Origin of the sequence: Roseibium sp. TrichSKD4, assembly GCF_000148725.1 — a bacterium.
Classification (GTDB): domain Bacteria; phylum Pseudomonadota; class Alphaproteobacteria; order Rhizobiales; family Stappiaceae; genus Roseibium.
The window spans coordinates 87320-133502 of sequence record NZ_GL476321.1 but is presented as its reverse complement, the minus strand read 5'-3'; the positions used below and the strand labels follow the sequence as shown (position 1 = coordinate 133502).

At 53.3% G+C, this 46183-nt stretch carries 33 protein-coding genes and 6 pseudogenes; 18 read left to right on the top strand and 21 right to left on the bottom strand.

All coding sequences use genetic code 11. From position 1 onward, the window contains the following. Window positions 1–628, bottom strand: a pseudogene (locus TRICHSKD4_RS29945) (transposase); the annotation flags it as partial. 85 nt (window positions 629–713) lie between these two features. Between TRICHSKD4_RS29945 and TRICHSKD4_RS31945 the strand changes: the two are divergent. From TRICHSKD4_RS31945 to TRICHSKD4_RS31055, 3 genes and pseudogenes are all read left to right on the top strand, one after another. Beyond that, window positions 714–815: pseudogene (locus TRICHSKD4_RS31945) on the top strand (HAD family phosphatase); the annotation flags it as partial. Window positions 816–1028: 213 nt separating this feature from the next. Then, the gene (locus TRICHSKD4_RS26950) at window positions 1029–1781 is read left to right on the top strand and encodes an IS6 family transposase (protein ID WP_040617669.1); all 753 of its coding nucleotides are present in this window, start codon (window positions 1029–1031) and stop codon (window positions 1779–1781) included. Window positions 1782–1823: 42 nt separating this feature from the next. After that, on the top strand, window positions 1824–2231 hold the full coding sequence (locus TRICHSKD4_RS31055) for a hypothetical protein (protein ID WP_040617630.1): 408 nt from the start codon (window positions 1824–1826) through the stop codon (window positions 2229–2231). Window positions 2232–2541: 310 nt separating this feature from the next. Here the strand turns inward: TRICHSKD4_RS31055 and TRICHSKD4_RS26935 are convergent, their stop codons facing one another. From TRICHSKD4_RS26935 to TRICHSKD4_RS26895, 9 genes and pseudogenes are all read right to left on the bottom strand, one after another. After that, window positions 2542–3768, bottom strand: coding sequence for an ATP-binding protein (locus TRICHSKD4_RS26935; RefSeq protein WP_009469645.1), 1227 nt, complete (start codon window positions 3766–3768; stop codon window positions 2542–2544). Between the two features lie 206 nt (window positions 3769–3974). Continuing rightward, the gene (locus TRICHSKD4_RS26930; RefSeq protein WP_040617628.1) at window positions 3975–5081 is read right to left on the bottom strand and encodes an RHE_PE00001 family protein; all 1107 of its coding nucleotides are present in this window, start codon (window positions 5079–5081) and stop codon (window positions 3975–3977) included. A gap of 426 nt (window positions 5082–5507) precedes the next feature. Further along, a complete protein-coding gene (locus tag TRICHSKD4_RS26925; RefSeq protein ID WP_009469626.1) occupies window positions 5508–6539 on the bottom strand; it encodes an IS110 family transposase in 1032 nt (343 codons plus the stop codon). A 131-nt stretch (window positions 6540–6670) separates the two neighbouring features. Next, window positions 6671–7439, bottom strand: a pseudogene (locus TRICHSKD4_RS26920) (IS6 family transposase). 258 nt (window positions 7440–7697) lie between these two features. Further along, window positions 7698–8477: a DUF1868 domain-containing protein gene (locus TRICHSKD4_RS29935; RefSeq protein WP_168157094.1), complete on the bottom strand. Its 780-nt coding sequence runs from the start codon at window positions 8475–8477 to the stop codon at window positions 7698–7700. A 211-nt stretch (window positions 8478–8688) separates the two neighbouring features. Continuing rightward, window positions 8689–9795 (bottom strand): extracellular solute-binding protein, encoded by a 1107-nt coding sequence (locus tag TRICHSKD4_RS26910; RefSeq protein ID WP_009469639.1) that lies wholly within the window; start codon window positions 9793–9795, stop codon window positions 8689–8691. 24 nt (window positions 9796–9819) lie between these two features. Continuing rightward, entirely contained in the window at window positions 9820–10704 is an 885-nt protein-coding gene (locus tag TRICHSKD4_RS26905) for an ABC transporter permease (protein ID WP_247642870.1), read from the bottom strand. Beyond that, window positions 10647–11501, bottom strand: a complete 855-nt coding sequence (locus tag TRICHSKD4_RS26900; protein ID WP_009469637.1) for an ABC transporter permease — start codon at window positions 11499–11501, stop codon at window positions 10647–10649. Before TRICHSKD4_RS26900 ends, TRICHSKD4_RS26905 begins: the two co-directional genes overlap by 58 nt. Further along, window positions 11501–12550, bottom strand: coding sequence for an ABC transporter ATP-binding protein (locus TRICHSKD4_RS26895; protein WP_009469636.1), 1050 nt, complete (start codon window positions 12548–12550; stop codon window positions 11501–11503). The genes TRICHSKD4_RS26900 and TRICHSKD4_RS26895 overlap by 1 nt, the downstream gene beginning before the upstream one ends. Window positions 12551–12695: 145 nt before the next feature. Here TRICHSKD4_RS26895 and TRICHSKD4_RS26890 point away from each other — a divergent pair, with 145 nt between their 5' ends. Continuing rightward, window positions 12696–13802 carry an ROK family transcriptional regulator gene (locus TRICHSKD4_RS26890; protein ID WP_040617627.1) on the top strand — a complete coding sequence of 369 codons (1107 nt, stop codon included), beginning with the start codon at window positions 12696–12698 and terminating at the stop codon, window positions 13800–13802. A 176-nt stretch (window positions 13803–13978) separates the two neighbouring features. Here the strand turns inward: TRICHSKD4_RS26890 and TRICHSKD4_RS29930 are convergent. Continuing rightward, a pseudogene (locus tag TRICHSKD4_RS29930) lies at window positions 13979–14062 on the bottom strand (DDE-type integrase/transposase/recombinase); the annotation flags it as partial. A 310-nt stretch (window positions 14063–14372) separates the two neighbouring features. On the opposite strand from TRICHSKD4_RS29930, the gene TRICHSKD4_RS28710 reads away from it, so the two are divergent. The 4 genes and pseudogenes from TRICHSKD4_RS28710 (at window position 14373) to TRICHSKD4_RS26850 (ending at window position 21005) form a co-directional block, all read left to right on the top strand. After that, window positions 14373–16517, top strand: coding sequence for a hypothetical protein (locus TRICHSKD4_RS28710; protein WP_085979655.1), 2145 nt, complete (start codon window positions 14373–14375; stop codon window positions 16515–16517). A 209-nt stretch (window positions 16518–16726) separates the two neighbouring features. Beyond that, window positions 16727–17855 (top strand): annotated as a pseudogene (locus TRICHSKD4_RS26865) (IS3 family transposase). 48 nt (window positions 17856–17903) lie between these two features. Continuing rightward, the gene (locus tag TRICHSKD4_RS26860) at window positions 17904–18086 is read left to right on the top strand and encodes a transposase domain-containing protein (RefSeq protein WP_040617623.1); all 183 of its coding nucleotides are present in this window, start codon (window positions 17904–17906) and stop codon (window positions 18084–18086) included. 114 nt (window positions 18087–18200) lie between these two features. Further along, window positions 18201–21005, top strand: a complete 2805-nt coding sequence (locus TRICHSKD4_RS26850) for a hypothetical protein (RefSeq protein WP_139052324.1) — start codon at window positions 18201–18203, stop codon at window positions 21003–21005. A 488-nt stretch (window positions 21006–21493) separates the two neighbouring features. Here TRICHSKD4_RS26850 and TRICHSKD4_RS26845 read toward each other — a convergent pair whose 3' ends face one another. Then, the gene (locus TRICHSKD4_RS26845; RefSeq protein WP_009469626.1) at window positions 21494–22525 is read right to left on the bottom strand and encodes an IS110 family transposase; all 1032 of its coding nucleotides are present in this window, start codon (window positions 22523–22525) and stop codon (window positions 21494–21496) included. Between the two features lie 213 nt (window positions 22526–22738). Between TRICHSKD4_RS26845 and TRICHSKD4_RS29925 the strand changes: the two are divergent. From TRICHSKD4_RS29925 to TRICHSKD4_RS26810, 5 genes and pseudogenes are all read left to right on the top strand, one after another. Continuing rightward, a pseudogene (locus TRICHSKD4_RS29925) lies at window positions 22739–23316 on the top strand (transposase); the annotation flags it as partial. Between the two features lie 157 nt (window positions 23317–23473). Further along, on the top strand, window positions 23474–25090 hold the full coding sequence (locus TRICHSKD4_RS26825) for a Mu transposase C-terminal domain-containing protein (protein ID WP_009469622.1): 1617 nt from the start codon (window positions 23474–23476) through the stop codon (window positions 25088–25090). A 12-nt stretch (window positions 25091–25102) separates the two neighbouring features. Further along, window positions 25103–25984 carry a TniB family NTP-binding protein gene (locus TRICHSKD4_RS26820; RefSeq protein ID WP_009469621.1) on the top strand — a complete coding sequence of 294 codons (882 nt, stop codon included), beginning with the start codon at window positions 25103–25105 and terminating at the stop codon, window positions 25982–25984. Continuing rightward, window positions 25981–26844: a TniQ family protein gene (locus TRICHSKD4_RS28705; RefSeq protein ID WP_050763560.1), complete on the top strand. Its 864-nt coding sequence runs from the start codon at window positions 25981–25983 to the stop codon at window positions 26842–26844. Before TRICHSKD4_RS26820 ends, TRICHSKD4_RS28705 begins: the two co-directional genes overlap by 4 nt. 116 nt (window positions 26845–26960) lie before the next feature. After that, entirely contained in the window at window positions 26961–28904 is a 1944-nt protein-coding gene (locus tag TRICHSKD4_RS26810) for a hypothetical protein (RefSeq protein WP_009469619.1), read from the top strand. Between the two features lie 31 nt (window positions 28905–28935). Here the strand turns inward: TRICHSKD4_RS26810 and TRICHSKD4_RS26805 are convergent, their stop codons facing one another. Together TRICHSKD4_RS26805 and TRICHSKD4_RS26800 are read right to left on the bottom strand one after the other, a co-directional pair. After that, complete coding sequence (locus TRICHSKD4_RS26805) at window positions 28936–29544, bottom strand: RES family NAD+ phosphorylase (protein WP_009469618.1); 609 nt, start codon at window positions 29542–29544, stop codon at window positions 28936–28938. After that, entirely contained in the window at window positions 29544–30233 is a 690-nt protein-coding gene (locus TRICHSKD4_RS26800; protein ID WP_009469617.1) for an XRE family transcriptional regulator, read from the bottom strand. The genes TRICHSKD4_RS26805 and TRICHSKD4_RS26800 overlap by 1 nt, the downstream gene beginning before the upstream one ends. Before the next feature lie 88 nt (window positions 30234–30321). Here TRICHSKD4_RS26800 and TRICHSKD4_RS26795 point away from each other — a divergent pair, with 88 nt between their 5' ends. Then, the gene (locus TRICHSKD4_RS26795; protein ID WP_009469616.1) at window positions 30322–31281 is read left to right on the top strand and encodes an HNH endonuclease; all 960 of its coding nucleotides are present in this window, start codon (window positions 30322–30324) and stop codon (window positions 31279–31281) included. Between the two features lie 103 nt (window positions 31282–31384). On the opposite strand, the gene TRICHSKD4_RS28700 is transcribed toward TRICHSKD4_RS26795, so the two are convergent. Then, window positions 31385–33331, bottom strand: coding sequence for a DUF4158 domain-containing protein (locus TRICHSKD4_RS28700; protein WP_009469615.1), 1947 nt, complete (start codon window positions 33329–33331; stop codon window positions 31385–31387). 194 nt (window positions 33332–33525) lie between these two features. Between TRICHSKD4_RS28700 and TRICHSKD4_RS26785 the strand changes: the two genes are divergently transcribed. Further along, window positions 33526–34104, top strand: a complete 579-nt coding sequence (locus TRICHSKD4_RS26785) for a recombinase family protein (RefSeq protein WP_040617619.1) — start codon at window positions 33526–33528, stop codon at window positions 34102–34104. A gap of 364 nt (window positions 34105–34468) precedes the next feature. On the opposite strand, the gene TRICHSKD4_RS26780 is transcribed toward TRICHSKD4_RS26785, so the two are convergent. After that, entirely contained in the window at window positions 34469–35014 is a 546-nt protein-coding gene (locus TRICHSKD4_RS26780) for a site-specific integrase (protein ID WP_009469612.1), read from the bottom strand. Between the two features lie 278 nt (window positions 35015–35292). Between TRICHSKD4_RS26780 and TRICHSKD4_RS26775 the strand changes: the two genes are divergently transcribed. From TRICHSKD4_RS26775 to TRICHSKD4_RS26765, 3 genes are all read left to right on the top strand, one after another. Beyond that, a complete protein-coding gene (locus TRICHSKD4_RS26775) occupies window positions 35293–35493 on the top strand; it encodes a hypothetical protein (protein ID WP_009469611.1) in 201 nt (66 codons plus the stop codon). Then, complete coding sequence (locus tag TRICHSKD4_RS26770; protein WP_009469610.1) at window positions 35490–36104, top strand: hypothetical protein; 615 nt, start codon at window positions 35490–35492, stop codon at window positions 36102–36104. The genes TRICHSKD4_RS26775 and TRICHSKD4_RS26770 overlap by 4 nt, the downstream gene beginning before the upstream one ends. A gap of 203 nt (window positions 36105–36307) precedes the next feature. After that, window positions 36308–36556 carry a WGR domain-containing protein gene (locus TRICHSKD4_RS26765; RefSeq protein WP_009469609.1) on the top strand — a complete coding sequence of 83 codons (249 nt, stop codon included), beginning with the start codon at window positions 36308–36310 and terminating at the stop codon, window positions 36554–36556. 53 nt (window positions 36557–36609) lie between these two features. On the opposite strand, the gene TRICHSKD4_RS26760 is transcribed toward TRICHSKD4_RS26765, so the two are convergent. From TRICHSKD4_RS26760 to TRICHSKD4_RS28695, 5 genes are all read right to left on the bottom strand, one after another. Then, a complete protein-coding gene (locus TRICHSKD4_RS26760) occupies window positions 36610–37920 on the bottom strand; it encodes an HlyD family type I secretion periplasmic adaptor subunit (RefSeq protein ID WP_009469608.1) in 1311 nt (436 codons plus the stop codon). Window positions 37921–37928: 8 nt separating this feature from the next. Beyond that, window positions 37929–39707, bottom strand: coding sequence for a type I secretion system permease/ATPase (locus TRICHSKD4_RS26755; protein WP_009469607.1), 1779 nt, complete (start codon window positions 39705–39707; stop codon window positions 37929–37931). Between the two features lie 85 nt (window positions 39708–39792). After that, on the bottom strand, window positions 39793–44163 hold the full coding sequence (locus TRICHSKD4_RS26750; RefSeq protein WP_009469606.1) for a putative Ig domain-containing protein: 4371 nt from the start codon (window positions 44161–44163) through the stop codon (window positions 39793–39795). A 144-nt stretch (window positions 44164–44307) separates the two neighbouring features. Then, complete coding sequence (locus tag TRICHSKD4_RS26745) at window positions 44308–44766, bottom strand: hypothetical protein (protein ID WP_040617617.1); 459 nt, start codon at window positions 44764–44766, stop codon at window positions 44308–44310. 181 nt (window positions 44767–44947) lie between these two features. Next, on the bottom strand, window positions 44948–46183 hold a 1236-nt coding region (locus TRICHSKD4_RS28695), incomplete at its 5' end, for a MobA/MobL family protein (protein ID WP_050763559.1).

Genomic DNA, 46183 nt, shown 5'->3' with positions numbered 1-46183 from the left:
ATCAACAAGAGTTCCGGTTCTTCCAGGGCCAGATCAATGACCTGTTGGCGGATATCATCGGGGATCCGGTTCCAGACCCGTGCAGGCATGGGGGCCGTGTCCTGCAAGGCATCTATGCCACCGGTTTGATATTTGTCATACCAGACGTAGAAGGTTGACCTTGGAATACCCAGCCGATCCAGCGTCTGTCTGACTGGAAGATGGGACTGCTCCACCAGTCGAATGATTTCAAGTTTCTCGGAGGCGGGATATCTCATTCGTCGTCGACCCCATCCCCGATCATGCTTTTTTTGAGAAGGCGAAGTTCCAGAGCCTGTTCTGCAACCACTTCCTTCAAGTCCCTCGTCTCTTTGCGAAGAGACTTTACTTCATCAGAACTGGCTTCACGAGCTGCGTCCCCAGCAAGCCGTTTCTTGCCCGCTTCCATGAAGTCCTTGGACCAGGAATAATACTGGCTCTGGGCGATACCTTCCTGGCGGCAAAGTTCTGCAATGCTGTCTTCGCCTCGAAGACCAGAAACCACTATGCGGATCTTCTCTTCAGCGGAAAACCGACGGCGGGTCTGGCGTTTGATGTCTTTTACGATCCGATCCGCATCGTCGGTCACTCGGTCCCTCTTTCGTCTCATCATTTGCTCCTGAGTTAGCAATGATGAGCCAAAATCACTCCCTTACGAAATCAAACCAATTTGTCCATTAAGCGCTGACGGAGGACAAGCTGAAGCTCTCGCTATAGCGGAGTTCCCTGGCTGGGAGACAGAGATACGAGCCTTCCGAGAGAATTGGCATGAGATGGTTCCCTATATCGCGCAGGACATTGGATTCGATAATCTGGAGAATAGGGGCGTTGATAAACCCAATGGTCCGATATTTGGCACGACAGACTGGACAGAAAGAACCATCGTTATGGATGTTCCGCAGAGCGCAACTCAATTGTCCATCGGCGGGCCTGTCGGAAAGTTTTCTTGTTAACCCCGGCTTGAGAATTCGATGATGAAAAGGCGTTCCGATTTGTTGGAGTGCGGGTTTATGATTCTGAATGCCATTACCGAAAAGCTGAAGCGCCAATCAAAGGACGATTTCAAAGGACGGCATTTCGAGGCATGGCTCATTGTTCAGGCCGTTGCCTGGTACTTGCGCTATCCGCTGAGCTATCGAGATTTGGAGGAGATGTTCCAGGAGCGTGGCTTCGAAGTAGATCACAGCACGATCAACCGATGGGTTCTTGCTTACGCGCCGATGATCGAGAAACGGCTACGCCAGTTTCGCAGACCCCATTGCGGTTCAGTTCGCATTGACGAAACCTACGTCAAGATCCGCGGCAAGTGGCGCTACCTGTACCGGGCCATTGACAAATGCGGCAATCCTGTCGACTTTCTGCTAACGGCAAAGCGCGACCTTGATGCGGCCAAACGATTTTTCCGCAAGATGCTGAAGGACGAGCCCCTGCTATCGCCGGGGAAGATCGGTACCGACGGTGCCAATACCTTCCCGTCAACGATCAAAACGACCGTCGATGACCGGCTCCTGCGTCCAAATCCAGTACATTATGTCACCAAGCATCTACAGCAAAGGATCGAAAGCGACCATTTCAGAGTGAAGAAGAACATGCCAAAGACCGGCGGTTTTCAATCCTTCAAAACGGCGCGACGAACGATTGCCGGTTTCGAGGCTATGCTCTGGCTGAAGAAGGGTTTCGGCTTCACTGGCGATTGGACTGTCAACGAACAGAATGATTTGCTCGCGCAGCTCTTCGGACTTCAAATGGTTAACAAAGCATGAAAATACCGCCGATCGCAGGGTAGTCTTATCCTGCTGAAAGGTTTGCAACACGCCCAACTGCAGAGCGTCACCGGCGCTGAACTGCAGTGGGATGAACGCATCGCCCGAACTTCCGCCCGCCCGCTTCAGATCGCGGATGAACCGTTGAACCGGCGAATACGATCCGGTGTAGCCTTCCAGAACAAGTTGCTCGAACAGCTTATGAGCCGTCCGGCGCTCCCAGCGAGGCCGCTTCTGATCTTGTTCGTACAGGGTCTGAAGGCGCTCTTCGAAGCCGGAAAGCTTGTGGCGAACAGGTGGCTTCTGGCGGCGATAACCCGGCGGGGACGCATCAGACAGGTACTTGCGGATCGTGTTGCGAGACAGCCCCGTCTCCTGGCTCACGGACCGAATGCTCCGGCCATCCCGCAAGATCAAACGCCGTATCTTCGCTGCACTTTCCATCAGTAACACCTGCTCTTTCCTCCGCACTTTTTGTGCGGACGTTAACGTTGCAGGTGGGTCAATTTTAAACGCTGATTACCCACCTAAGTGGGTCAATTTTGCATGCCGATTCACAGGCTGAATTTATGCCTCCTCTGATCGAGTGTTGACGACAACAGCTGGACGATCGCCGGTCGCTTGCTACCGCCGAACCAAAAGTCCTCGCATTGGACCTTCGCCGCCGCCAAAGGGAATGCGGTCCGGGAGTTACCGCTCCCCGGTAAGAAGTTGTAGAGCAGATCCGCGAGATCCTCGACGCATTGTTCCTCTTGAAGGTTCATTTGCTACCCCACAGGCATGACAGCGGGGCCGCGAACATGTTTTCGCCGAATGGGACTACTTTGTCGTGATCATAGAGCACCATGCCTTGGATGAACTTCTTGCCGCAAGCCTCCGCCAGTTTGCGCATTCCCGAAAAATCCGCCGCCGAAACGGTTGCGGATGACTTCACTTCGATCCCGACCACTTCACCACGACGGTTCTCCAACACGATGTCAACCTCATTTTTGTCCTTGTCCCGGAAATGAGAGAACGTGCATCTCTGTTCGCTCCAACTGGCGATCTTTCGCAGTTCGCTGAATACGAAGGTCTCCAGAATCGCGCCAAAACTCGTTTTGTCCTTACGGACTACGTCCGGCGAGATATCCCGCATCGCGGCGAGGAGCCCCGCATCGAGGAAATGTAGTTTTGGCGACTTTGTGAGACGTTTCAGGCGATTTGTGAACCAGGGCTGGAGCGTATGAACGAGATAGAGGCTCTCGAAGACGCTCACATATTTCCGTGTAGTGACGTGGTTGAGGTTGAGGCCCGCACCGATCCCGGAGTAGTTAACCAACTGTCCCGCGTGCTCGGCTAGCGCCGACATCAGTTTTGGCATGATGGCAAGTTGTTCGATCTGTGCAACATCTTGAACGTCTCGTTGGACGATCGCATCGACATAGCTGTGATACCAATCCTGCTTTCGCGTCCATCGAGTGCGACCGAGTGCTTCGGGATAACCACCCGAAAGGACGTTTTCTACGAGGTCATCTCCGAGAACCATTTGGCCGGCGTTCGGCGTTTCTCCCGCAAAGGCTTCATCAATAAATCTCGTTTTTGTGCCAAATATCTCCGCCTGCGATAGAGGAAATAGCCGAACCACCTCCATGCGCCCCGCAAGAGAGTCCGCCACCTTTGGTATGGTCATCAGGTTCGCCGAACCCGTTAGGAGGAACCTGCCTGATGTCTTGTCGTCATCGACCAGATTTTTGATGGCCAACAGAAGGTCGGGCGCCCGTTGAACTTCATCAATGACGGCACGATCCAATCCGCGGACGAACCCGACCGGATCATCGATCGCCGACCGCAAAACGTTGGCATCGTCCAGTGTCAGAAACGGGACCTTCTCCGACGCGATTTCGGTCGCAAGCGTTGTTTTGCCTGACTGACGCGGCCCGGATATAAGAACTACACGGGTGTCTGACAGTGCCTCTTCCACCTTAGCCTTGGCAAATCTTGAATACATCGGCGTGCGACTCCTTTCGACCGAAAGAACATATATCCGACCAATTGAAAGTCAAATTTCGACCAATTGAAATCGGAATGGCGACCGGTTGGAGGTTTGAACACCGACCATCTGAAAGAAGAGGCCCGACAGATTGAAAGGCACCTTCTTCTAAATCATTAAAACAGTCATCCTCGGCTAAGTCCCTATCCGCGAACATTGACATTTCAAATAATCCCCCATGCTCTGTATCTACCTCTGCCTGTTATCTCGCGCACGCCGAGTTCTCTGATCAGGTTCAAGGCCCCTCGCGGCGTGATGTTTGCCGCCTTGGCGACCATCTGCGCAGATACAATCGGTCGCGACAAAATGAGTTCGATCGCAGCCGGCAGACTGCTGTTGGATCTCTTGCCTTCAGTTCGTCGCTCAAGTTGTCGTTTTGCGAGCGTTAGACGATCAAGATCCTTCATTCCTTTGGAAGCTGCTGCGGTCATCGAGTCGAGAAATGCGATCAGCCTGGTTGTTCTATTCCTCGCACGCAGGCGATCGCGGGGCATCTCACGCAGCCCCACGGAGAAGGCTAGAAGGTGTGACCGTACCTTTCCTCTCGATCTGAGGTAATCGGAAACGAGAACCTGCCCGAGCCAGTGCTGGCGCTGCATGGGTTCGAGCTGCTCCCATGCATCCCACAAAATGGCCGCCGCCAAAGTCGGTGGATAGATTTCGGCCTGTTTGAGTAGTCCGAACCACTCAGTGGTCTTTTCGGTTTCGTCCCAATCAGGATCCCGGATGACCAACTCGCCCACCACGAGTTCCGGTTGCCGCGTTTTTGCAGTTTGGGAAGGAGCGGCTTCCACCAGCCAACTGGTTTCAGCCAGGACCTTGTCGATCTCTACCAGTTCCGGTGACAGGACTTCGTTATCAATAAAACCACGTCCGCTCCCCTCACCTTCCCAGTCGACGTCCTTGGACTCATTGGATGGGTCCTCGGTGACGCCAGCCAGCCCCATGATCCCGGCTCGGGAGATTGCCCACCCCGGATTGTTTCTTACTACCCGTCGCCTTGCCCGCACAATGCGGTGCGCAATGACGAGCTCGTGGCTCGGTGCGCGAATATCCATCTGTGCGTCGTGGAGAACCAGATCCTCGAGATGGACGAGTTCGCCGCCGACCCACATACTGGAGATGGAATCGAAGAAATCGGCCCGCTCGGCGAAGCCTGCGCCGACCTCAGATCGGGCGACGCGCTCATCGAGCCGGGCAAGAGCATCCTCAGCGGCAGCCAACGGCCCCAGGAGGGTCTCGTGTTTCAGTTTTCCGATTTCATAAATCATTGACACAATGGCATTTCGACTTCCTTACGGAAGCTAAAATGCTTTTTGCTTCCGTCATACTAGCAACTCGTTTGTCCTTCTATATATAATGAGCACTCCAGCCTCCAGGATTGAACAGAGAGCCCGCAATCAGCGCTCAAATCGACGAGAAAGGGCTCTGTTGCATATGTGGAACGGCCCACAAAGCAAGGTTTTTCTGCGTTAATTTTCCGTCGGACGGTGCAGTCATATGTACGGCCTGTTTTTGCGGCCATCGACCGCTGGCCACGATGATATCCGCAATACCAATCGCCTAATCAAATTTGCGCGCTCGAAGGCGCATTGCAACAGGCGGTCTGATTGATATTGAGGTTTTGCCCCGCGGGTTCATCACGCTTTCGTACCTTGCCGTGTTATCCCGGCGTTGAAACGCCGGCAATGATAGTCCTAAATCTTTGCCATGGCCGTTGGCGCTTGATATGTTCCCCCCTTCACGAGTAACGCCCATATGATGCGTACCATCTTGTTGGCCAGTGCAACAGCCGCCACTTTGTAGGGACGCCGCGCCAACAATGACAGGACCCATTCAGGTCGCTTCTGTGCTCCACGGGCTTGCTTCAGAACCGCCGTGGCGCCGACGATCAAAAGAGTGCGCAGTTGTTTATTGCCACGCTTGGAGATTCTCCCGAGGCGCTCTTTTCCTCCACTGGAATTGGCGTTGGGCGTAAGGCCAATCCAGGCAGCTAAGTCTCGCCCCGTCCGGAAGGCAGCGGGATCCTGGATGACTGCACGAACGGTCGCGGCAATAATTGGCCCGACGCCCGGAATAGTCGTCAATCGACGAGCCGCTTCATCGGCTTTCACGCCTGCAACGATCTTGGTATCCAACGCATTAATCCTGTCCGTCAGCTTTTCTATCTGCTCGGCCATTTCCAGAAGCGCTGCTCTGGCCGCGTTTGGTAAGCAGTCATCCTGATTGTCGCGCAAAATGGCTGTAAGCCTGGCAATACTCGCCATTCCACTTGCAGCGATAATTCCGAACTCAGCCATATGAGCACGCAGGGCGTTTGCTGTTTGGCTTCTTTGACGCACGAGGAGCTCTCGGGTTTTCAACACAATGCCCGCAGCTTGCTCTTCACGTGATTTGACGGGCACAAAACGCATCGTCGGACGCGTGACTGCTTCGCAGATTGCCTCTGCATCGGCTGCATCGGTCTTGTTTCGCTTAACATAAGGCTTCACATAGACCGGAGGCATCAAACGTACCGTGTGGCCGAATTTTCTGATCTCACTAGCCCAGTAATGCGCGCTGGCGCATGCTTCAAGGCCGACAAGACAAGGCTCAACGGTACGGAAGAATTCCAATAGCTGTGATCGCCGTAAACGACGTCGCACAGCGACACCGCCATCTTCCGTAACGCCATGAACTTGAAAGACCGATTTGGCTAAATCCAGTCCGATTGTGGTAATCTTGTCCATGGAATGGTTCCTTCTATCATGTGACGATTGGCATCATCACAATAGGCATCCTTGATGCCGGGTGCGAAGGGCCGTTCCACACCATCAAACTTTGCGTCCCGACAGATTTCTGCCCATTCCGGCACTCCAGTTCAAGCTTCAGCATCTTGAAGATGGTTTTCGAGCATGTTCATGGCTTCAGCCAGAGCACAGGCACCGATGCCGAACGCATCGTTCGACGATGCGAGCCTCGCCGAGAATGTCATTTGTGAAGTTGAAGATGCCGGCTTGGCCCTTGCGTAGGGCACGCATGACCTCAAAGCCCTTGATTGTCGCGTAGGCTGACTTCAACGTTTTGAACCCGCGTACGGGCCGGATCAGCTGTTTCAGCTTGCCGTGATCGGCCTCGACGATATTGTTCAGGTACTTGACCTGACGATGCTCGGTGTCCGAGGGGCATTTGCCCTCCGCTTTCAGCTCCAGAATAGCCGCACCATAAGTGGGCGCTTTGTCAGTGTTGATTGTATGGGGCTTTTCCCAGTCTTTCAGCCCCCTCAATGCCTTGCCCAGGAACCGTTTCGCGGCCTTCGTATTCCGGGTGGCTGAGAGATAGAAGTCGATGGTGTTCCCGTGTGTGTCCACCGCCCGGTACAGATAAGTCCATTTTCCGCGAACTTTGATGTAGGTTTCATCGACCCGCCAACTGCCCGAAGCTGGCCGACGCCACTGCCAGCGCAGACGTTTTTCCATTTCAGGGGCGTAGGTCTGAACCCACCGGTAGATCGTGGCGTGATCGACCCGCACGCCGCGCTCGGCCATCATTTGTTCAAGGTCGCGATAACTGATCCCATACCGGCAATACCAGCGAACCGCCCACAACACGACTTCACCCGTGAAATGACGGCCTTTGAATGCACTCATGAAATCAACAACCTGCTCTGAAAAAGCTGCTTCTCGCACCAGCGAAAGAAATTTGCAACAGTGCCGATTGTAGCGCCATGATGGGAGGCGAATGCGCAGGTCAGCCCAAAGGCCTCCTTAGCTTCTGGCGCAAATCAAACCACTTGCGTTACCAGATCAAACCGGTTGGATTTCGTAGATATCTCCTCGGATGGTAAAATCCGAAACGACGGCAGAACGAATTCTCTTGGCGCTTCTTGCACGATTTCGGCCAACTCCTCAGACACCCTCATGATCACCACTCTCCTCACCCCGGACCGCGAAAGCATCCTTCAAATTCGATTGGCCGCCACCCAATTTCGTGATTGTATCAAATCTGTGCATTGAATCAAATTCACACAACTCGCATGGCCCAAGCTCAATTTCGGTGATTTGGTTGCAGAAGGTTCGCCCAAGCCTTTTACTTAGTAGCGCCATTTCTTTGGCTTGGCATTTGTCCACCCACTTCATCTGGTAGGCTAAGGTGATATGAAATACGTATCCTGCGAAGTCCTCGGATTGGATGCCGGTGGCCTCTCGAAGGATCTCACGAGTATGGCGCAGGGAAGTTTCTTGCCAATCGTCAGCTCCCTTTAGAGTAACGCTATGAAGCGCAAATAGGTCAACCGGTTTCACCCTAAATTCCTGCGGAACAAGAAGATCCCGAACGCCGTTTTGAAGCCTTGCAGTCGCCGCCACTCGGCTGTCATCTGATCCTAAATCAGCGGGCCAATTTCCTTGTTCATTCAAAAACGGCGCCCATCCTTCAAAAACGGTCATGTGGAAACTGGACGGAGGCAAGTAGGTAAATAGGTGTCCAAATTCCGATTTTCGGATGAGAGATTGAAGTGCAATCAATGCTTTATGAGCATGGGAAGTAGGATGAATGTGGCAAATGAATGTGTTTCCCGGCCAAAACATGGCTTGGCCCTTTGTATCAAATTTACCGCCCCCTCCACGCTCAGTAATGGCTTTTGGGCGGGGCAGACTTGATAGTTTTCCAGTCAATGTCTCAATCATATCTGGCCTCGATGGGGTGTTTTTGTTTATTGGCACGTCGCACCCATTTTTACGTCGGAAAAGGTCGTGGAGATAAACTCCACGACAAGTGACCGGGAGGATTGCCGCACACTGACTAGCCATTTAGATTAGTGATGTCAGTCACGCTCCAGAGTGCGGTTGAATCGGTTTGCGCGAGACGGTGGAGCGTTTCACGTAAACCGGTTCTGCTCTAGCGTTCCAACACCACTTCTTCGACGAAATGCGCCAGCATGTCGCTATAGAAGGGCTTGCTTGCCCAGCCTGTTTGATAAACGCGTTGCTCAGCTGGCACCAACGCCTTGGAGCCATCTGCATCTGCGTGAGTGGGTGCAGTACCAAAGCTCACGTTCAAAGCAGTCTGAGTTTCGGCGGAGGTCAACCAGTTGACGAACACCAATGCAGCAGCGGCATTAGGTGCGTTCAACGGGATCGCAACGCCATTTCCACCACCCGACATACCCATTGATGGGATATAGTACGCAATATCAGAGCGTGCTTCGCCACGCTTTTGAAGGCCAGCTAGGTGGTCTTCCCACGCTGGAGCCATCCAGAGTTCAGCGTCGGAAATCCGCGTAATGCTATCCGCGTTCGAAGCGGTGATGACATAGTTCGCAGCGTGCTCGTTGAAGAAATCGATCCCGCCCTGTAAGCTTGCAATTTTCTCTGGCGAACTCTCTGGATTGTAGAAGTCGATGTCGCTCAGAACACGTAGAGTGTTGGTAATGAACGAGGGCCCAGATCCACCCTTCTCATAGTTAAAACCCATTTTTCCGGGGTTTGCCGCCCAAAAGGCCGCGAATTCTTCCGGTGACTGAGGAAGGTCTCCAACACTTACATGCGCTGGATCATACGCGATGCCAGTTTGGTTGCCCCAAAATCCGAAGAGATATCCTTCACCGGAAATCCCACCAATCTCTTGGGCACGCCCTTCGGTATCAGGAAGTAGCTCATCGAGATCGTAGAAGAAATCTGACAGGTCAAGTTCAGAGGCCGTGTTGAAGCTTGTTGCAAACACGTCCATATCGCCGGTTTCCCGGTCGCGTTCCGCACGAAGTTTGTCTTTTTGGCCGCTATTGGTGGTCTCTGGAATAGTAACTGTAATACCGTACTTTTCTTCAAAAGCTGAGACGGCGCCACGCAGTTCGTCTTGCAGATACCAAACGTACCAAGTCAATTCGCCTTGCTCTTGAGCTAGAGCAACAATTTCATCCCAACTCATTTCATTGAGGTCTGTGGCGGAGGCAGTCCCTGCACCGAGTGCAAGTGAAATTGCTGTTGCCATCAGTTTACGTATCATTGTGATCTCCCATATCGGTTGGATTTAGCCCTTGCCAGAAGCGAGAGCGGGGTTAGCTGATCGCATAAGCTTCTCAAGACCAAGCATCAGGAAGACATTCGGTACGACGAGAATGAGCGATAGCACGGCTGCGTTGGGACGAACGAAGTCCTGCCCCATCTGACTGAAGAGGAGTGTTGGGATTGTTACGAAATCCGGCGAACCCAAGATGAATGCGACTGCAAACTCTTCAATCGAATAAATGAAAACGATGAGCAAAGACGCAAACACACCTGGCTTCAACGCTGGAAGATATGCCACTTTCCATCGCTGACATGTGCTGGCGCCAAGGTCACGCGCTGCATCGATATGATCTTGACGAACTGTTTCAAAACTGACTGTCATGATCCGAACTGCAAAGGGCATAAACAAGACACAATGGGCCAGCACGATGCCGCCAAAGCGCCAATGAGCGAATCCCAACCTAAAGAGAAACGCGGTAAAGAATACGGCCGTCACAAACCCTGGCACGATCAAGGGCAATAGTGCGAGCGTTTGAGCTACAGATTTGCCAGGAAATGACAACCGACCAAAAGCAAACGCTGTCGGTGTGGCCAAAACCAGTGCGAGCACGGCCGCTGTTGGAGCCAATGTGTAAGAGTTAATCATTGCCTGTTGCAGAGAAGAGTTTTCCCACAGGTATTGCCAGCGATAGAAGGACATAACTGGCGGTAGAAGCTTGTCTGCTGTCCAAGGTTTGGTCGGATCTACCAACGACCAAAGGATCGCCATTGTGAACGGAATGATCAGCCAGAGAGCACAGACCGCAACCAAAGAGTACAACAGAATCTTATTGAGTTTTGCCTGGCTCATTAGCGAATCCTCCCATAAACAATTATACGAGCGGTCAATGCCAATAAGCCCGCGCATAACAAAGCAAGAACCATCAGAGTTACGCCGACAACTGCCGCATCATTCCATTGGCCGTTCTCCTTAAAAAACACCATGAGTTGCGCCAGAGATTGCCTGTTCGTCGGGCCTGCAATCACCTGAAACGAGAAGTCTGCAACTGCGCCCATAAAGATAATCACCAATGCTGCCTGCATCGCTGAAAGACTCAGGGGAGCAATAATGCGACGGAACCGAGTGAATGCACCTGCACCCAAATCCCTAGCCGCATCAAGAACGTCGTCAGAAATTGCCTGAACCGATCCAATCATTATGAGGAGCGCAAACGGCATCTGCTTCCACACTTGCAAGATCAAAACGCCAAACCCGTTCTGGTCGTTCTGCAATCGCCGAGGCCCGTCCCAAAGGCCGATCCCCTGCATGAACTGATTAAAGATCCCGTTGTACGAGACCACATTGATGAACAAGAATGCAGCAACCAGCCCGTGAACCAGAAGCGGTGCCTTTAGCAACGCTCCAATGACGTCGGATCCGGCAAATGGCCTCCGAAGCCAAATCGCCAGCGGGTAAGCTAAGGCAACCGAAATGATTGCACTAAAGAACCCGATATAAAGAGAGTAACGCCAAGACCGGTTGTATATTTTTCGGTCCAGCATACTTTCCCAGAATTCGACCGAAAAACCGCTTTCACCGGTAAGGTTGTAGTAACCAAATGACTGAGCCACGGCGATATATAGAACCGACCCAATCATCGCTAAGATCAATCCCAACCCTGGAAGCAGTAGAAGCACGACCTGCGCACTCTTTCGCCAGTCCATCAATTCGCCTCCAACATGATTAGGTGTTCAGGCGGGATGGAGTAGTCGATGACGTCTCCTTCTTTCAGCCCAAATTCTCGCGCCTGAAGACGGATTTCGCAGCCATTCGTGGTCAAAAACAGATCGCTATATGCACCTTGAAATGAAACGTCACGAATTGGAGAAGATACTGTATTCAATCCCGTTCCATGGATCTTTGCCTCTTCGGGGCGCCAGCATACTTTGATGTTCTTTCCTTTGGGTCGCGACTTGGATTCACTCACCAACTCACCCAGCGGCGTGTTAAGGCGCCATTGACCCGGGCTACTTTCCCCCACAACCTCAGCATCCATAATGTTGGCACTACCGATAAAATCCGCCACGAAGCTTGTTGCCGGATTATTGTAGATCTCTTTGGGTGCCGCGACTTGTTCGACGCGACCTCCATTCAAAACCACAACCCGATCAGACATTGACAATGCCTCAGCTTGGTCATGCGTGACATAAATTGCCGTGAGATTATTTTCGCGTTGGATGCGTCGAATCTCTATGCGCACTGAATCTCTAAGCTTCGCATCGAGGTTGGACAGCGGCTCGTCGAAGAGAATTACCGCTGGTTGCATTACGAGCGCACGACCCAGAGCTACACGTTGTTGCTGCCCGCCAGATAGTTGATTGGGCAACTTGTCCAGTTGAGCTCCGAGTTCAAGTTGCTCAGAGACTCGATCAACACGCTGCACACGCTCCGCTAAGGGAACTTTTTTCTGACGCAAGCCAAAATCCAGGTTTTCCTTGACGGTAAGATGCGGGAACAGCGCGTAAGATTGAAAGCAAAGGGCAGTATCCCGGGATTCCGGAGGAAGGGCCGTAACAGTCTCCCCTCCCATAAAGATATCGCCAGCCGTCGGGGTCAGAAACCCCGATAAAGCCTTGAGTAAAGTGGTTTTACCACACCCCGACGGCCCCAAGAGCGTAACAAACTCACCCTTCGAAACCTGCAGATTGATATCCTTGAGAGCCTCGAAGCGCCCGAAAGCCATTTTCATATTCTGAATTTCGATAGCGTACACATGCCCTCCCGACAATAGAAAAATGCCTTCTTCGAATCCTATTATTACTTATAATTTGTGATATTAATATAACAGATTCAGTAAATTGTTTCTGTGGACATAAGCTACTGAATATTATATCGAAAACTTTCGAATAGGGATGAGAATGTTGAAGATCCAACTCTCCAGCAGTGAGCGACAAGTGATGAATGTGGTGCGCGCCAACGGCCCCATTCCGCGCTCGAAAATCGCAGAGCTGACATCCCTAACCCAGCAATCAGTTCACCGGTTAGTAGACGGATTAGTTTCCAAACAGTTTCTGCAACCTCGGGAACCGATTGTTTCTGGAAGGGGCAAGCCGAGCCCTAGGATTGCGCTGGATGAAGAAGCCCTTACATCGATTGGAGTTTCAATCCGTACGGGTGAAGTTGAAGTTTGCGCATGTACCATCGCTGGAACGCTCATCGCGACCGAGACATTGTCTGTAAACCCGAATGACCGCAGCAAAGTAATAAAGTCGGTTGCAAGTACACTGCATCGTTGGCGGACATTTGGCACAATGTCCGGCCGCCCAATGGTCGGAATAGGAGTGGCGGTACAAGGTTACAGGGTAAACCGCTTCGACCAGTTTACGACACCTCTCCCGATAGAATGCTGGTCAAATGTTTCCGTCGGAGAGATGTTTGAAAAAGGTACCGGCCTTCCGGCGTTTACAGAAAACGATGCGAACTGTGCGGCATTGGCAGAGCTATATTGCGGCATTGGCCGTCATTTTTGCAGCTTCGTGTATTTGGCCATTAATTTCGGTTTTGGCGGAGGCATAATCTATGACAATGAACTCATTTTAGGGGGATTTGGGAACGCGGGCGAACTCAGTGACATATTCCTTACGGATGAAATGCCAAACAGGCCTAGCCTCGAGGGCTTGATCCGCCGGTTAAGGGAAGGTGGAGTTAATGTCGAAACCGTATCTGACATTCGGCGCAAGTTTGATCCGACTTGGACAGCAATCGGTGACTGGATAGACGAAGCTTCCCCGCTGCTAAATCTCACCGTAAGGGCCATACGAGCGATCGTAGACCCGAAGGCGATTGTGTTTGGTGGCGAAGCGCCAAACGCAATGCGGGAGGAATTGATCAAGAACTGCATACGAAACCCGGCCAACCGATACGGGGAAGTTCCTCCGTTTCCAGCTTTGATAGTCAGTGAAATAGACGGAGATGCGGCAACCCTTGGTGCGGCCACTTTGCCACTTAGGGGGCTCTTGTACTGAAGGACTGAGTTTCAAAGATCAGCCCTACTCTGTTGTAAATTTACACGTTGTGCGCATGAAAACTTCCATTAAGCGCAATTACGCTTTGAGTTGGGTTTCAATAATGGCAATCGCCTCGGACATGACACATTGCACGAATCTGGAGGCACGTTCGATCATGCATTTTTTGCCGACCTGTCAACCGCCCGGTACAGATACGTCCACATGCCGCGCACCTTGATATAAGCCTCGTCGACCCGCCAACTGTCGGACATTGGTTTCCGCCATTTTCCAACTCATCCGTTTCTACATCTCGGGTGCAAGTTTATGAGACCAGCGGCAGATATTGAAACACCCCATCCTTAGCCAAGCGAACTTAAGGTGTCATTCGGCCTCCAGCCGAATCAACCCCTTCTGTCTGAAATTAATTCGTAAAAAACTACAGTTTCTCATCGCCGAAGAAACAGCAAACTGCGCACGCAATCTTAGCAAAAAATGGAGTTTTTTTAGATGCGTATTCCTCAAAGACCGCCGGTACCAAGACCTGCACCACCTCCGCCTCGTGTGCAAACACAGCCAAGACCAGTTGTGGTGTCCAAACCTGGATCGTTTCCAAGACCTCAACAACCTCAGGTGCAGCAACAGCGTCCCGCGTTTGTTCCTCAACAACCCCAGCAGCCACAAGTGCAGCAACAGCCCCAGCAGCCACAACAACAAGTTATGGAGAGTAAGCCATCGGTTGTCCCACCGCAGAAACAATCATTTACGGCACGGCCACAATTACCTAGTTCAAGCGATGGGCTTCGAAAAAATGTCAAAAATCAGATCGCGGAGTTTCTGGCAGATAATCCCGATCCGAGCCAGTATGAAATACAACAGCTTCTTTCGCAAATTAAGGCGAGTCTAAACTTAGATAAAGATGCGGAAGCGAAGAAAAATGAGGTAGATATTCTTGAAAAAATCTTCAATGACGAATTGGTGAAGCAAAGTCTGTTATCGCAGCAGCAATATTCTCCAGAGCAGCCGAATGACCCTAATGTCCTTGCAGCTGTCGTTTCAACTGGACGTGTAAGTACGCCGGACCAACTGCCGCGAGCCATACTGGATCAAGCAAAACCCGTTTATGGATATGCTGACGCAGATGTAAAACTTAGAACATTGTTCGACCCCAAAGAAAATAAGTTTTACATCATCAATGACAACCCGACTGGAGATGGAACCGTTCCTCAGTATCGAGTTATCTCAGGTGTGCAGTCAGTTACTCAAAAATACGATGCAAATACCAAGACGCTCAGCTTTAGAATTGAGCACACCGAAAGCAGCTTGATCCAAAAATTCAAAATCAACCTGAGTACCGGTCAAGAGAGCTATTCTTTTGTAACGAAGAGTTCGGTTTTGCCAGCTGGGATAAGCGGGTTTATCGGTTCCAATACCGTCTCACACCCGCTCAGTCTCGGTGAAGGTAATTTGTCAGCCGAATACAATCCGGACACGCACACTTTTGTGGTTCGAAAAGTCGGAGATAATGGGCAAGACACCATCGTTCACACCGTAAATCTTGAAGACTTCAATATCAAACGAGGTGAATGGGGCAAGATAAGGAAGACGATTAATTTGGTCCTAAACTCAATCAGGGCCTTCGTATTTCTAGCATTATCACCCGCCGCGTTTTCGTCGTTGGGTGAACAGGTTCTGGATGACGTCAACTATCCGAAGAACGCAAAGAACAGGAAGCACCTTGCAGGATTGATCGGCTTTGTCGCGCTGCTCAGCTATGCGTACACTTGGTCGGTGGCTTCCTCAAAGGCTTATCAGAGCTTTCGTGCGGATGTTGAGCGCCCTCTTACCGATGCGCCAGACATATCAATCTGGGGTCAAATTCCGACGAGCGACGATCCTGATGTCCAGGCGAGCATAGATTCCAAGGAAGTTATCTGGAACACTATTTCAACTCTAGTCTTCCAGTTTCTTAAGGAAGGGCTGAACGCTTGGCGAGTTAGATATGAAGCCAAACACGGTAACCTGAGCCGAAAACAAAAAACCCTTGTAAATATGCTTCCGGGTGTCGCTGCAGGCCTTGTTGCAGTTGGAGTCGGACGGGCTTTGGGATTGATCCCTGCGTCCGGTCTTGGAACCGCCTTTGCAGCACTTGGAATTGATTTCGGCTCACATGCGGCGGCGAATTTGGCCCAGATTTTTGGTGAAGACGCGGCGAACAACAGAGGCACAAATGCGAATACAGCACCGGTTAAACACTACTTGGGTTCGAGAGCGCTCTACGACCTAACGTATCGCCTCGTAAAGGCTTTGGCGTTCGGAGGGTTGCTATACGGATTGGCATCGTCCGGCGGGTCGTTGCAGAATGAGGAATTTAAACTTGGGGCCAATTCAACAGAGACGATTGATGACGAATTTGAAGCATCATTAGCGGACTATCTGGCGAAAACGGGGTTACAAAATTCGTTTAACTTCCTTTGGGGCACTCTGTTTGGTGCACTCGCGTTTGGTTTCAATCATCTGCACAATCCGAAGAAGGGAGAGCCTGGCGAGGATGGCAATGTTCCCGCCGAATTGCAGCCCGACGACGAAACTGAGGCAGAGGCACCGCAAGGCGGCGGTTCAAGTCAAAGCCGTTGGAATTCGATCATGAACCGTATCTCCAGCATTTGGCGGTCTCCTCAGCAGCAACAAGAACCTGAAGACATTGAGATGGCCTCAACTTCAGCCAAGAACTGAGACTCTAAGAAATCAACCAAGCCAACTCTTGGGCTGATGTTGGGATTATAATTGAAGCATCGCCTCCTTTTGAAGGACGATGCTGAATCAATTCCAGAAAGTTCTAACCAAGATGAATTGACTCACCACCTACATGCGTTTGCTGAAGTGGTCCCGGAAATTCGGACAGGTTGCTAAGGTGTATCCCATTGATTTGAAGGGATACGAGAATGGCGAAACGCCGGAATTTTTCGGACGCGTTTAAAGCGAAGGTCGCGCTTGAGGCATTGCGCGGCGACAGACGATCCAGGAGATCGCGGCCAAGTATCAGGTCCACCCGAACCAAGTGAGTACGTGGAAACGGCAGGCTGTCGTAGGCATGGCAGATGTGTTCGCTCGTGCTGGCAAATCCGAGGGACCGACGGAAGCGGAGGTGAAAGACCTGCACGCCAAGATCGGGAGGCTGACCGTTGAGAACGATTTTTTAGCTCAAGGGCTCAAGAAGTGAGCCCTGCCAAGAAGAAAGCGATGATCCACCGAGATCATCCGTATTTGAGCGTCAGTCAGCAGTGCAAATTGGTGAAGCTGAGCCGTTCGGCATTTTATTATCTGCCTGTCGGGATCAGCGCGGCAACGCTGGAATTGATGAAGGCCATCGACCGGGTCTTCACCAAATATCCGTTCTTCGGAAGCCGCCAGATTGCTGCTTACCTGCGCCGGGACGGGGTTATCGCCGGTCGCCACCGGGTTCGTCGTCTGATGGCGAAGATGGGACTGGAGGCAATCTACAAGCGGCCGAGAACCAGCCAGCCGCATCCGCAGAACAAGGTCTATCCCTATCTGCTGCGGGGTATGACGATCAACAGACCCAGCCAGGTCTGGTGTTCGGACATCACGTTCATTCCCGTGAAACACGGTTTTCTGTATCTGGTTGCGATCATGGACTGGGCGACGCGGAAGGTCCTGAGCTGGCGGCTGTCAAACACAATGCACGCAGACTTCTGCGTCGAAGCCTTGAAGGAGGCCATTGCCCGGTTCGGACCGCCCGAGATAATGAATACGGATCAGGGATAACAGTTCACCGGATCGGCCTGGATCACTACGCTGACCGAAGCCGGGGTACGCATCTCGATGGATGGACGTGGCCGGTGCATGGACAACATCTTCATCGAACGGCTCTGGCGATCCTTGAAGCAGGAAGCGGTTTATCTGGAGGACCTGACTGACGGATTCACGGCACATCGCGTTATCAGTGACTGGATGACCTTTTACAATACCGACCGGCCTCATTCAGCACTTGAGCACAAAACTCCCAAGGAGGCATATTGGGCTGACAAGAACTGGAAACTGGCGGCATGAAAATGAAACCGGATACACCTTAAATCAGCCGCTGGCCTGTCCGGAAAAATGGGACCACTTCATGCCCTGGGGCGCACATGGAGCCGCATCGCATCCCTCACCGAAACCATGAAGATCAAAAACGTCGAGCCCTTCGCTTACCTAAAGGCAACCATCGAAGCAATCGCAAACGGCCATCCGAAAAGCCGGATCGACGTACGCCTGCCATGGAACTTCAACCCGTCAAGATGAAATCCGATGGGCCGCCAGCGCCGCTTACTTTTATTCGTAAAAAACCACAGTTTCTCATCGCCGAAGAAACAGCAAACTGCGCACGCATTCTTAGCAAAAAATGGAGTTTTTTAGATGCGTATTCCTCAAAGACCGCCGGTACCAAGACCTGCACCACCTCCGCCTCGTGTGCAAACACAGCCAAGACCAGTTGTGGTGTCCAAACCTGGATCGTTTCCAAGACCTCAACAACCTCAGGTGCAGCAACAGCGTCCCGCGTTTGTTCCTCAACAACCCCAGCAGCCACAAGTGCAGCAACAGCCCCAGCAGCCACAACAACAAGTTATGGAGAGTAAGCCATCGGTTGTCCCACCGCAGAAACAACCATTTACGGCAGGGTCGCCTCTCCCTCTCCAAAAGGTCATTCCGGGGCAAGTTAGAGGGCCACAATCTACTCAGGTACCAAACGGCTACACAAGGGAAACGGCATGGGGTGACAAATTTCCTTTTGGAACCTACTCAACCGCGATTGCGAACTATCTTTTGGTGGCGGAATTCGCCGACCTGAAAGAAGCCCTTTCAGTCGGAGGAAGTTTAAGCGATGATGACCTTCAGAAATTAGGTCAAAGAGTACAGCAGCTAAAGCAACGTTTTCTTAGCCTGACACCTACCGAAGTAGAAGAAATTGTAACTAAGCTGAAGGAGGGGCACCCCGGCGCCAAGTTTGAACCTTTCGGAACTACGATTCTTAGTCCTGAGGCTAACGCTCGATTCATGCAAGGAATGCGGGACAATCCTGATCTCATGCCACTGGAAAATCGAGCTGCGAGAGGGTTGGACAAAAGGCAGTACGATCCTGAAACCGGCGAATTTTCCGATCCGCCATTTGACATTCAGTGGCACAGAGCCAACGCTTTGCACGCCTTTGGGATCCCGCAAAATTCGGTCATGGCGGCGGTAATCGCGCATATCGCAGGCGCGGAAACCATTGAAATGGATCACTACGAAACGCGGGATGGGCATGGCGTAGTCCTGCATGATTTTACGCCTGTGAGAACCGCTGGCGCTTACAATCAGGGCGATTCGCTGGACCATCTGGATGGGCAGGAAGGTGATGACGCGGTTGACGATATTCGACTGGGTTGGCCAGACATTACCTCCAGCACTCCGGGCACAATTTATCCGTCGATACCTACAATCACATTCGATGAATATATTAAACGTCTTTCAGTTCTTGCTCCCGGACTTAACGTAAGTGTTGACTCGCGCAACAGGTCAACCCTTTCGGCAGTAAAGTCGATTGCGGACGCCAATCGAAACTCCCCGGACGGGCAGGGTGAGAATACCTATTATGTAAAGATCTATCCCTATAAATTCCCAAATGGATTCGGCGACTTACTTCAGCAGTATGCTGACCGATATTATGATGGCGACGTTGAGAAAGCTGGGGCTGATCTGAAGGACATAAAGGTTGTGGTCGTTCCTGAGGGTTTGGGAGCTGATAAAAAAGAGAAGCTTTCCCAAGTTACAGATCTAACTAAAGAGAAAATTCTACAGTATATTCCTACGGAAGTAATGGGTTATACATTCTCTCCTGATGAATTGGATACGCTAGCTCAACAAATTCTAAATCACCTAAATTATCAAGCATCTTTCATGGGAAACATGGATATTGGTGGCATTCAGATTGGAGATATCCCAAGCGAGGTTACACTCCGAACACTAACGCAAATGTTCGCTCAGGATGGAATTAGTCCAGCAGAGAAAAACGTCGCGAAAAACTTCGCCCTTAATTTAGGCGTTAAGACGATAATTGAAGCCATCAGATCAGGAGAATTACCAGTTGTGAAGGCAGGAGATGAGAATCAAGATAGCTATAAAAAAGGCGAACTTGATCCAGGTGGCAATCTCCAAGATGATTATGAATTTGCGGTCTTGGGACTGTCTGACAGGTTTGGAGATTTCTATGTTGCCACTCGCGACTCGGATGGAAATCCAGTCTCGTCTTATAACAATATTCGAACTTTCTATTACGACCAAGTGAGTGGAGCTGCGATAGAACGTGAGGATACCGGCGCAAAACTGCGTCGCCACGTCGGGTTGCCGACCGGAGACGGGTCTGATCCGAATTCAATGGATAACTGGCCAGAGCTTCCCTACAGTGAGAAAGGCTTCGGTTTCGTGAATACGGATGTTCCAACAGAAATATTGGCCAGAAGAATGGGGATTTTCTCAGAGCCGGGTTTCCCTAACCAATTGAATTATCACAACAACGGTTTGTTAAAGCCGAATGAAGATGATGGATTTGGCAGGGCCACGGCGAGACCGCAGCCCGGACAGGTTTGGTCTCAGATCTTTTCAAAACGAATAGCTTTGGCCAAATTCTTGAAAAGCTTACCTTTTGAGACTAGCGGATTTCAAGAAGCAAGACAAAACGTGCGCGCGATTGAACCAGTTGTCATGCTAGAAAGCACACCGTTCCGCGCGACGGTATCCTTTAGCACCTGGCTAAACTCTTTGATCGGCGGCCGCGGAAATTTGAGTTTTGAAGACCAAGCCACCAAAGACTTCGAAGACGGAGTCGCCTACGTTATGCCCGGTAACGGGATCATGATCCCATTTGTCAATGACGAAGGCGTTGGAGATACCAGTGAGGGAGACGCTAATGTCAAGCTGAAAAAGGGTTACTACGTGATACCCGCAAGCGGCGAACCTTACATGGTAGGCATCGATGAGAATGGGAAATTCTATGTCGCCCAACTAGAAAAGAGTGAAGGTGGATTTACACCTGCTTACTCCTATGTCCCGTATGAACCATCGTTGGTGAGTGAAAAGCCTGCTGAAACACATACAGCTGACCCAATTTATTCTGCGATGAATCAGCTGCGCGGGCCCGATGCTGTCAAGGTTATACAAGGTAATATTATCCCAAGTAACTAAAGCATTTCGATAAAAGTTTGAATCGTTGGGATTGAACGAACCCGCTGACGCGGGATGGTTGAGGCTGTTGGCGGGAATGGCCTGCTGATGGGAAGGTTTGGTTGCTGAGACCAACCTTAGATCAGGAGACCATCCCATGGCTGATGCCACACCAGCGGTGAGCCCGCTGCGCCGCCGTATGATCGACGACATGACGCTTCGCAACCTGTCGCCGGGGCACTGTTGCATATGTGGAACGGCCCACAAAGCAAGGTTTTTCTGCGTTAATTTTCCGTCGGACGGTGCAGTCATATGTACGGCCTGTTTTTGCGGCCATCGACCGCTGGCCACGATGATATCCGCAATACCAATCGCCTAATCAAATTTGCGCGCTCGAAGGCGCATTGCAACAGGCGGTCTGATTGATATTGAGGTTTTGCCCCGCGGGTTCATCACGCTTTCGTACCTTGCCGTGTTATCCCGGCGTTGAAACGCCGGCAATGATAGTCCTAAATCTTTGCCATGGCCGTTGGCGCTTGATATGTTCCCCCCTTCACGAGTAACGCCCATATGATGCGTACCATCTTGTTGGCCAGTGCAACAGCCGCCACTTTGTAGGGACGCCGCGCCAACAATGACAGGACCCATTCAGGTCGCTTCTGTGCTCCACGGGCTTGCTTCAGAACCGCCGTGGCGCCGACGATCAAAAGAGTGCGCAGTTGTTTATTGCCACGCTTGGAGATTCTCCCGAGGCGCTCTTTTCCTCCACTGGAATTGGCGTTGGGCGTAAGGCCAATCCAGGCAGCTAAGTCTCGCCCCGTCCGGAAGGCAGCGGGATCCTGGATGACTGCACGAACGGTCGCGGCAATAATTGGCCCGACGCCCGGAATAGTCGTCAATCGACGAGCCGCTTCATCGGCTTTCACGCCTGCAACGATCTTGGTATCCAACGCATTAATCCTGTCCGTCAGCTTTTCTATCTGCTCGGCCATTTCCAGAAGCGCTGCTCTGGCCGCGTTTGGTAAGCAGTCATCCTGATTGTCGCGCAAAATGGCTGTAAGCCTGGCAATACTCGCCATTCCACTTGCAGCGATAATTCCGAACTCAGCCATATGAGCACGCAGGGCGTTTGCTGTTTGGCTTCTTTGACGCACGAGGAGCTCTCGGGTTTTCAACACAATGCCCGCAGCTTGCTCTTCACGTGATTTGACGGGCACAAAACGCATCGTCGGACGCGTGACTGCTTCGCAGATTGCCTCTGCATCGGCTGCATCGGTCTTGTTTCGCTTAACATAAGGCTTCACATAGACCGGAGGCATCAAACGTACCGTGTGGCCGAATTTTCTGATCTCACTAGCCCAGTAATGGGCGCTGGCGCATGCTTCAAGGCCGACAAGACAAGGCTCAACGGTACGGAAGAATTCCAATAGCTGTGATCGCCGTAAACGACGTCGCACAGCGACACCGCCATCTTCCGTAACGCCATGAACTTGAAAGACCGATTTGGCTAAATCCAGTCCGATTGTGGTAATCTTGTCCATGGAATGGTTCCTTCTATCATGTGACGATTGGCATCATCACAATAGGCATCCTTGATGCCGGGTGCGAAGGGCCGTTCCACACCATCAAATTTCTTTCGCTGGTGCGAGAAAGCCTGTTTTTCCGGGGTTTTTGGAGCGTTCGGGTAATCGTCCCCGAAAAACATAGGGTTGAAAATTAGACTTCTCCGGCCTTTGATATGGATGGAGAACGAGATGAAGAAATCGAGATTTACGGAAAGCCAGATCCTGGCAATCTTGAAGCAGGGTGAGAGCGGTGTGCCGGTCGCTGACCTTTGCCGGGAACACGGGATCAGCAACGCGACTTACTACAATTGGCGATCCAAATATGGCGGCATGGATGCGTCCCTGATGACTGAAATGAAGTCCATGGCCGAGGAAAACCGGCGCCTGAAGAAGATGTATGCCGAGATGGCGATGCAGAACGAGCTGCTGAAGGATGCTTTGGGAAAAAAGTAGCTCGGCCGTCTCAACGCAAGGAGATGGCCATCAGAGCTGTTCGACAGTGTGGCGTGAGCATTGCGCTTGCCTGTCGGACTTTCCAGATCAGCGAAAGCTGCTATCGCTATGAACGCAAACTGTGCGATGAGAATGCCGAGATCGCGGATTGGCTGGTTCGGCTGACGACAACGCATCGCACTTGGGGGTTCGGCCTTTGCTTTCTTTATCTGCGCAATGTCAAAGGATATGCATAGAACCACAAGCGCGTTCGGCGGATCTATCGGTCGCTGGAGTTGAACCTGCGCATCAAGCCGAAGAAGCGGTTGGTTCGTGTCGCTTTCCATTTAATTATAAGAATCAGGCACCAACGCTTTCAGTCTCTTGAGCGAGCAGCTAATTTGAGAATGGGCAGTTAATTTGATAATCCGGCTTGGCTTTTATCACTTAATGTGAGAATGACGTTCGCGATGTTTTCCGCGCGAGCCTGCCATGAACGATCGGTTTCCTGACGAAATTGACGAAGCGCTTTGGGATGAAGCCTGCCGACGGGCAGATGCGATCCGCAGCTTCCTGAAGCACAATCCTGACGGTGCGACCGCCGCAGAGGTTTCCCGGCTCGCTGTCGCGATGGATGTCAGCCAGGCGACGGCCTACCGGCTGGTAAAGCTGTTCCGCGCCGGCGGGACGGTTCTGTCTCTGGTCGACCGTAAGCGAGGACGGCCGGAGGGCCATCGTACGCTGGACGAAAAGCGGGAGGAGATCGTCGGCACGACTATCAAAAAGTTCTACCTGAAGCGAACACGGCCGTCGATCTCGCAGTTGGTGCGGGACGTGCAGACGAACTGCATCTCGGCCGGATTGAAGCCACCGCATCGGCGAACGATCGTCGCTCGCCTAAAGGACATCGACCTGCAGAAGCGGGCAAAGCGGCGCGGCGAACAGACGATCGTCAAGGCGACAACGGCCGTTCCCGGAGTGTTCAAAGCCTCTCGTCCCCTGGCAGTGGTCCAGATCGACCATACCAAGGCCGACATCTTCGTCGTTGACGAGGAGACACGGGAACCGCTCGGCCGACCATGGCTGACATTGGCGATGGACGTCTGCAGCCGGATGGTGACCGGCTTCTATCTCACGATGGAAGCGCCATCCCGCCTATCGACCAGCCTGTGCCTGTTACACTCCGTTTTCGACAAATCCGCATGGCTCCGGGAACGTGAGATAACGGAGCCGTGGCCCGTCGCTGGTCTGCCGGACATGGTGCATGTTGACAATGGTCCCGACTTCCGCAGCCGAGCCTTCAAGCGAGGATGCGAGGACGCCGGCATTGCGATCGAGTGGCGGCCACCGGGGGAGCCGCATTTCGGCGGTCATATCGAGCGCCTGATCGGCACGCAGATGGGGAGGCTGCATCTCTTGCCTGGAACGACCTTCAGCAACCCGCAGGAGCTTGGCGAATACAATTCCAAGCGGCATGCGGCGCTTACGCTTCGGGAACTCGAGCGGTATATCGCTCTCGACATCGTGGGCGCCTATCATCAGTCGATCCACAGCAGCCTTGGCCGGCCGCCGATCGCGGTGTGGCGGGAGCACGAGGGAGAGATTCCTCTTCGGCTGCCACAAGACAGGCTTCGCTTCTGGCTCACCTTTCTGCCCGAGCAGGAGCGAACCTTGCGCCCGACAGGCATTCACCTGTTCGGCTTGCGTTATTGGTCAGCAGCGCTTAGCGCCGACGTCGGACGCTCGGACCGGCGACTGCTTGTCAAATATGATCCGCGCGATATGGCGCGCATCTTCGTTCGCCGGCCATCCGGGAACTTCGTGGAAGCCCGTTATGCCGATGTGACCCTACCTTCAGTCACTTTGCATGAAGCGATTACGGCGCGACGCAGCCTGCTTGCAAAGGGACGCCGTGAAGTAGATACCCGCGCCATCGTCCGTACTGCGATCGCACAACGTGAGCTCGTCGATACGGCAACCAAAAAAACGGCAGCAGCACGACGCAGTAAAGCTTCTTCTTCGAAATCGAAGGTGGATGATGGCGGATGGGGCTCGCTCCGCGGTGTCGACTCCAGCAAACCTGTACCCTTTGTTGAGGATACAGATTGAGCTGGAGCGAATATGAACAATGAAGTCTCCCACCTAACCGCCAGGGCCGCAGCGCTGCTTTCCGAAACGGACGAACGCCGCATTCGTGCGATACGATCACGCCGATGGGTGCTCTACCCACGCGCCAAACAGGCCTTGGACCGGCTGAGTGCTCTCCTCGATCACCCACGTGGTACGCGCATGCCTTCTGTCGCGATTTACGGCGACAGCGGCATGGGCAAGACCATGATCATGAAGCGCTTCCGGGACGAGCATCCATCGAGCTTCAATCCGCTGACGGGCACGTTGAAGACACCAGTCCTGGCCATGGAAATGACCAGCCGTCCCGGTGAGCGACGGTTCTACGCCGAACTCCTAACCCTTCTGGGCGCACCTCAGCGACCGCGCGCCGATATTGCTCAGATGGAGCAGGCTACGTTGCGGATCATGGAGGCCATCGGCGTTCAGGTGCTTGTTATCGACGAGGTACATAACATCCTCGCTGGATCCTACCGTGAACAACGCATCGTCTTGAACACGCTCCGCTTCCTCAGCAATCGACTGCAGATCTCGCTGGTCTGCTTCGGCGTCAACGAGGCGCGCGAGGCCATCAGCGGCGACGTTCAGCTCGCACGCCGTTTCCAGCAGTTCACGTTGAGCCGGTGGGCGGCCAACGACCAGTTCGAAACCCTGATCGTATCCATCCTGCGTAATACGCCTCTGCGCAAACCCTCTGTGCTGACTGCGAAATCGCTGCGACGGATACTTCAGATCACCGAGGGTATCACCGCAAATATCTTCCACATGATCAACAGCCTCGCGATCGATGCCATCGAGAATGGCCACGAGCGCATTACAGACGAAGCCATCGAGAGCTGGGAGCCGGACTTCGATACCGAAGCGGCCTACGCATGACGCACGTCATGGTGACACAGCGGCTGCCGGTGATATTGCCCTCCGTCACCGACGAACTTCTGTCCTCCTGGATCGGCCGGCACGCCAGCTTCTATGAGGTTTCTCCGCTGATCATGCTACGGCACTGCATTCCGGAAATCCGTTCCCAGCGTGGCGCTGATCTCCATCTTACCAACGCCCAGGAAATTCGCCTGGCCAACATGTTCGCCACGAAACCGTCCGCGATACGTCAAATGACCTTCACAGATATGGCGCAATCATCGCGTCGGCTCATCGCCGTCCGGCCGACACAGGTTTGCGTGAACTGCAATGCGGGCCAGGAACCGGTGCCTGTCCTGCGCAGCCAACTGCAGGGCTGGCGCATTACGTGCCCATTATGCGGAAACCAATTTCGGAATTTTGATGATCACGAACGAGCCTCCCCTTTCCAGCAATATCTTGACACTGCCCGTCTTGGCGAGAAGCTGCTCGATGATGAAGCCAAACGGGGCATCAAGACTTGGGCGTCGCCGGCTGGGATTGTGCGTCTGCTGCTCATGCGCAGAATAGAGTTGCCTTTCCCGGCCGAGGAAGAACTGTGGCGGTTCAGAGTGCTGGGAAAAATCATCCCGGAACTCGATCACGTACTTGCCGAAAGTTGCACCAGCTTCCCAACGCCGCAGCATCCAGTCTTGCCACTACATCTGCGTGCCGTCCTTCTGGCCGGTGTTGCAATGGTGCATTCCGGCGGAGTTGAAATGCTTCACATGCTGCGGCGGTCCACCTTGGCCTTGCACCGGCAACGCTTCGACCGGGAAGCAATGCCGTTCTTCGTCAGAGCCTCCCAAATGAGACACTCTACCCAAATGCAGTTAATCTGAGAATCAAAGCGCCCCATTCTCATAATTAACTGCCCTAATCTGCCAAAACTGCTGCATTCTTGCATTTAAATGCCAAGCGACATCAGGCGACGAACTCGCGCGCGGCCCGAAAGAGGATGTTTCAGATCGCCGCCTATGCGGCCCGCAGCGAAGATCGCTGGCCGAAATGGCAAGAGCCGATCGTTTCGCTTCTGGAGCAGGAAGGCGGTTTCAAGGGCTTTATCAAATCGCTCATCTCTGACCCGAACGCAGGATGGAAAAACAAAGAGGCGAAGCGAAGGGCCAAGCAGGACCAAGAAACGGAGAAATCACGGAATGGCAATATCGCAGAGCTGACGCCGAATCTCGCAGTGATCGCAAGCGGCGCTCCCACCCAGTTCGGTGTTTTGAGATGGGCTGCCGAGCACTATCGGAATGGCCGGATCAGCCAGAACAAGACGCCATTCGAAAACATCATCAGGTACACAAATGAGGAGATCGCGGCGGCGATCGCCGAGGGCTTCGTTCAATTTACGATCCACACTGATATCAGGGTCAGCGTAGAGGTCCTCGGCAAAGCCGAAGCAACCAATGGCGCTTACCCTCAGGAATATGTCGTTAGGTCAGGATTGCATCAGGCGCTGTTGCACGGCCGTGAAACCGATATCGACGCGTCTCCGTTGATCATCGCTTTGGTCGGGCTTCGGCAAGCCTACTTCAGCCGCGACGGGGAACCTTCGATCGCCGCCTGGGCAGTCGACCGGCTGGCCAGCGATCCCGAGCAGGGCGCTGATATAATGCTGCGGTACTGGAACGCCGCTCTCGATGCCGGCGATGAAGACCTTGATGCGATCCATCATCTCACGAATGCAGATCAACCGGCATTCGTCTCCCTGTGCATGCTTAGGCTGCTTGGCGAGAGGCCAGGGCTGCCGGATCTCGCCCTTAGGCAGGCGATCGGGGCATGTGCCGAAAGTTCGAACATCGGCGAACTGGTAGAGCTCGCACGCCGTGCCTTGGAACGTGACGACCTAGAGCAGAAGCAACGAGATATCTGGTCGTTCGTCGGCCTGGCGCTGATGCCTGAGGAATTTGCCGATCAGCTCTCAGAACAGGACCTCGAATCTGCTCTGTTAGCTCCAAACGGAGACCTCGCCACGACGCTCAACGAGTTATGTCCTGACATCGACCTGCTGGACAGAACCAGGATTGGCATTCTTGGTAAGAATCACCCGGCTCGCGACGATGACTGGCGGCACTCAGGTGGAGTGAGCGGGATTGTCAGAGCTGCGATCCAGCGTCTCGGCGCTTCAAATTCGGCTGAAGCCGGCGCGCACCTGAAGGCACTCGCCGAGAGAGTCGATTCAAGTTGGGCACCCCATATTGCTCATGCAGCCGCGGAACACGCCCGAAAACTGCGCGATGAACAATTCGCGGCGCCCTCAGTGAGCCAACTGATGGGTGCGCTCGCAGATGGCGCACCGGCGACCGCATCTGACCTTGCGGCCGTCGTTCTGGAAGAGGTCGAGAGGTACAAAAGTACGCTGAGGACCGGAAGTGAGACGCCCTGGAAGCGGTTCTGGAACACCGACGAGTATGGCAATGCAACCAAACCACAGATCGAAAACGAGGACAGGGACCGCCTCCTGGAACTACTTCGTCCGCGGTTCGAAGGATACGGCATTGCGGCGAGCCTTCCCGAGGCCCGTCGCGGCGAGAACACCAGGGTCGACGTACTAATGCTGAGCCATGCCGGCAAGAATCTGCCGATCGAGGCCAAACGGCACTACAACGGCGAGCTCTGGACAGCCGCTTCGACCCAGCTCGCTGGTTACGCTGCGGATCCAGACGCCTGCGGCTTCGGGATCTATCTCGTCTTTTGGTTCGGCACTGAGTTCAACGCGCCTAAGAGAAGCGATGGCGCCGACAGTCCCGACAGCGCCGAGGCGCTTGAGGCGATGCTTGTCGATGACCTTCCGCTTCAATTGAAGGATAAGCTCTCGGTTGTCGTGCTGGACGTATCTCGGCCACAGTCGATGATCGAGGCCACCAACAAGCGGCGTCGGAAGACTCGAACCTGAATTGCAGACAATTTGAGAATAGCCGGTGTTCTCAGACCAAAGCCACAAGCAATTCCCGCAACACCGATGCCAGCCCCGGTGCGCCCAACAGGGGAACCACGCGTTTTGCGGCCAGTTTGGAAACTGCGCGATCATAGACTGCAACGTTCACGTGGCCATTTAGCCGAGAGGGATAGATGATCCCATCCGGCGAAGATTTGTGCTCATAGAAAGCCAGCGACCAGGCGCGAGCTAGGCTCTGGCGCGAAGCCTTCGCGACGTCGGAAGGCACACCCATACGCACGGCGTGATCGTCGCGCAGATCGACGAGACGAAGATCCTCTGTCGTCTCGATCTCGGCAAATCGGCGGGCGTGAATTTCTATTTCTTCAATCGGAAGGTCGCCAATTTGTCCGTCCCGGCGATCACGAAGCAGCGCCTCCAGGAAGCAGACTTTCAACGTTTCACCGAGATATAGTACCCCGAACCGGTTTTCATCGATCCGGCGCCTTGGATCGCTGAACCGGCTCGGGCTTTTTCCGAAACCTAGCGGATCCGGAAAAGCATCAAGGTAGATGCGTCCGAACCGCTTTCCGGCAGGAACAGTTTCAATATCGAGCTTTGCGTTCTCGAAGCCGGCGGGCGGTGCAGTTGCTGGCATTACCTGAAGTCACCGTGAGCAATACCCTTGGCGGCTTCGATAACCTCATCAGGCTTCTTACTCCGCAACGCATCGAGTCCGGTTAGCCCGTTGAGACCGCTTTGCGGTGTTACCAGAAACCTATAGACAGCCCAGGCACTGCCACCGAGGATTTGCTGGAGTTCGGGCAGCGCTTCGAATGGACGGCCATCATCATCAAGTTGCCAGGCAGGGAAGCGGAAGCCCCTCTTGGCCCCATCGATGCCTAGAAGCTGGCCGTTTTGACGCCGTGAGTTGACCGTCACTCTGGACACACCCAACAGATCCGCAAACGCCTCTGCGGTGAGCATGTCGTCTGCGGCAACGATTTCGGAAACACGCTTTTTCCCGCGAGCTCGAGCTTCCCTCAAAGCTGCCTTGAGGTCCGCATCCGGCTCCCCGACCTGTTCGACGGGAAACCCCTCCGCGGCCGCGCCTGGCTGCTCCTCGACAACTGTGATGGTTTGCGCTCCAGCTTCTGGATCGACATCGACCCGAAAGCTGACCCGGCGCCCGCCCTTCTTGCTGCGACGGACTGCCTCGCCATATTGCTCGATGAGCGCTTTTTTGAACGCCGCAATTCCAGCGAGCTTTGTCGAAAACGCAATGTTGGGTGACCTGACGTGGCCGGACTTTCGACCGCGCTTCTCAATAGCTTTAGCGGTAGACATGATCTTGGTGCTCCTTCGCCGCCAATATGGGCTATTTGTGTTAACTCGTCAAGTTCGTAAAGCCCGTAAAGTTTGTGAGGCGATTGACTTGAAGCACGACTGGAGCTGCCGTGACACGGTTCCCCTGCTGGCAACCCTGCGATCGCTCGCCTATCTTTGCTGGATGAAGACGAAGACTTATGAGATCGACAGGTTCGAAAAGCGACGCATCCCTTCACCGGGCGCCTGCATCTATTGCGGCTCGGCATTCTCTCAAAACGATCTCACCGACGAGCATGTCATTCCGTTCGCGCTCGGCCACAACACGCTGATCTTCGAGAAAGCGTCGTGCAAGCACTGCGCGGCAACTATTCAACCCTACGAGCAGGAGGTGCTTAAGAAGCAGCTCGGCGATTTTCGGCTGCAAGTCGATGCTCCGAGCCGGACAAGAAGAAAAGACCGGCCAAAGCACGTTAAAATTCCCTTCGTCGCAGTCGATGGCAGCGGCAAAATTACTCGCGATCTGGGTTCACGCGCCTTTCCATTGGAGGAGGCACCATTGGCGCTCAATCTATGGGAGCTGCCAGAGGCCCGCATCACCCTTGGTGACGCCGGCTCAGACAAAGGTCGCGGGCGACCGTGGAGTTATGTCGAATCCCGCGCCTACGAGATCAACCGGCAAATTGCGGAGGAAACTGGCGAAGCCAATGTCGCAATGAAGCTGGGCGACGTAAACCGGAACCACTTCCTTCGCTTCCTTGCCAAGACAGCACACGCCTTTGCGGTGGCGGAACTTGGCATGGATGGTTTCGAGCCGTTCCTGAACGATATCATCCTCAATAAAAGCGACGGCTTGTCCATGTACGTGGGAGGCACATTCCCGCACGACAAGCAAGAGATTGACCCCGCTGAGACACTCCGTATCTTCATCGGCAGCACCGAAGAATTCGTTGCCGTCTACGTGCAGTTCTATCCATTGCTGGACTCACCCGCATACGGAATTGTCGTCGGGAAGCGTAACAGCAAGACCGAAGAACGTATCGAGGCTATGAAGGCGCACTACATGTGATGGTCGCCGGTGCCCGCCTCCACGAGCCTCTCCAAGAATAAGTTTGCGAGGTGAGCCATTCCGTCGTCTAGGCGAACGAAAGCGCAAGGCACACCCGAAACCGTCATGTCGAAAAGATGCGCGGTTCTGGATTGCGGCTTGTGACCTGGTCGCTGTTTTGGTGTTCGAGCCAGAATTCGAAGAGATCGAGCCCGGCGTCGAGCTTTTCAACGTGAACGACCTGGTCGGTTTCCTCCTCATCGTAGGGGGCAGCAAGCCCCTCAATACTTGAGGCGTCGCCGACCACAACGTAGTCGAAGCGCTTCAAGCTTGCCTCGTCGACAGTGGCAACTCCTTTGGCATAGGTGAGTGCCACCCCTGGCTGAACTCCGATGCGATAGATTTCGGGACCGACGACCTCATAATAGGGCTGATCTCCAATTGGCCGATGTATCAGCAAGTGCGGTGGAGCCAAAAGTCCGCTCGCCAAATTGACCAGCAGCCGTGCAGTTCGCCCTGTCGTCTTCTCGCGATAGACAGTGAGTTCCAGAGTTTCTTCTCGAGCGCGGCTGGAGGTGGTCTGGAAGCGGATGATCCCGTCGGAAGACATCGCGATGCGCCGCAAATCCTCCTCCGAGTCTATCGCCGGCAGGCTGGTCAAATAGACATAGGCGACGTTTCCGAGCTCCCTCGTGCCTTGCAAGTTCCATAGAGACGACCTGAGTTCACCGGAACCGACGATACCCGAGAATGCTTTGGGGTTGGTGATATGAAACAGACGAAGATCGAAGTCATCGTCCGACCGGCGCCGGCATCTGCCTGAAGCAAATCGTGTCGGCCGTTTCGGTCCGTCAATGAGGCATGAATAGAGCTGAGCTCCATCGTCGTAACGCTTCACCAACCCATCAGAGCGAATCTCTACAATCAGCCTAGTCAGATCCGTCGCACGCGGGCCGCCGACGTCGACAGAAAAACGCGCCACAAGAGTTTCCAGACCATCCCATGAACAGGATGCATCGACGGCCCCGCCCAAGGCAGCCTCATCGCCCCGGGCCATCAGCAATGTCGTTCCCAGAGATTGGAATCCGACCAGTGTGCTGGCTATATCCGCCTGTGCCTGCTCGAAGTGTAGCGCGCTGATTTTCTTCGCCTCTCGCCAGGTCTTGCCTACGATCCGGTCATGGGTTTCGACAACGGTATCGGCGACGGACGCCGCCCATTCAACGACACAGGTGGCCAGAATGGCGAGGCGACGATTACTGCTGATGTCCTGCAAATTGCCCGTGAAGTAGCGCTCGCCCTGACGGCGCAGGATCTTGATCCTGTGGGGCGGAATGCCATCAAGAACATCGGGTTGCAGACCAATCGCCTTGAGGGCTTCCACCCGGTCAAGCAGGCGGTTCATATCGGCTGTGTTCTTGCCGACCTCAAACCCCCGCAGCCACAAGAACACGCTCTGCCACCCGTTCGCAGCCTCGCCAAGCAGGTCGTCGAGACGACGGCGCATTCGACTGTCCAGGCGCGCGACAATCCGGTTCTCGATCCGCCGCTCGGCCGCCACAAGCGCATCGGCACATAGCCTCTCAATCGTCGTGACACCCGGCAGGATGATCTGCCGCGCCCGGCATTCTTCAACAAAAGCCCGCACCAGACCTTCGCCAGATTCGGTTGCCTCGGCCTGCTGGTCTAACCAGGCTGTCATTTGCTTCACACGTTTACCGGTGAACCGCTTATAGCCATAGATCTTGCGCAATGTACCGAGATGTTCTCGACGGGTTGCATCGCGGACAGCGTAGGGCAAGAGATCTTCGGGTTGCAGAGCGAGCTGGGCGGCAAGGTAACTGGTTACAGCTTCCGGGATGATCTCTCCCGGCTTAAGAAGGCGCCCGGGATATCGCAACGCGCAAAGCTGGAGCGCAAAGCCCATCTGATTTTTTGGTCCCCTGCGCGTTCTGACGTGTTCGATATCGTCGTCTGCAAGCGTGTAATGGTATTCCAGCGAAGCCCTATCGGTGGGCAGGGTGAAGAGAGCATCACGCTGACGCTGCGTCAGGACAGTTCTGTGGGCCATATATTACCTTCTCAGAGAAGTGTTGAGGGTCAGAGCCGAGACCCTCGCTTATGGTTTTACCCGTCCGATAGACGTCCGCTGAGCGGACAGGTTCAAGCGAGCAGACGCGTCGCATGAAACCGCAGCTTCCGGCGTCTCATATAACTAGTACGATTAAATTTGCAAAAGAGGCCCCTTATCCGTACACTTTGTGCATGACTGCGACAAAAATTGGATACGCCCGCTGTTCCACCGACGGCCAGGATCTGACCGCCCAAAAACAGGCGCTCGAAACCTTAGGCGTTGCTCCAGATCGCATCTACACTGACCATGGTTTGACTGGTACCAACCGTGCGCGGCCTGGGTTAGATCAAGCCATCGCCGCTGTTCGCGAAGGTGACACGCTTGTGGTTCCCAAGCTCGACCGCTTGGCGCGATCCGTTCCGGACGCCCGTGCCATCGCGCATCAGTTGGAAGCGAAAGGTGTGAAACTGGCACTCGGTGCCTCGGTTTATGATCCGTCCGATCCCATGGGAAAGATGTTCTTCAACATCCTCGCCACCTTTGCCGAGTTCGAAGCCGACCTCATCCGTATGCGCACGCGCGAAGGCATGGCCATCGCCCGTCTCAAGGGCAAGCTGCGTGGCAAACAGCCAAAACTGTCCGAGAAACAGCAGCGTGAACTGACCCGTATGCACGCCACTGGGGAGTATTCCATCAGCGACCTGGCCGAGGTGTTTTCCGTGTCGCGACCAACCGTCTATCGAACATTACAGAGAGGTCAGAACCCTTAGCGTACGATTTATCACTGAGCCCTAATGGACCCCTTGGCACTTGTCCACGTGGTGCGCAGGGTATCATTCAGCTCGCGGATGCGCTGGGTTCTGATGTCCTCCGTGGTCATGGTGGTTTTGTCGTTCATGTCGGTTTCTTTCTTTTGGTTTGGGGGAACGCCTGTCGCTCCCGTCACCACGACAAAGGGCGGGCATGACAAAGTGTGCAGGGCCGCGTAGCGCTTGCCCTGGCCTTGCACTCTTTGGCAGGTCTGCCACGTGGGGCCGGATACGGGAGCAAGGGGTTTCCCGGCAAAATGAACCGCTGAACGTCAGTCCATCCCATGATCACGGAGGACGCTGTCACACATTACGGGGCTGAATTTCACTGCCACATCCGGCTTGCAATCTGGCGTTCCTCATGCCCGAAGGCCTGCGAATAAATGGCCGTTGTCTCAAGACGCTGATGACCAAGCCAGCGCTGGACAAGATGCAGGGGCACGCCTGAGGATATGGCATGGACGGCAAAGCTGTGGCGCAATCCACGCGGACAGGCTTGCGGGCCTGATATGTCAGCTGCTTCCATGACCGTCTTGATGGTCATCCATCCCCGCGTGCGCCCCCACCCAAATATGGGTGCCGATGCCTGCAAAAGGTCTGTGAGCAACGTTTGGGGCACGGGAACACGTCGATAGCTCACCTGTCCCCGTTTCTTCAGGGAGCGGATGGTGAGGGTGCCTTCCTCGCCGGATATGTGTTCCGGCTCAAGGGCCAGAACTTCCGACAGTCTGGCTCCCGTCCACAACAGGCAATGACACAGCAGGCGTTCATCATCCGGCAGGTCGTCACAGGCGACAAGAAACCGCTGCCGTTCGCTGTTCGTGAGATACTTCCGCATCCCGGTCGAGGTGAGAAGCGACGGCCCCGTCATCGGGTCGCACCTTCCTGAAACCCGTGGTGGATTGCGTCAGAAATGGGGCGTGCTTTCGTTGTTTTCACCTGAATATCTCCGCTGCGAACAGAATTGCCTATTCTGTTCGGCGAAGATGAAACCCCTTGCAGGTCAAGGGGTCGTGAGCCGGAGTTCAGGCCACGGCAAGAATCTTACCCGAAGGGATTCTTCCGGTTCAAGAAGAAAATCAGGGGCTTTCAACCCCCTGAACACTTTAGGCAATTCTGTTCAAACTCCATCGCATCACGGATGTCGAAATGCGTATTATCACCGGTTTTATAAATGTCTTCCTTGGCTTCATGATCATGATGTTCGGCATTGTGCTCGGCTTCACTATCATCGGGCTGCTGTTTGCGTTCCCCGTAACAACAGCAGGCATTGCCAAGATGACGCAAGGGATGGCCCAGATCGGGTTTGGCACTTATGAGACGGCCCGAAAGGTCCGTGAGCGCCAATGAGACAGGTTCTTACGATAACAGCGACAGTCGGACTTCTGCTCACGGGCAGCTCGGTCTCGGCATCTGCCAGCGGCCTGACGCAATCTGCCGCCGAACGTGCCATCAACACCTACATCAGGGACTGGCATGCGTGCATGGCTGCAAACGTCTACAGCTACACCCCGCTGGTCAGCCAGAAACGGTCCGATGATGCCGATTACATGTGCCGTCCACCGGGGTCTCATGCGCTCTTCACGCTGTTCAAACCCTGCTATCACACAGCGACAGGATTTGCAGGTATGGTCAGCGGTCTACAGAAAAAAGGCATGGTCAGCGACCGGGAAGACTCCATTCCCTACACCATCGTGTTCATGATGCCTCAGCCGGAGGGCGAGGAACGGTTTTACGTAACCCGCCGTAATCGGCTCTGCGGACCGTTTCCCGATACCCGCAACACCAGTGAGGTCTACAGCATCCGCCAACGCCGGGACGGGCGCTACGATGTCGAGTTCAACGCATGGACCACATCGGATGACGCCTTTTTCAAGGAATGGATCGATAGCAGGAAATACCGCCATCGGGTGATTGTCGATGAAGTGGACGGCACTTACGCCGTTGTTGAACCGAAATAGGAAGGCTGCTCAGGCGGGGGCCACGCCCCCGGCCTTGGGGATATTTGAAGAACAATGATGGGGTGTCGGGCAGTGCTCGACAAGGGCTTCAGGCAAGCAAGCCACATCGAATCCCATGTGTAAAACGGGGCAGGGTGATGGTTTGGACACACTGGCCGAGTTAATCTGGAGCCATTGCCTTCACAGCAAACCGGCCAGTCGTCATGATGCAGCTCGACATGTTTCCAACCACACTTCACATGCGCTGCATTGATCCTGCCCAGAACAAACGGCGGTTTTATCGCCTGTCTGTCCAGTGCAATCTCTTCGGAGAATGGGAGCTTCAGCGTGAATGGGGGCGCATTGGCTCTCTTGGCCGCACGCAACGGAAAGTCTACCCTTCACCCGGCACAGCCCTTGATGCGCTCAAGGATATGGCCATCCGGAAAGAGCGGCGTGGGTATACCGCGTAAGGATTAAGCGCTTCTGTATTAGCAAGCAGGCCAACAGACAAATACCGTGGCGTTCATTCCTCCCGGAATGCGCGGTTGATCTGGTCCATCAGTGGTTTGGTGAGATAGTTGAGGGCTGTTCGGTCTTTGGTCTTGATAAAGGCTTCTACGGGCATGCCTGAAATCAGTTTCTGTCCCTTAAGGCGTTCGAGCTGATCATCCGGGATGGCCATGCGGACCTTGTAGAAGGTCATGCCGGTTTGTTCATCTACGACAACATTGGGAGAGACGGTTTTTACAAAGCCGTTAAGCTCCGGTGTTGTGCGCTGATTGAATGCGGAAAACCTTAAAGTAGCCGGTTGGCCGGGGTAAAGCTCATCAACGAATTGCGGTTCAACATCCGCCTCAATCTCAAAAACTCCATCCTGCGGAATAATTTGCAGGACAGGGTCTCCGGGACCAATAACGCCGCCGATGGTGAACACGCTCAACTCATGGATGATGCCGGACACCGGGGCTTTGATCTCGACGCGGTTCAACTGTTCCAGCGTCGCCTGAAGCTGCTGGGTCATATCATTGACCTCCGCTTCAACCTGGCGCAATTCTGTCAGAACCGTCTGGCGAAATTCGCGGTCAATCTGAAGGATCTGGATTTCCGTTTCACTGATGGCATTTTGAATTCGTGCCAGTTCCGCATCCTGCTCGGCAACCTGTCCGATTATGTCTTCACGTTGTCGCTCCAGAGCCATCAGTTGAGACTTTGGCATCAGCCCCTTCTTGTTCAACGTTCGAACGCTGGTCAGTTCTTCATCTAGGAAGCCCAACTGCGTTTTCTTGGAGGACTTTAGAGCTTCGATCCCGGAAATCTGGTTTTGAAATTGCTTTATCTTTTCCCGAAGCTGGGAGATCTGGCCTTCTCGTGTCGTATTCCGCGCCTCAAAGAGCTTTTGCTGCCCGGACTTGACCGACTGCATGATCTCCACACCAAAGAGTGCCAGGATTTCGTCGTCCCAAACGATGCCCCCTTGTTCGTCTCGCTCAGCCACCAATCTCGAGCGCTGCGCCACACCTTCTCGTAAGCGGTTCTCATAGATTTTCAGGTTGGCTTTCAGCAATGTGTCATCAAGGCGGATCAGAACCTCATCTTGTAGAACCTTATCTCCGTCATCGATGGCAATTTCAGCGACAATTCCCCCATCCAGATGCTGCACTGTCTTCGGTTTTCCAAGAACAACAAGCTGTCCTGGAGCAATTACCGCACCGGACAGCTTTGCAAAAGACGCCCATGCACCTCCAGCGAAAAACAAGGTCAGGACCAGGGTAAGCCCGATCCTAACAAGGCCTTTTGCAGATGTTTTCACGGACTGGTTTTGCGACGCTGCCATCGACCTGCTCACATTTTTCGTTTTGAGACAGGCTTTAAGACCCGTTTGGATGATGGTTGTTGTTCATTTGATGTTGTCTGCTTTGAAGGTGCCGTCGGTGCTCGCATGACCTTTTGCAAGACCTCGTTCTTATCTCCAAATTCGACTTGTTGCCCATTGCGCAGCATCAAGACCTTGTTGACCGCCTCAATCGCACTTGGTCGATGCGCCATCACAACCACACAACTGCCCGCCTCGCGGAGCTTTGCAATTGCATGCGTCAGAGCATCATCTCCATCGGCATCCAAATTGGAGTTGGGCTCATCCAGCACAACAAGTGGCGGAGTTCTGAGCGCCGCCCTTGCCAAGCCGATGCGTTGAACCTGGCCGCCAGACAATACCTGTTGCCCTACGGCTAGATCAGTTGAATAACCGTCAGGCAAGGCGAGAATCAACTCATGAACAGCCGCTAGCTGGGCAGCAGCGATGACGTCTTCATCACTGACCTCCGCATCAAACCTGGCGATGTTCTGTCGGATGGTTCCGGACAGAAGTTCGACCGATTGGGGAAGATAACCAATATATTGCCCTACGGCATCGCGGTCCCACTGATCAAATGTAGCTCCATCCAGCCGGACACTCCCCTTGTCAGGCATCCATAGTCCCACTAGTAACCGAGCGAGCGAGCTTTTGCCGGATGCGCTTGGTCCAATGACACCAAGGCCATCACCCGGATTAAGATCAAAATGCAGACCTTGCAAAATCGGTCGTTGGTCACCTTGGCTGCCTGCACTCTTGGGAGGAAGCTTCAGCAGATTGGTCACCGTCACCCTTCCTTTGGGGTCCGGCAGGTTGATTGGCTCGAAATTATCACCATTTCCCTGAAGCATCTTGGAAAGCCGCCCATAGGCCAGCCGGGATCGAATAAAATTCTTCCAATTGGCAACGGCAGCGTCCACCGGAGCGAGCGCCCGTCCCCCAAGAATGGAAGCGGCAATCATCGTTCCGGGAGAAATTTCCTGGAAAATTGCCAGATATGCACCCAAGGCCAGCATGCCGGACTGGACCAGCATACGTATGGACTTCGTAAAGGCGGTAATAAACTCAGAACGTCCGCCAGCTTCTTGCGCCTTTATGAGTGCTTGGTCACGCAGGGATTGCCAATATGACGTAACGCGGCTGGTCATGCCCATGGCCACAACAGCTTCTGCGTTTCGATGTGCCCCTTCTGCAAACTGCGCGTCTCTTAATTCCCAGGATGACGCTTCCCAAATCGGTTTGCGAGTAATCAACTCATTGATCATAGTCGCAGTAACAACGATGATAGCCCCAGCGGTTGCCAGTAGGCCAAGCCATGTATGAAGCAGATAGACGATGGCCAGATAAATCGGCACCCATGGCAGGTCGAACAGTGCTGGCAAGCCGTTAGAACTCAGGAACTGCCTCAGTGAGGCAAGATCGTTGATGGGCCTCGATTTAATCGATCCGGGGTGAAGATTGGAAAAAATCCAGACTTTCTTTGCCAAAGCTGACAACTCGACATCCAGACCATAACCGATCCGCGAGAGCGCCTTTGTGCGGATCAGGTCAAAAAGTCCGAGAAAAAGATAAAGTGCCGCGACCAATGCAAAAAGCGCCAAAAGTGTCGGCACGGACCGGCTCGCCAGAACCCGATCGTAGACCTGCAACATGAACAGCGGTCCGGTCAGCATCAGTATATTGACCGCACACGAAAAGAGCCCAACAGCCCAGAAGGTGGAACGGGACTTCTTCAGCGCCGCTGCAAGTGGATTGTCTGGCTTGGTCATTATTACCAAATACGCGCAAGTACACGCCCGACCTCAGATTTATTGCCAGTGGGGAAAAGCCCCACTGGCAGATCTGAAGCAGGTTTTAGTAGAACGTGAAAGCGTCCTTATCGAGGGCAGCCAAGCGAGTGCCTGACAGGATCAGCTCATCGCCGTTGCCGAAGTCGAACACAACGTTCCGCCCATCCTGTGACGCCGTACCCATAAGATCTGTGAAACTGTCGATCCCATCCACATCGATGGAAATGGTGTCTCCGCGTGACCTGAACCAACCCCAGTGGTGGCCTGTTTCGAAGTCCATGATCTTGTCGCGCCCGTCTCCGGCCTCATAGACAAAATTATCGCGGCCCCAACCACCCCACAAACGGTCATTTCCAGCACCACCACTCAAGGTATCATTGCCAAAGCCGCCAAAGAGCCTGTCGCGTCCGTCGTTACCATGGAGTTCATCATTGCCCCAGTTACCCCAGATCCGGTCATTTCCGGTTCCACCGGCGAGCTGGTCCCCATAGAAGCCGCCAACAATGATGTCATTGCCGCCAGCGCCATAAATCTGGTTGGAAGACCAGAGATCGCCGAACATCCAGTCACGTCCGTCCGTTCCCTGCTCCCAGCCTTCATATGGGTCGTCAGCTTCCACGACCAGCATGACCTCTGCGGTGGCAGTCAGCTCACCATCACTGATGGTATAGGTGAAGCTGTCCTCGCCATCAAAGCCATTTGCCGCCGTGTAAACGACATTGCCGTTGGCATCGAGCTCAACAGTGGCATTCCCCGATGTACTAGACACAGATGTAATGGTAAGCGCGTCTCCATCCACATCGACGTCATTTGCCAACAGACCACTTGCGGCGAATGTTGTCGGAGTGCCGGATGCAACCACAAAACCGCCTTCGCCGATTGCCGTTGGCGCATCATTCACTGCCGCGATATCAAGGGAAAACGTATCGGAAGCTTCCAGAACCCCATCGGAAGCCGTAACGGTGATGTCGATAGTCCCGTTGTAGTTTTGCGGTGGCGTTCCAGAGAAGGTGCGGCTATCGGCGTCGAATGAAAGCCAATCCGGAAGATCTGATCCGTCTTCCAATCGGGCTGACAAGGACAAGGTGTCACCATCCACATCCGAAAACGCATCTTCCGGCAGAACAAAACTGACAGCCGTGTCTTCTGTTCCGCTTTGATCTTCAAGTGCTTCCGCAAGGATCGGGGCGTCGTTGACCGGTGTGATCTCGAGTTCAAAAGTGTCGCTTGCAGACAAGGTACCATCCGACGCAACTACCGAGACATTCAACACCCCGTTGAAATCCTGAGGGGGAGTTCCGGAAAATGTCCTCGTTCCGGCATCAAACGCCAGCCACGCGGGAAGCGTTGAACCATCTGCCATTGTCGCGGTGAAGGTGAGTGTATCCTCATCAACATCGGTGAATGCATCAGACGGCAACGTAAAGCTCACCACAGCATCTTCGTCAGAAGACTTGTCTTCAAGTGGAACAGAGACGATTGGAGCATCATTGACGGCTTCAAACTCAAGCGTGAACGTGTCACTTGCCGATAGCGCTCCATCAGAGGCCGTGACGGTGATGTCCAACGAGCCGTTAAAGTTCAGTGGAGGGGTTCCAGAAAAAGCGCGGGTTTGTGCGTCGAACGATAACCATCCGGGCAAGTCCGAACCGTCTGCTTGAGTTGCTGACAAGGTCAGCGTATCTCCGTCAACATCCGTAAAGGCATCTTCAGGCAGAACAAAATTGACCGCTGTGTCTTCTTTCCCGCTTTGGTCATCAAGGCTGTCAGAGACGACAGGGGCATCGTTCACCGGAGAAATTTCGAGGACAAAAACATCGCTTGCCTCGGATTCTCCATCTGAGGCAACGACTTCAACACTCAGCGTGCCGTTGAAGTCCTGCGGTGGTGTCCCGGAGAATGTCCTCGTGTCTGCATCAAACGACAACCAGGATGGCAAAGACGATCCATCTTCCAGTCGCGCCGACAAGGTCAGCGTATCGCCGTCAGCATCAGAAAAGGTGTCTTCGGGAACAACGAAACTCCACGCGTTGTCTTCATCTGAAGTCTGGTCGGCAATCGGACTTGAGACAACAACCTCGTTGTTTGGTTCGACAACGTTTATGGTCAACTCAACAGTCGAGGACGAATTTCCGTCAGAAATAGTGACGAATATGCTGTCTTGACCAGTGTATCCGCTCGGTGGGACATAAATGACTTTACCATCTGCGGAAATTGAAACTTCGCCATCAAACGCAAAAACATCCGTAATGCTGAGTTCATCACCCTCATAATCTTCAGAAAAGGCCAGAGGATCAAACTGCCCTTCTGTGTCATTTTCTATCTCAAACTCTCGTTCACCCAGATAAAATGGCGCAAAATTCGAGCTCTCACCGGCTTCCGTCGCGATCTTGCTTCCGTCCCAAACAACGCCGTTGTCGAATTCAATTCGCTCGATACCGCTACCATCTGCCACGAACTGGTTTGGCACGAATATCGATTGTTCCCGAGCAGTTTCCGGGTCAACAAAGGTTAGGGTCAGATCGTCTGCGGTTCTTTTGAGAACCAACTGCTCAGGCGAAATCCCATTCAGGCGCAAAGTATCGCTGTCTTCCGAACCACTCGCTTGTTCCAGGATGGCATCATCGCCATCGCCCGGCTTCCAGACGTATGTATCTGATCCGTCTTTCCCGACCAAAATGTCACTGCCACCCAAACCTTCTAACAGGTCGTTTTGATCTGTACCTTCAAGATACTCCGCATCTGTGTTGCCTTGAATTTCTGATGCATAAGCGACCTCGGTAGAAGCGAGGCTCGCAGACCTTAAGGATGAACTGGAAAGACCCCTGAAGTCGTAAGGCAGACCAAAAAAACCGTTGAAAATTGTATTCACGATGGCCATCGCGTGACCTGATAAACCTATCGAAAAGCTCGCGAGTGCATCACTTTCATCGCTGCTGACCGCCGGTACAAACTTGTTAAGCGTTGAAAGCAACTTGACATAAGGCTCGATGATGAACCGGCTTTCGTCGAGCCGGAGCCCATATTCTTCAAACTCTGCCTGTGCCTGAGGCAAGATTTCGCTGGGCGATCTGACATCAAGCCCGTAATCCCCGCTTTCAAAGTCGCGAACAGCAAAACCTTTTCCAGTTGCATCAATCCCGAATAAAACCGTTCCAGTGTTGATCAACAAAAGCTCAGGGTTCTCTTTTGTCCCGGTGAAGGAGCCAAGAAAGTAATGTCCGTATCCATCTCGGGACGCAAACGGCGGGAGATATTCAGAAAACTGCCGAAAATCAAAAGCCAGTTTTGTTTCGCCGATGGCAGAACCCTTGTAATACAAGGTGTCATTGGCATCTCCGCCGATGACGATGTCATTTAAACCCGCATAAATCTTGTCGGCCCCTTCACCTCCATCAAGGAGGTCAGCAACCTCGTCGTCATCACCCCGAAGGACATCCGAATTATCACCGCCGAGCAGTCTGTCGTTGCCTTGCCCGCCGGTCAGTTCGTCCTGACCTTTTCCGCCGTCCAAAACATCTTCGCCGTCTCGACCATATAATGTATCATTATCACCGCCACCGAAGAGATAATCGTCATATTTAAAACCAACTATCCTATCGTCACCATGCCCCCCAACAAGGGCCAATCCATTGGTTGCATCCTTATGGTGGGAAAGATCGAAAGACCAAATTCCAGCTACTGATGCCGTTTTATCTAAAACATTATTACCTTCTGTTGTAATTGAGTAGTACATTCTATCATCGAATTCTGTTCCATATACTACGGTCTTCCCTTCGAAAAGGGTTGACGTTATCCCGCCTTCGTAAAGATTATCAAAAATAGACTGAACACCTTCTTGGAGAAGGTCAATGCGGTCAATATCTGTCTCAAATTTACTATAGTATTCTTCGTTTTTCCCCTGATCGCTTTCATAATCCTCTCGCGTGTAGGTGCCTTTTTCCACGTCTCCCGAAAAGAGTAACTCGACTGTACGGCCAATTCCTGACGGGTCTATTGCTTTCCTTGAAACTGCTTGAGTAAGCTCTGTAGAAATATCGTCAGATTCAAAATTGAAGTTTTCCGGCCTGTAGTTTCCATCTACTCTCCTCGGTTCAAGGGAGAAATTGTCAATGGACAGTTCAAATCCACTTTCATTTTTTTCGATAACAAATGTTGCCTCATCATTTATCTGGAACGATGTATTGCCCCAGATATAGGCACGCTCTGCAAAGTCTCCGCTGCCATCATCCCAATCTTTTTGATCAACAGATAGGCCATAACTACCAAGACCAAAGAATGCTGCTAGCTCAACTTTTGTTATCTCAGCTCTGTTACTGTCTTCAACTTGAAATTGGCTGAACAAAGGCGACGTAATCGAGAACGGCGCATCAAAAAAAGACTGTACAAGATTTACATTTGAGGCAAGCGCAAACTTGCCCGGCCCAGTAGACATATACTCCGCAACGTTGATTGAGCCTAACTCACTTTTTGCGTCTGAATCTCGAATAAGCTCTTCGTCAGAAAAGTCACTAGGAGGGGTATCAGCTCCGAACAAGAAACGCGAAATAACTTGGTTAATATCAGGAAGTGCCATAAATCACCTGTCTTTAGGGTCTTTGTGAATTTTGTATCGGTGGTCAATCAACCAAACACGCCCGGTGGGTTCAGCAACTTTGACAGTATTTTGGTCAAGGTATTGGGTGTGGCCGGTCACACCAACGAAACCGCAATACGGTTGAGTTAGCTTCTCCCACAGAGAAAAACCTTGCCCTTTGTATTCATTGGGGTAATAGCGACAGCAATCTGGATATTTTTCTAAATACTCAATCGCCGATCCGTAGGGTACCTTCTCAAAATTGCTACTACTACCCTCTGCATTCATAAAACCAATAGTTCCAATTCCATACTTATCTACGAAATAACTTGCCGACGCTAATTTAATTCGACTTAAATCAAGATTAGAGCAATTTCTTTCGAGATTCCACAATCTAAATCCCATAAAAACGGTCATAATTACGATTACGAATGAAGCTAATATTAACTTACTATTATTCATTTAAATTCTTAACCTCATATTCTCTGAATATAAATACTTTCAATTAATATTTTTCTCTCAATAATAGCATAAATTTATTTCATGAACCCCCAATACCAACAAAACCTTAAGGTCATTTAATCAGTAATTCTGACAGTTTTGTGTCCGATTCCTCTGCGGCAAGTCAACACACACCTTCCCCCTATCTTTCCCTCTCATCATCCCTTTCCCTTTCCCGTTCTCTCTCGCGTGCGGCGTTTTCAATCTCGCGCTGCAGCTTCTCGGCCCGCTCGCGTTGGTCCCGCTCTTTGAGCTCGGCAATGCGGTCCGCCATGATGCGCTCCTGCGCTTCCCTGCGGGCCTCGCCGCGCTCAAGGAAGGGTAGCCGCTCCACGGCTGCCAGCTGATCGCGCTCATGTTTGGGCAAAATGAGGTACATGTCCCGCGCCCGCCTGCGCAGCTCGTCTGCTTCCTCACGGCGCTCGATGACCTGCCGGTCATGCTCCCGCAGTTTCTCGTGCTTGTAGGGCTGGATATAGGACACATCCCGGTCCAGTTCGTCCTCATGCTCGGGTAAGGGCAAGGGGATATTGGCGTCATGCTCGCGGACATATTCATCATATTCACGCTGGATGTGCTCGGGTGCATCCATCATGGACCGGTACTCAACTTCCTGCTCGCGCTCATGCTGCTGCTCCAGAACCCGGATGTCATTCTGGTAACGCGCAAACTCCGCCCGCTCCGCTGCATCATTGCAGCGCTCAAGACTGGGTGGCCATGTCTCCTGACGGGAGATGCGGGGGTATTTCAGGCGCTCTTCGGCGGTGGGTCTGTTGCTCATGTCATGATCCCTTTCAAACTCGCGAGCGCGCTCTGGAACGGGCTGCCCGCGGCCAATACCACGATGCTTTGTCGGGGTGCGCTGAACACCCCGCGCAGCATAGCTGCGCGCAAATATCCGCGTGGAGGAACTGGCCTCAGCCAGCGCGGCATTGCCGTGCTTTTCCCATAGGTCTCGAACGTCATAATAGAACGCCTGCCGACCAAGCTCGCGTATCTTGCCGCCAAGACCCTCCGGCGTGACCGCATTGTCCGTAATGATGAGATGGGCGTGGGGATTGGTTTCAGCGTCATCCTGATGCAGGGCATAATCAACGGCAACGCCATAGCGCTCGCTTAAAGCCCCGGCATACCCTTCTATCGTCGCAAGCCACTGCTCGCGGGGAATGGCATAAGGCAGCGCCACGATGATCCGACGTCCGAGCTGGGCATTGGAGCGCACGTTATGGCGCTCGACCGCGTTCCACAGCTCCGCACGGTCCTGCATCCATGAAGGCGCATGCGGCGGCAGTACGATGCCCGTGGCAAGCACACGCCTGCGCAGATGCGTGAAGCTGGAATACCCGCGCCCGGCACTGTCGTTGCGCAGGCGCGTGCC

What these genes read in the sequence shown, in the direction of transcription:
- TRICHSKD4_RS26930 (WP_040617628.1), bottom strand. Translation starts at nt 5,081, where the DNA reads ATGATTTATGAAATCGGAAAACTGAAACACGAGACCCTCCTGGGGCCG.
- TRICHSKD4_RS28700 (WP_009469615.1), bottom strand. Translation starts at nt 33,331, where the DNA reads ATGGCCCACAGAACTGTCCTGACGCAGCGTCAGCGTGATGCTCTCTTC.
- TRICHSKD4_RS26950 (WP_040617669.1), top strand. Translation starts at nt 1,029, where the DNA reads ATGATTCTGAATGCCATTACCGAAAAGCTGAAGCGCCAATCAAAGGAC.
- TRICHSKD4_RS26900 (WP_009469637.1), bottom strand. Translation starts at nt 11,501, where the DNA reads ATGGACTGGCGAAAGAGTGCGCAGGTCGTGCTTCTACTGCTTCCAGGG.
- TRICHSKD4_RS26750 (WP_009469606.1), bottom strand. Translation starts at nt 44,163, where the DNA reads ATGTCTACTGGGCCGGGCAAGTTTGCGCTTGCCTCAAATGTAAATCTT.
- TRICHSKD4_RS26925 (WP_009469626.1), bottom strand. Translation starts at nt 6,539, where the DNA reads ATGGACAAGATTACCACAATCGGACTGGATTTAGCCAAATCGGTCTTT.
- TRICHSKD4_RS26770 (WP_009469610.1), top strand. Translation starts at nt 35,490, where the DNA reads ATGAGACAGGTTCTTACGATAACAGCGACAGTCGGACTTCTGCTCACG.
- TRICHSKD4_RS26905 (WP_247642870.1), bottom strand. Translation starts at nt 10,704, where the DNA reads ATGCGCGGGCTTATTGGCATTGACCGCTCGTATAATTGTTTATGGGAG.
- TRICHSKD4_RS26890 (WP_040617627.1), top strand. Translation starts at nt 12,696, where the DNA reads ATGTTGAAGATCCAACTCTCCAGCAGTGAGCGACAAGTGATGAATGTG.
- TRICHSKD4_RS26860 (WP_040617623.1), top strand. Translation starts at nt 17,904, where the DNA reads ATGGGACCACTTCATGCCCTGGGGCGCACATGGAGCCGCATCGCATCC.
- TRICHSKD4_RS26825 (WP_009469622.1), top strand. Translation starts at nt 23,474, where the DNA reads ATGAACGATCGGTTTCCTGACGAAATTGACGAAGCGCTTTGGGATGAA.
- TRICHSKD4_RS26785 (WP_040617619.1), top strand. Translation starts at nt 33,526, where the DNA reads ATGACTGCGACAAAAATTGGATACGCCCGCTGTTCCACCGACGGCCAG.
- TRICHSKD4_RS26765 (WP_009469609.1), top strand. Translation starts at nt 36,308, where the DNA reads ATGATGCAGCTCGACATGTTTCCAACCACACTTCACATGCGCTGCATT.
- TRICHSKD4_RS26745 (WP_040617617.1), bottom strand. Translation starts at nt 44,766, where the DNA reads ATGAATAATAGTAAGTTAATATTAGCTTCATTCGTAATCGTAATTATG.
- TRICHSKD4_RS26760 (WP_009469608.1), bottom strand. Translation starts at nt 37,920, where the DNA reads ATGGCAGCGTCGCAAAACCAGTCCGTGAAAACATCTGCAAAAGGCCTT.
- TRICHSKD4_RS26810 (WP_009469619.1), top strand. Translation starts at nt 26,961, where the DNA reads ATGTTTCAGATCGCCGCCTATGCGGCCCGCAGCGAAGATCGCTGGCCG.
- TRICHSKD4_RS29935 (WP_168157094.1), bottom strand. Translation starts at nt 8,477, where the DNA reads ATGATTGAGACATTGACTGGAAAACTATCAAGTCTGCCCCGCCCAAAA.
- TRICHSKD4_RS28705 (WP_050763560.1), top strand. Translation starts at nt 25,981, where the DNA reads ATGACGCACGTCATGGTGACACAGCGGCTGCCGGTGATATTGCCCTCC.
- TRICHSKD4_RS26775 (WP_009469611.1), top strand. Translation starts at nt 35,293, where the DNA reads ATGCGTATTATCACCGGTTTTATAAATGTCTTCCTTGGCTTCATGATC.
- TRICHSKD4_RS26820 (WP_009469621.1), top strand. Translation starts at nt 25,103, where the DNA reads ATGAACAATGAAGTCTCCCACCTAACCGCCAGGGCCGCAGCGCTGCTT.
- TRICHSKD4_RS26805 (WP_009469618.1), bottom strand. Translation starts at nt 29,544, where the DNA reads ATGCCAGCAACTGCACCGCCCGCCGGCTTCGAGAACGCAAAGCTCGAT.
- TRICHSKD4_RS26755 (WP_009469607.1), bottom strand. Translation starts at nt 39,707, where the DNA reads ATGACCAAGCCAGACAATCCACTTGCAGCGGCGCTGAAGAAGTCCCGT.
- TRICHSKD4_RS26910 (WP_009469639.1), bottom strand. Translation starts at nt 9,795, where the DNA reads ATGATACGTAAACTGATGGCAACAGCAATTTCACTTGCACTCGGTGCA.
- TRICHSKD4_RS26800 (WP_009469617.1), bottom strand. Translation starts at nt 30,233, where the DNA reads ATGTCTACCGCTAAAGCTATTGAGAAGCGCGGTCGAAAGTCCGGCCAC.
- TRICHSKD4_RS26780 (WP_009469612.1), bottom strand. Translation starts at nt 35,014, where the DNA reads ATGACGGGGCCGTCGCTTCTCACCTCGACCGGGATGCGGAAGTATCTC.
- TRICHSKD4_RS26850 (WP_139052324.1), top strand. Translation starts at nt 18,201, where the DNA reads ATGCGTATTCCTCAAAGACCGCCGGTACCAAGACCTGCACCACCTCCG.
- TRICHSKD4_RS26845 (WP_009469626.1), bottom strand. Translation starts at nt 22,525, where the DNA reads ATGGACAAGATTACCACAATCGGACTGGATTTAGCCAAATCGGTCTTT.
- TRICHSKD4_RS26935 (WP_009469645.1), bottom strand. Translation starts at nt 3,768, where the DNA reads ATGTATTCAAGATTTGCCAAGGCTAAGGTGGAAGAGGCACTGTCAGAC.